Below are 57,671 nucleotides of genomic sequence, written 5' to 3'. Positions count from 1 at the left end.
TGAAGATGAGGTCGGCGCCGGCGTCGGCGTAGGCCTTGGCCCGGTCGATGGCGGCGTCGAGCCCTTCGATCGCGCGGGCATCGGTGCGCGCGCAGACGACGAAGTCGCTGTCGCGGCGGGCGGCGACCGCCGCGCCGAGTCGCTTGACCATGTCACCGACGGGTACGACGTCCTTGCCGTCGAGGTGGCCGCAGCGCTTGGGATTCACTTGATCTTCGAGGTGACACCCCGCGAGCCCGGCGTCTTCGAGTGTCGCGACGGTCCGGGCGGCGCTCATCGGTTCACCGAAACCGGTGTCGGCGTCGATGAGGGTGGGTATCTCGGTCGCGCGGGCGATGGATCCGCCCCGGGTGGCGACCTCGGTGAGTGTGGTGAGCCCGATGTCGGGCAGTCCCAGGTCGGCCGAGAGCACCGCACCGGACACGTAGACACCCTCGAAACCGACCTCTGCAATCAGTTTCGCCACGAGTGGTGAGAATGCTCCCGGCCAACGCTGGAGGGTCCCGGAACCGAGACCCGCCCGCAGGGCCTGCCGCTTCGCCGATGCGGAGGTGCTCGACGAGAACAGACCCGAGACCGAGGAGGTGGAGGCCGACGAGGTGGACGAGGTGGACGGTGAGGCGGTCGAGGTCATGAGAAGATGCCTTTCCCGGTCTGGGGGGCCTTGTCCAGGATGGCCGGCAGGACAGGCGTGTTCAGCACCGAGAGGCCACCGGCGGCGAGTGTCTCGAGCTTCTCGACGTCGCCTAGGAACCGGTCCTGTTCGGCGATGTCGATGACGCCCTCTGCCATCGAGCGGAACTTGGCAATGTACTGATCGCGACCGAACGGACGTGCGCCGAGCGGATGGGCATCGGCGACGGCGAGTTCGTCGGTGATGACCTCGCCGTTGCGCAGCGTGATGACCGCCTTGGCACCGAATGCCTTCTCGTTCGGGTCGGCCGAGTGGTACCGGCGGGTCCATTCGGAGTCCTCGACAGTGGAGATCTTCTTCCACAGCGCGATGGTGTCGGGCCGGTTGGCCCGCTCCGGTGCGTAGGACTTCTCGTGATCCCAGGTGCCGTCCTGCAGCGCGACCGCGAAGATGTACATCACCGAGTGGTCGAGGGTCTCGCGACTCGCGGTCGGGTCGAACTTCTGCGGGTCGCCGGACCCGGTCCCGATGACGACGTGGGTGTGATGGCTCGTGTGCAAAACGATCGACTCGATGTCGTCGAAGTCGGTGACCTTCTCGCGCATCCGACGGGCGAGGTCGATCGGCGCCTGGCTCTGGTACTCCGCGGAATGCTCCTTGGTGTAGGTGTCCAGGATCGCCCGCTTCGGCTCACCCGGCCCGGGCAGCGGGATCGTGTACTCGGCTTCGGGGCCGCTCAGCAGCCAGGCGATGACCCCGTCCTCGCCTTCCCAGATCGGGGCCGGGGCGCCCTCACCGCGCATCGCGCGGTCGACCGCCTCGACCGCGATCTTGCCGGCGTGCGCCGGCGCGTAGGCCTTCCAGCTGGAGATCAGACCCTTGCGCGACTGGCGGGTGGCCGTGGTCAGATGCAGCGCCTGCCCGATCGACTGGTAGATGGTCTCCGCGTCCAGGTTCAGCATCGTGCCCAAACCGGCGGCCACCGACGGCCCCAAGTGGGCAACGTGGTCGATCTTGTGCTCGTGCAGACACATTCCACGAACGAGGTCGACCTGGACCTCATAGGCGGTGGCGAGACCACGGATCAGGTCGTGACCGCCGGCCCCGACATGCTGACCGACCGCGACCAGCGCCGGGATGTTGTCGCCGGGATGGGAGTACTCCGCGGCGAGGAAGGTGTCGTGAAAGTCGAGCTCACGCACGGCGACTCCGTTGGCCCACGCGGCCCACTCCGGCGAGAAGCTGCCCTCGATTCCGAACACCGTCGCACCCGGCGCGCAGGGATGAGCCTGTGCCTGCCGACGGGCGGAGGTGACCGGACGACGGATGACCGAGGCGGCGCTCACGGCAGCGTTGTCGATGATGCGGTTGATGATCATCTCGCGGGTGTCAGCGGGCACCTCGACCGGATCGACCGCGATGTCGGCGATCTTTTGAGCAAGGTGCTCAGACTGCGGAAAATCCTCGGAGCTGCGGCGGGTGCGAACGTGGTGAGTGATCATGTTCGCACCGTACGCATTGCCGCGTATCCGTGAAAAGACCTGGCAGATGCGTATTCTTGCGGATGCGATCAGCCGGTCTTGCGAACGTTGTGGATGTCCTACGCGCTATGCTGACGTCGTGGTGAGAGCAACGGGCGGAACCTCCGGTCGACGAATGTTCGTGGGTGCGCGCCTCCGTCGGCTCCGCGACGAACGAGGGCTGTCGCAGGCTGCGCTGGCCCGGCGAATCGACCTGTCGACCAGCTACGTCAACCAACTCGAGAACGATCAGCGACCGCTCACGGTGCCTGTGCTACTGACGTTGTCGCGCGAATTCGACCTCGACGCCGACTATTTCGCCCCGGACGGGGACGCCCGGCTGGTTGCCGACCTCGCCGATGTCCTGGCCGCCCAGCCCGACGTCCCCGACATCAGCCGCGCGGAGATCGCCGAACTCGTCGCGCGCATGCCGGCGGTCGGCACGACGCTTGTGAACCTGCATCGCCGCCTGACCGCGGCCGCCGGCGAAGTGGAGAACTACCGGGCGCAGGTGTCCGGCGACGCGGCCCGTCCGGCGTCGACCCCGATGCCCTTCGAGGAGGTCCGCGATTTCTTTTACGACCGACGCAACCACATCGACGTTCTCGACCTGGCCGCCGAGCGGATCTTCACCGAAAACGGCCTCTCGATAGGCGGTCTCGATCTCCAGCTTGCCGAGGTCCTCGCCGACGACCACGGTATCCGCGTGGCCATCGCGCATGATCCCGATCCGACAGCGCGCGCCCATACGCCCAAGCGACGGTTCGATCCCGCCGACCGCACCGTGCACCTCGCCGGACGATTGACCGCGGGACAACGCGCGTTCCAGTTGGCGACCCAGTTGGCCATGGTCACCCAATCGGAGGTGATCGACGAGATCCTCGCCGACGCCGATGATCTCAGCGACGAAGCCGTCCCGGTTGCCCGTATCGGGCTGGCCAACTATTTCGCCGGAGCACTACTACTCCCCTACGAGGTCTTCCGGCGGGCCGCCGCCACCGCCCACTACGACATCGAAGTGCTCAGCCTCGGTTTCGAAGTCGGTTTCGAGACCATCTGCCATCGCCTGTCGACCCTGCAGCGCCCGGGCAGTCGCGGAATCCCGTTCATCTTCGTGCGCGTCGACCGAGCGGGGAACATCTCGAAACGTCAGTCCGCCACCGCGTTCCACTTCTCTCGGGTCGGCGGGAGCTGCCCGCTCTGGGTCGTACACGACGCGTTCGCCACACCGGGACGGGTCGTCACCCAGGTCTCGTCCATGCCCGATGGGCGCTCGTACTTCTGGCTCGCCCGCACCACCGTAGAACCCGGCGGATACCTCAGCCCCCACAAGAGCTTTTCGATCGGACTCGGTTGCGACGTCGCGCACGCCGAGCGCCTCGTCTACTCCACCGGAGTGGATCTCACCGATACCCGTACCGTCGTACCGATAGGCGCCGGGTGCAAGGTCTGTGACCGTCCGGCGTGTTCCCAGCGCGCATTCCCCCAACTCGGTCGGCCCATCCATGTCGATCCCGAGGTCAGCGACTCGGTCCCCTACCGTCCCCGCCCGACTCCGGACTAGCATTTCCACCACGCGAGTACGGAAATCAGGCTCGTGAGGTCACCCGATCGCGCGCAGCAGCGACGAATGCCCGGACGATCTCTCCGAGGACGGCTCCTAGCTGTGGCACCAACTGTTGGAACGAGGTCGAGCCGCGAGCAGTCCCTGACCCCGAGAGTGGGCCCGAACTGGCAGACTGTCGCCCATGCTTGCCTTCCTCGTCCGGACCGTGCTCACCGCGGTGGCGCTGTGGGTCGCGACGCTGATCGTTCCCGGCATCGACTTCGTGGGCGGTTCGACGACCGCCGAGAAGATCGGCATCGCGCTGGTCGTCGCCGTGATCTTCGGTGTCCTCAACGCGATCATCAAGCCCATCGTGCAGATCATCGCCATCCCCTTCTACATCCTCACGCTCGGGTTGATCCACATCGTCATCAACGCGGCGATGCTCGAACTCACCGCGTGGATCACGCGCAACACGACGCACTGGGGTCTGGAGGTCGATGACTTCTTCTGGTCGGCGATCTTCGGCGCGATCGTCGTGTCGGTCGTCGGCTGGCTGCTCGCCCTGCTGATGCGCGATCCGGCCGACCGATGAACAGCTCGTCTCGCGTCACGACGCGACGCCCCGCCTTCCGGGCGATCTCGGTACTCGCGGCGCTCGCAACCGTGCTCCTGGTGGTGTCGGGGTGCGGCAGCGACACCGGCGATCAGCCCAGGTCGGTGACCGTGGTCGGGACGGGACAAGTGACCGGTACCCCGGACACCCTGCGCGCCGACATCGGCGTGGAGGCCACCGCTCCCGACGTCACGACCGCGCTCGACGAGACGAGCGCCAAGGTCACCGCCGTCACCGACGCCGTCGTCGCCGCCGGGGTGGAACGCAAGGACGTCGCGACACAGCAGGTGTCGGTGAACCCGCAGTACACCAACCCCTCCCCCGGCACTACGAGCGAGGTCGGGGGCTACCTCGCGACCAACACGATCCGGGTCACCATCCGGGACATCGCGAAGGCCTCCGCGGTCCTGAGCGCGGCCGCCACCGCGGGCGGCGACAACACCCGCATCAGCAACGTCTCCTTCGCCATCGACGACGACTCGGACCTCCTCGACCAGGCCCGCGAGGCGGCGTTCACCGACGCCCGCGGCCGCGCCGAGCAATACGCGAACCTCGCCGGCGACTCCCTCGGCAAGGTCCTGACCATCACCGAGAGCACGAGTGGCCAGGAGAAGTCCGCGGCACCGGGCACCTTCGAACGCGACGTGGCCGCGGCGCCGGTCCCGGTCGAACCCGGGCAGCAGGAACTCACGTTCACCGTGAACGTCACCTTCGCCCTCGACTGAGAGCAGAGACCGACATGCGCGCCGTACTACAACGGGTCAGCAGAGCCAGTGTGAGCGTCGACGGCGAGGTCGTCGGCGCACTCGACATTGCGCCCGGCGCCGCGGGACTCGTCGCACTCGTCGGGGTCACGCACGACGACACCACCGACCACGCCACGAAGCTCGCCGACAAGATCTGGCGGCTGCGGATCTTCGACGTCGGCGACGGTCCCGAACGGGCCGCCGCCGACCTGGACGCCCCGATCCTCGTCATCAGCCAGTTCACGCTCTATGCCAACACGGCCAAGGGCCGGCGCCCGTCGTGGAATGCCGCCGCTCCCGGACCCGTCGCCGAACCGCTGGTCGAGGCGGTCGTCGACGCGCTACGGACTCTCGGTGCCACCGTGGCCACCGGCCGCTTCGGCGCCCACATGGAGGTCGGTCTCGTCAACGACGGACCCGTCACGCTGATCCTCGACGTCTGAGACGACCGGGTCGTGCGGTCTCACGACTATCGTCGGGGTCGTGGGACGAATAACCGCACGCCGCCGCGTCACCCGCATCCGACGGGATGCCGCCCCGACGCAGCGTGCCGACACCCTCGCAGTGGAGGAGCCGCTCGAGATCCGGGTCCGCGGGACGTCCATCTCGGTGACCATGCGTACGCCCGGCAACGACTTCGAACTCGTGGCCGGCTACCTCGTCTCCGAAGGTGTGATCACGACCGGAGCGGACTATTCGACGGCCCGCTACTGCACGGGCACCGACGCCGACGGGATCAACACCTACAACGTCGTCGACGTCTCACTCGCCGCGCACGTTCCCGCGACAGCGCCCGGACTCGCGCGTGCCATCACCACGACGAGCGCCTGTGGCATCTGCGGCAAGGACAGCATCGAGTCCGTGCACACCGCGTCGGTCCGCGACCCCGGCGCCGACCCGATGACGATCGCCGCGAACGCCGTGCTGGATCTGCCCGATCGGTTGCGCGCCGAACAGACCGTCTTCGACAAGACCGGCGGTCTGCACGCCGCAGCATTGTTCGCCGCGGACGGAACATTGCTGACGGTCCGTGAGGACGTCGGCAGGCACAACGCCGTCGACAAGGTCGTCGGGTGGGCTGTACTCGCCGACCGACTGCCGCTCACCGGCACCGTCCTGCAGGTCTCCGGCCGAGCGAGTTTCGAACTCGTCCAGAAGGCCGCGATGGCCGGCATCCCGATGCTCTGTGCGGTGTCGGCACCGTCCTCGCTGGCCGTCGACGCCGCCGACGACCTCGGCATCACGCTCGTCGGATTCTCACGTGGCGAGTCGATGGTGGTCTACACGCGACCCGACCGGATCACGGCCCCAGTCACCGAACACGCCGTCACCGAACACGCGGCGGTCGCCCCGAATTGAGGTCGTGGCGGCTCGGATCGTCGAGCGCGACCCCGCTGACGGGATCGAACCAATAGGTCTCGTCGACCACCGGCGTCAATCCGAGAACGTCGCCGGCCTCGATGGTCCGCCGATGGTCGACGCGTACGACGACCCGGCTGTTCCGCAGCGACAGGTCCGCGCTGCAGTACACGAACTGCTCGGCACCGAGTTCCTCGACGAGGTCCACCGTCGCGGACAGGGTGCCGGACTGGGGAACCGCGGACACCTGCCAGGACTCGGCGCGTAACCCCACGACCACGTCGCGCGAGGCCAGCGACGCCAGCACCGAGCCCGGGACCCGCACGGTCGCATCGCCGAGTCGGACTGGCAGGTCCCCGATAACCGGTCCAGTCGGTCCTAGAGCCAGTTCTTTCTTGCGGTCGGTCAGTCGATCTCGCAGCCCACGGGGTGGTGCTGGTGGGTGCATCGGGCAGCGTACTCGGCCGGGGTCTTGTAGCCCAGCGCTGAGTGGCGGTGTCGGTGGTTGTGGTCGTCTTTGAAGTCTTCGATGACCACGCGGGCCTCCAACAGGGTGGGCCAGCAGTTGCGGTTCAAACACTCGTCGCGCAACCGGTTGTTGAACGACTCGATGAACCCGTTGTTCCACGGCGTGCCAGGCGGAATGTAGGAGATCCCCACCGACCCTGCACAGAACGTCTGGAGGGCCTCAGAGATGAACTCAGGGCCGTTGTCCATGCGCAGCACCTTCGGTGGGCCACCCCAGATCGCGAAGGTCTTCTTCAACTCCTCGATCAACCGGTCGGCGGCGATCGAGCGATCCACAATGTTGAGCAGCGACATCCGGGTGTGTTCATCGACCATGGACGCGATCTTGATCTTGTGTCCGTCGACAGTGGAGTCGAACTGAAAGTCCAATGCCCACACCACTTTCGGTGCGTCCGCGGTGACAATCGGCACCGACGACTGGCCGGCCCGTTTACGCCGCGGCGCCCGGCGCACCTGCAATCCTTCTTCCTTCCACAGCCGGTGGACCTTCTTCTTGTTCACGGTGTCGCCTTCGTCGAAACGTAGCCAGGCCCACGCCCGACGGAACCCGTGGCGTGGGTTCTGACGGGCGTAGGTTCGTAGCTGCTGGCGCAGGCCAGCATCCGGGTCAGCCGGGGTGTGCGCTTGCGGCAGTTGACGATACGCTGAACGAGCAAGCCCAACAACCTTGCACGCCTTGCGTTCTGACATGTTCATCACGTCTTTGAGCATGTCGATGGCGGCGCGTTTGGCGGTTGGGCTCAGAATTTTCCCTTGGCGATCTCCCGTAGCGCGTCCTTCTCCAACTCGGCATCGGCGAGCAGCCGCTTGAGCCGGCCGTTCTGCTCACGCAGCTCCTTGAGCTCCTTGGCCGCGTCACCGTCCATGCCGCCGTACTGGCGGCGCCAGTTGTACAACGTCGCTGCCGACACCTCGAGGTCGGCGGCGATCTCCTCGCCGGTCTTGCCCTGCGCCGCCAACTCGTCAGCCCGGCGCAACTTGCGCACAATGTCCTCTGCCGAGTGGCGCTTGCGTCCTGCCATGATCCTCATCGTCCCTTCTCTGCCCTCAACAGGGCAATCAGGACTCTAAAACAGACCGGACCGGTTCACGGGGGACACGCCAGGACCAACTCGTTCTCGACCCGGGCGTCGATCAGGCACATCTGCGGCGAGCCCATGAAGGACGCCACGAACAGGTTGGCCGGACGGGAGTAGATCTCCCGCGGCGTCCCGACCTGTTGCAGCACACCGTGATCGAGGACCGCCACCCGGTGTCCCATCGTCATCGCCTCGACCTGGTCGTGCGTCACGTACAGGGTCGTGATGCCGAGTTCGCGCTGCATGGACGCGATCTGGGCGCGCGTACTGACCCGCAACTTCGCGTCGAGATTCGACAGCGGCTCGTCCATACAGAACACCTTGGGACGCCGGACGATCGCCCGTCCCATCGCCACCCGCTGCCGCTGCCCACCCGACAGTTTCGCCGGCTTGCGATCCAGGAGCGCCGTGAGCTCCAGCATCTCGGCCACCTCCGACACACGGCGCGCGGTGTCCTCCTTGCCCATCCCGGCATTACGCAGCGCAAACCCCATGTTCGCGGCCACCGTCATGTTCGGATAGAGCGCGTAGTTCTGGAAGACCATCGCCACGTCCCGAGCCTTCGGGGCCACGCCGACGACGTCGGCTCCATCGATGAGGATCGCTCCGGACTCGACCGGTTCCAGGCCCGCGACCATTCGCAGGCTGGTCGACTTACCGCACCCCGACGGGCCGACCAGCACCATGAACTCACCGTCGGCGACGGCCAGGTCCAGCGAGTCCACGGCCGGCTTCTGGCCGTCCGCGAAGCGTCTCGTCGCACCCTCGTAGGTCACCGACGCCACGCGTCATCCCTCCGCTCGTGTTGTGTGTCAATCGAGTCGACGCTGTGGATCATCACGGGAGTTTCGGCTTGATCTGGGTGTTGTAGATCTGGGCGATCTGCCGTTGCGTGTCGGCGAGGGTCGAGGCGACGTCGGCGTTCTGCAGACCGATCCGCTCGTACCCGGTACCGATGATCTTGTCGCCGCCGGGCACGAAGACGCGCGCGTAGTTCTGCGGCTGGGTTCGCGGCAACTGCTCGATGGCGGTCGCGAAGTTCGGGTTCTTCGCCAGGAACGCGACCATCGACGGGTCGTCCTGCGCCGCCTTGCGCACCGGCATGTAACCGACGTTCTGGGAGAAGTACGACGTGTTCTCGGTGTTGGTGATGAACTCGATGAACTTGAGGGCGTTGACCTTCCGGTCGTCGGACAACTTGGCCGGGATGGCCAGTCCGGCGCCGCCCGTCGGGCACCCCGAAACCCCCTGCGGCGCGGGCAGGAACGCCGTGCCGAACTCGAACGTGGCGTTCTCGGTGATCCCCGACAGGTCGCCGGTCGACGCGATCGTCGATGCGATGATGCCCGCACTGAAATCGCCGGCGATGTCGTTGGAGATCTTCGCGTAGCGCTTGGTGTTGATCGAATCGCTCAGGTACTGCGCGGCGGCGACCGTCTTGGGGTCGGTGAACTTCAGTTCCCAGTCGTTGGAGTAGGCACCGCCGAAGGTCCAGGTCGGGCCCTGGAAGGTCCAGCCGAGGTAGTCGACGGCGTTGCCCCACCCATGAGCGCGCTTGTCGCCACCGACCACGGTCTGGATCCGGGGGCCCCAGTCGTCGAACTCGTCCCAGGTCTGCGGTCCGCGGTCGGGCAGGCCGGCCCGTCGCCACACGTCCTTGTTGTAGTAGAAAAGCGGCGTCGACCGAGCGTACGGCAGCGCCCATGTCTGGTCGTTCCACTTGTAGTCGCCCACAAGCGAATCGACGTAACCGGCGGTGTCGACACCGGCGCGGCCGAAGAGGTCGTCGAGCGGGGCGATCGCACCGATGAGCGCGAAGTTGAACCACCACACGTCGGACAGGATCATGATGTCGGGGACCGCACCGCCCGAGAGGGCCGCGTTGAACTTCTGGGCTGCTTCTTCGTAGTTCTTGCCGGCGTCGACGAGCTGGACGGTGATGCCGGGGTTGGCCGCCTCGAACCGCGAGATCAGTTCGCGTTCCACCTCGACCGACTTGCCCGGGTGGTTCGACCAGAAGGTGAGCTTCGAGGCATCACCCGACGACGAGCCGCCGTCGCCCGAGCCGGCGCAGGCCGTGACCAGGGCTCCGGCCGCCGCGGTCGCCGATGCGGCCAGGAAGCCGCGGCGGGACATGTTGATCATTGTCGTCTCCTGTCAATCGTTCTCGTGCGAAGGCGTTCTCGTGCGAAGGCGTCTCGTGCGAAGGCATGGTGTGTGAGGCATCGGCGGGTGCGGGCAGTGCGCGGTCAACCCTTGACCGCCCCGGACGTCAGGCCCTTGATCATGTGTCGCTGCAACGCCAGGAAGATGGCGAGCATGGGCAGCATCGTGAGCACGGTGGCCGCCATGACCGGACCCCAGTTGGTCAGCCCGTCGCTGTTCTGCAGTTGGGTGAGTCCGACGGGCAGGGTGGCGACGGTGTAATCGTCGGCCATGAGGAACGGCCAGAGATACTCGTTCCACTCGTTGACCAGTGTGATCGTCGCGAACGCGACCATCGTCGGGATCGACGGCGGCAGGACGACGCGGGTGAGGAGTCGGAAGTGCCCGGCCCCATCCATCCGTGCGGCCTCGATGATCTCGGGTGGCAGCGAGAGAAAGTGGTTGCGCATCAAAAAGGTTCCGAAGGCGACGCCCGCGAGCGGGAGGATGATGCCGATGAAGGTGTTGCGGAAGCCGAGTTGGGCGACGAGTGCGTAGTTCGTGATGACCGTGATCTGGTTCGGGACCATCAGCGCCGCGATGATGACGACGAACACCACGTTCTTTCCCGGAAACCGCAGGAACACCAGGCCGTAGGCACTGAGCACGCCCAGCACGAACTTCGACGCGCCGAGGATTCCGGTCACGATGACCGAGTTGCGCAGAAAGGTCCAGAAGGGCACCGACGTCGTGGCCTCGGAGTGGTTCTCGGGACGCCACGTCGACGGCCACCAGACGGCCGGCTGCACGTAGATCTCGGAGCGATCTTTCAGCGAGGCCAACAGAATCCAGATCAGGGGCAGGGCGATGATCACCAACACCACCGCCATCGCGGCGTACCCGCACGCGTCGGCGAGCCGTCGACGGGTGGCCGGCGACATCCGCGGGACGTCGGGATGCACCGGCCTCGTGGCCGACGATGTCGGAGTCGATGGCTTCCCGGTGCGCTTCTGTGCGGCATCGGCTTTCACAACCGAACCGGCGGTGACAGGCCTCATCGGGCACCTCGATCCATCATGCGGACCTGGACGACGGTGATGACCAGGAGGACGACGAACATGACCGTTGCGACCGTGGCGCCGTAACCGGCCCGGAAGTTGACGAAGCTCTCCTCGTACACCTGGTAGACCATCGTCGTGGTGCCGTTGCCCAGCGGCCCGCCGCGGGTCATCACGTTGATGATGTCGAACACCTGTAACGAGTTGAGCAGCACGGTGATCGACAGGAAGAAGGTGGTCGGACGCAACTGCGGGAGCAACACCTTGCGGAAGTACGTCCACCATCCGGCACCGTCGATCGCCGCCGCCTCGTCGAGATCGGAACGCTTGCCCTGCAGGGCCGCCAGGTAGATCACGAACGTGTACCCGAGGTTCTTCCAGATGTAGGTCACCGTGATCATGAACAACGCCCAGTGCGGTTGCTGGTAGAAGTCCGGCGCGGTACCGAGTCCCAGACGCCCCATCACGTCGTTGATCAGACCGAAGCTGGGGTCGAAGACGAACTGGAAGGCGATCCCCACGGCCGCGCCGGACAGCACGAACGGCGCGAAGGCCGTCGACCGCACCAGGTTGCGGCCGCGCAACTTACGGTCGAGCAGCAGGGCCAGACCCAACCCCGCGATCATGCTGCCCGCGACGGCGGCCACGGTGAAGATGACCGTGTTCGACACGATCACCCGCGTATCGGCACGGGTGAATCACTCGATGTAGTTGTCCAGGCCGATGAACGTGGCCCCGGACTGGGCGATATTCCAGTCGTAGAACGACATCCGCACGTTCTCGACAAGCGGGCGATACGTGAAGACCGCGAGGAGGATCAGGTTGGGCGCAACGAGCAACAGGAACAACCCGTAGCTCCGCCAGGGGCGTCTGCCGGTGGCGGGCAGGACATGTTCGTCGACCGATGGCACTGGCGAAGTTTCGCCGCAGGAAACGACCGGATGGTGAACTCAGGCAGCGTCTCCGGTGAACGGTGCCTTCACAGCCGCGAACAGCATGTCGGACCGTTCAGCCTTCCCCTCGTGACGCCGCCAGCCGGACCAGCTGGCCCGTGGTGGCGTCGGGGAGGTATGCCCTCGACACGGCCACACCGATACGCGGAAGGTCGGATTCGTCCCGGAACGCGAGGTACACCGGCTCGTACCGGGGGTTGAACTTCTTCTTGAACGTGTGCAACGACCGGAATCCGTAATACGGCTCCAGGGCCGCCCCCAAGGTGTCGAGGAGTTTGTCCAGCGGTTCCGCGTCCGACTCATCCGTGCGTGCCAGCGGCGCTCCCGACAGTGAGATGAACTGCGCTCCCTCGTCTTTGAAAGCCACCGCCGACGATGCGATGAGATATTCGACGACCGGCCCGAACCCGTCGGTCCGTCGTCTCATGATGTCGAGCGTCCACCCCGCGACGTCGCCGCCAGGTGCGTACACGGGCAGCCATGACAACACCCCGTGCACATTGCCTGCGGGGTCGACCGCGAGCGCGACCCGCACGGCGGGGTCCATCGCCTCCTCGACACTGCCGAGGGTGAAGCCCATCTCGGGCAACCCCTTGTCCCCCACCCATTCCTCCGAGATCGCCCGCACCTGTGTCCGGACGGCGAACGACTCGTCGGCGAGGGTGACCATCCGCAACGAGATGTCCTGTTTCGCCGCCTTGTTCATCGCTGATCGCACGTGCTGCCACGGTTTGCCCTTGAATTCCAATCCAGGCAGGTCGACGATCGTGTCCTCGGCGATCTGCACACTGAGCCACCCGCGTTCGGTGACGATGTCAGAGGTGGCCGACCCGATCGAGAACCAACACGGCGTGCTACCCGAACTCTCGGCGAGGTCGACGAAGGCCCCGACCGCGTCTCGAAACCGCTCGGGCGCACAGACCGGATCCGCCAGCGCCAGCATCGTTCCGACGTGCTTGCGGTAGGTCACGACGGCCTGAGCGCCGAGGTCGCCCTCCGGACCCGTGAACTGATAGCTGTTGCCGGGCCACGTGGTCATCCACGACATCGTGCCGCCGCCGTGGGTGCGCAACAGTTCTCGGACCCGTTCCACCGGGTCGTCGTCGTCCCCGACAGTGCCCACCTGCCGCACCCGCCAGGGCACCGCGAATGCGAACCGCCCCGGGATGAGGATGGCCAGCACGAGCACCCAGATAAGCGTGGTACCCAGGGTGACGGCACCCTCGGTCGACACGTCGGTGAAGATGACGAGGAACACCGCGAGCACGGTCACGATGACGTTCAATGCGCCGATGACCACGGCGACCCACCATGCCCACCGTTTGCCACGGCGCAGCTGATCGGCGATCAGAACGTTGACGGCCAGGCCGATCAGCATCGTGAACACCGAGTCGTCGCCGGAGTCGGTCGGACCGAGCGGCCCGCTGCCCGGGAACAGGAAGACCAAGAGGTTCGCGCCGGCGATGATCAGGAGCGCGGCGCACCCCAACATCCTGACCTCGCGACGCGTGCGCGGAACCCAGCCGCGCTCGTTGGTGGCGAAGAACTTCTCGCCGACGATCAGCATGATGACCGCCGCGAGGACGTACTGGACCGAGGCCAGGGTTCCCTGGAACAGGAACGCGACCGAGACGATCGCCCCCAGCAGCACGCGGACGCGCAGCCGCCATGGCGAACGGACGGTCGCCGAGGCCACCGCCACCGCCGACACCACCAGCGCTCCGACGCCGGTGCCCCGCGAGTCCGCCAGTTGTTCGGCCCATCGCCACGACGTGACCTCCGACGACAGCAGCCACAGCAGCACGACGGTCAGCAGGCACGAGATCAGGTGACCGCCGACGCCTACCAGAACAGCTCTCACGGTACCCAATTGCCATTCGGCCCAGCCCATTCCGACGACAACGGCCACAAGTGCCAGCAGGTAGAGCCAGGGTCCGGGTTCGATGAACGCGGACGTCACCGGCGTCCACCACCGCCCCTCCCGAAGGGAGGGCAATCCGAACGCGACGTCGCGGTACCACGACTTGTCCGAGGCCCGGCCCCACAGCGATCCGGTCGTCGCACCGACGACCAGCAGAGCGACCGCGAGGGCGAGGGTGAACGGAAGCCGGCGCACGGCGCTGAGCCAGGACACGTCGAATCGCATGGTCAACCGTACGACGACGCAACCTGCGGAGTGCGGTATTCGTACCGGTTTCCGGCACAGATCCCGCCCTTTGTGAGCCGGGAGTGAGCTCAGGCGGGACGAGGGGTGAGGATACGCGGCCCGTCGGCGGTGACCGCCACAGTGTGTTCCCAATGGGCCGAACGTGATCCGTCGTCGGTGACAACGGTCCAATCGTCGTCGAGAACCGAGGTGTCCTCGGTACCGAGCGTCAGCATCGGCTCGATGGCCAGAGTAGAGCCGATCACGAGGGTTGGTCCCTTGCCGGGCTCACCCTCGTTCGCGAGGAACGGCTCCATGTGCATCTCGCGGCCGATCCCGTGGCCACCGTAGCCGTCGACGATGCCGAACGGCCGACCGAACGTCTTCTCCGCGGCGCGGGTGCCGAGCTCGATCGCGTGCGAGATGTCGGTGAGGCGCGCACCGTCGACCATGGCGGCGATCCCCGCCTCCATCGACAACCGCGTCGCCTCGGACAATTCCGCGTCGGCGGTCGACAACTCACCGACCCCGAAGGTCCAGGCCGAGTCGCCGTGCCAACCGTCGAGAATCGCGCCGCAGTCGATGGACACGAGATCGCCCTCGGCGAGCACGACATCGGCCGATGGGATTCCGTGGACCACCACCTCGTTCACCGAGCTGCAGATGGACCCGGGAAAACCGTGGTAGCCCTTGAACGACGGCACCGCCCCGGCGCCACGGATCACGGATTCGGCGACTTCATCGAGATCGAGGGTGCTGACGCCCGCTTTCGCTGCCTCTCGCACCGCCACCAGCGCGGACCCGACGATCGCGCCGGCGGCGGCCATGGCGTCGAGTTCGCCCGCGCTGCGGAACGGCACGACGCGCTTGCGCTTACGAAAACCCATGCGTTACAGCGTTTCCCCGGTTGTCAGGTTGCGCCGTGTCAGGAGACGCCGGCGCCGAGGGCGCTCAGGACGCGCTGATGAACGCCCTGGATGTCACCGACCGCATCGATGGTCTTGACCTGGTCGCCGTAGTAGGCGAGCAGCGGCGCGGTCTCCCTGGTGTAGACGTCCATCCGGTTGCGGATGACCTCTTCGGTGTCGTCGGCGCGGCCACGAGCCAGCATGCGCTCCACGACCACATCGGTGTCGACGACGAACGAGAGCACCGCATCGAGCGAGGCGTCGAGGTTCGCCAGGATGTCGTTGAGTGCGTCGGCCTGCTCGGTCGAACGCGGGAAGCCGTCGAGGATGAAACCCTTCGACGCGTCCGGCTCACCGACGCGGGCGCGGACCATGTCCACGGTGATCTCGGACGGGACGAGATTGCCGGCGTCGAGGTACTTCTTGGCCTCGACACCCACGGCGGTGCCCTGAGAGATGTTGGCGCGGAAGAGGTCGCCGGTCGAGATGTGGGGGATCCCGAGTGCTTCGCTCAAGAGTTCCGCCTGGGTGCCTTTGCCTGCTCCGGGCGGGCCGAGAATGACAAGTCTCACTTCAGGAATCCTTCGTACTTGCGTTGCATCAACTGACTGTTGATCTGCTTCATCGTGTCCAGACCCACGCCGACCATGATCAGCACGGCCGTACCACCGAACGGCAGGTTCTGGACGTTGCCGCTGTTGCCGATCTCGAGGAACAGATTCGGGAGTACCGCGATGATACCGAGATAGATCGAGCCGGGCAGAGTGATGCGACTGAGCACATACCCGAGGTACTCGGCGGTCGGCGCGCCCGGACGGATGCCCGGGATGAACCCACCGTACTTCTTCATCTCGTCGGCCCGTTCCTCCGGATTGAACGTCACCGCCACGTAGAAGTACGTGAAGAAGATGATCATCAGGAAGTACACGGCGATGTAGACGCCGTTGCTGGGATCGGTCAGATACCTGGTGACGTACTCCTGCCACGTCGATTGCGTCCCATCGGGATTGCGCGTGAGCTCGACGATCAGCTGCGGCAGGTACAACAGCGACGAGGCGAAGATCACCGGGATGACGCCGGCCTGGTTGACCTTCAACGGGAGATAGGTCGACGATCCGCCGTACATCTTCCGGCCGACCATGCGCTTGGCGTACTGGACCGGGATGCGTCGCTGGCCCTGCTCGATGAACACGACGCCGGCGACGATGATCAGTGCGGCGACACACACCAGGGCGAAGACGAGTCCACCGCGGCTGTTCAGGATGGTGCGACCCTCGGCCGGGATGCGGGCGGCGATACCGGCGAAGATGAGCAGCGACATGCCGTTGCCGATGCCGCGTTCGGTGATGAGCTCGCCGAACCACATGACGACACAGGCGCCGGCCGTCATGACGAGCACGATGATCGAGAGACCGAAGATGCTCGAATCGTTGAGGACCTCGCCGCTGGTCGCACAGGACTGCGGGAGGAGCTGGCCGCGATCGGCCAGGGCCACGATGCCGGTCGACTGCAACAGTGCCAGTGCGACAGCCAGATAGCGCGTGTACTGCGTCATCTTGGCCTGCCCGGCCTGACCCTCCTTGCGAAGCTGCTCGAACCGCGGGATGACCACGGTGAGCAGCTGCACGATGATGGCCGCGGTGATGTACGGCATGATGCCGATCGCGAACACCGACAGCTGGAGCAGCGCTCCACCGGAGAACAGGTTGATCAGGGAGTAGACCGAACTCGACTCACCCGACGAGACCTCGTCGAGACACGCCCGCACGGCCTGGTAGTCGACGCCCGGCGACGGGACCGTCGCGCCCAGCCGATACAGGATGATGATGCCGAGAACGAAGAGGATCTTCTTCCTCAGGTCCGGCGTCCGAATGGCCGCGAAGAGGGGGGAAAGCACTAACTCCTCCTAGGAACGACCACGCGAGGCGTACGTCCCGGGTCGAGGTGACCCGGTCCCCGTGTGCTCGGCAATCGACGATGATCTTTCGGGATGCGGCGATCTTGGTGTGTCCGGCAGGACAACGTCTGAGACTCTAACAGTCACACCGAAACGCCCCGGTCGGGCGGCAGCGATGCTGCCGCCCGACCGCGGTGTGTGTCCGTCAGAGTTCGGTGACGCTGCCGCCGGCAGCGGCGATCTTTTCCTTGGCGGAAGCTGTGAACTTGTCGGCGGTGATGTCGACCTTGACCGACAGGTCGCCGTCGCCGAGAACCTTCACCAGCTTGTTCTTGCGAACGGCACCGGCCGCGACGAGTTCGTCGACGCCGATGGTGCCACCCTGCGGGAACAGGCGGGCGATGTCGCCGACGTTGACGACCTGGTACTCGATCCGGTTGCGGTTGGTGAAGCCCTTGAGCTTCGGCAGCCGCATGTGGATCGGCATCTGGCCACCCTCGAAGCCGGCGGGCACGTTCTTGCGTGCCTTGGTGCCCTTGGTGCCGCGACCGGCGGTCTTACCCTTGGACCCCTCACCGCGACCCACGCGGGTCTTGTCGGTCTTCGACCCCGGTGCGGGGCGAAGGTGATGGAGTTTGATGGTCATTGCTCTTAAACCTCTTCGACTGTCACGAGGTGGCGAACCGCGTTGATGAGGCCGCGGTTGATCGGCGTGTCCTCGCGGGTGACGGTCTGGCGGATGCCCCGGAGTCCGAGGGTCCGCAGGCTGTCACGCTGGTTCTTCTTGGCACCGATGGTGCCCTTGACCTGAGTGATCTTCAGTTCGGCCATGATCAGACCCCCTGTCCTGCACGGGCGCGCAGCATACCGGCCGGAGCGACGTCCTCGATCGGCAGACCACGACGGGCCGCGACCTCTTCGGGGCGCTGCAGCATCTTCAGAGCTGCGACGGTGGCGTGCACCACGTTGATGGCGTTGTCCGAGCCGAGGCTCTTGGCGAGGACGTCGTGGACGCCCGCGCACTCGAGCACGGCACGCACCGCGCCACCGGCGATGACACCGGTACCGGGGCTGGCCGGGCGCAGCATGACGACACCGGCGGCGGCCTCACCCTGAACCGGGTGGGTCACGGTGCCACCGATCAGCGGCACGCGGAAGAAGTTCTTGCGAGCTTCCTCGACGCCCTTCTGGATCGCAGCCGGGACTTCCTTGGCCTTGCCGTAGCCGACGCCGACCATGCCCTGGCCGTCGCCGACGACCACGAGAGCGGTGAACGAGAAACGACGTCCACCCTTGACCACCTTCGAGACGCGGTTGATGGTCACCACGCGCTCGAGCTGGTTGCGGTCCTGGTCGCGGCCGCCACGGTCGCGACGGTCGCCGCGGCCACCGCCGCCGCGACGGTCGTTGCCGCCGCCCTGGTTGTTCTGGTTGTTGTCGTTACCGGCGGGTCCGTTTCCGCCGTCACGCTGACGTCCGGGCATCAGAGGTTCCCTCCGGTCATGTGGGTGTAGCTGGTGAAGATGGTCATCAGAAGCTCAGGCCTCCCTCGCGGGCGGCATCGGCGAGCGCTGCGATCCGGCCGTGGTAGTCCTTGCCACCACGGTCGAACACGACGGCGTCGACGCCGGCGGCCTTGGCGCGGGCGGCGATGAGCTCGCCGACCTTGCGGGCCTGCGCCGACTTGTCGCCGCCGGCCGCGCGCACGTCGGCCTCGATCGACGAGGCCGCGGCCAGCGTCTTGCCGGCCAGGTCGTCGATGAGCTGGACGTGGATGTGGCGCGAGCTGCGCTTGACCGCGAGACGCGGACGAGCCGGGGTTCCGCTGACCTTCTTGCGGAGGCGGAAGTGTCGATTGGTGGTCGCCTTGCGACGACGCGTCGACACGTCCTTGCCGACGGGCTTGCGAACTGTCTTGGTAGCTGTCTCACTCATGGCTTACTTACCCGTCTTTCCGACCTTGCGACGGATCTGCTCACCCTCGTAGCGAATGCCCTTGCCCTTGTAGGGGTCCGGACGACGCAGGCGGCGGATGACCGCCGAGATCTCGCCGACTTGCTGCTTGTCGATACCCGAGACCGAGAACTTCGTCGGGGACTCCACGGCGAACGTGATGCCCGCCGGGGCCTCGATCGGCACGGGATGGCTGTAACCGAGCGCGAACTCGAGGTCGCTGCCCTTGGCCTGCACGCGGTAACCGACACCGAAGATCTCCATCTTCTTGGTGTAGCCCTGCGTGACGCCGACGACGAGGTTGTTCACGAGCGAACGGCTCAGGCCGTGCAGCGCGCGGCTGCGACGCTCGTCGTTGGGGCGGGTCACGACGATGGAGTTGTCCTCCTTGGCGACCGCGATGGGCTCGGAGATGGTGAGCGAGAGCTCACCCTTGGGGCCCTTCACGGTGACGTTCTGGCCGTCGATGGTGACGTCCACGCCCGCGGGGATCTCGATGGGGTTCTTTCCGATACGCGACATTGTTGTTACCTCCCCTACCAGACGTAGGCGAGGACTTCGCCGCCCACGCCCTGGTTGGCTGCCTGGCGATCGGTGAGCAGGCCGGACGACGTGGAGATGATGGCCACGCCGAGGCCGCCCAGAACCTTGGGCAGGTTGGTGGACTTTGCATAAACCCGGAGGCCGGGCTTGGAGACACGGCGCAGTCCGGCGATGGAACGCTCACGACTCGGGCCGTACTTCAGGGAGACGACGAGGTTCTTTCCGACCTCCGCGTCTTCGGTGCGGTAGTCGGTGATGTAGCCCTCGCGCTTGAGGATCTCGGCGATGTTCACCTTGATCTTCGACGAGGGCAGTGTCACCTCGTCGTGGTACGCCGAGTTGGCGTTACGCAGACGCGTCAAGAAGTCTGCGATCGGGTCAGTCATGGTCATGGGTGACCGTCAACCTTTCTCGTAGCGGTTCCCATACAGCGCCGGGCGCGGAGAAATCCCCGTGACCTGCGGTGGGCCTTCCACGAAGTGGATAGTTGTTTCTGAAGGTTCTCGCCGCCGATGCCCTTGGCTTTTCGCCGGCACCGGAGACTATTCAGTTGTGTCCCGGACACCTGAGGTGCACAGGCAACCGGTCTAGTGTAGGGAATCCGCAGCGTAGACCCAAATCGGTGCCGGTCGGCGGTCTCGGACCTCGGGCACCATCGAGGGTATGGACCGCCGTCAGCTTCTCAGATCAGGGCTCCTCGCGACCGGACTCCTCGGGGTCGCGGGCACCACATCACTGGCCGGCTGTTCCGGCGCCGAGGATGCACCCGGCGGATCGGACACATCCGCCCCGACGGGCGCGTCGGCGGACGCCACGACCGTGGAGACCATCGCGTCGGGATTGAACGTGCCGTGGGCGCTGGCCTTCCTGACCGGCGGTGACGCCCTGGTCACCCAGCGCGACGATGCGACCGTCGTGCGGGTGTCCCCCGATGGCGCGGTGCGGACGGTCGGCGAGTTCGGTGACGCCGCCCCGCGCGGCGAGGGCGGGTTGCAGGGCATCGCGATGGCGCCGGGCGATGAGACCACGGTGTTCGTCTACTACACGACCGCGGTCGACAACCGGCTCGTGCGGCTGGACTTCGACGGCAACCGGCTCACCCGTCCGCGCCCGCTGATCACCGGACTCGATGCGGCGTACAACCACCACGGCGGCGCGCTGGCCTTCGGTCCGGACGGCAGTCTGTTCGTTGCGGTCGGCGATGCCGCCGTGCCCGAGGTGGCCCAGGACGTCGACGCGTTGAACGGCAAGATCCTGCGTGTCGATCGTGACGGCCGCCCGTGGCCGGGCAACCCGTTCGGCAACGAGGTCCATTCCTATGGTCACCGCAACGTGGAGGGGCTGGCGTTCGACGGCGCGGGACGGCTGTGGGCGAGCGAGTTCGGACAGAACAGTCGCGACGAACTGAACCTGATCCGCCGTGGCGGCAACCATGGGTGGCCCGAGGTCGAGGGCGAGTCCGACGATCAGCGGTTCGTCGCGCCTGCCGCCACCTGGAGCACGCAGGAGGCGTCCCCGGCCGGGCTCGCCATCGTCGGCAACCGCGCCTACATGGCGGCACTTCGCGGGCGACGGCTGTGGGAGATACCGCTGAGCGGAGCGCCGGAGGACGCCGAGGACTCGGTCGGCGAACCCGTGGATCGGTTCGTCGATGAACTCGGTCGTCTGCGACTGGTGGCCGCGGCGCCGGACGGCTCCCTGTGGTTCGGCACGAGCAACACCGATGGACGCGGCCGCGCGGGCGACGACGACGATCGCCTGTTCCGCATGCGAATCGGTTGACGCGGCACCGCGACTGTGTGAACAACGGCGAAACGCATTCGAGAGAACGTCTCATTTCGCATTGCGGTGAATTGCTCCGGTGGGAATGTCGGACCATTTCCGCAATGAATGTGTGCGCTATTTAGTATGTGGCGCCCGCCCGGGCGATCGGGCGTGGACAACGAACCGGGCTCGATCCTCCGGAACGCCGTGCCGACGCCACGCAGCGATGCCATGGTGTACACGTGGATTCGACTCATCTGCCCGAACTCGTCGACCAGCTCCTCACCTCAGCACGCGAGGCGTCGAGCCGCCGATCATCACATACGTTGCACGGCAACTCTTCTCGCCATCTCCGCCAGACCGTCATCGCGCTCGTCGCCGGCGCGGCGCTGTCCGATCACGAGAGTCCCACCGAGGCCACGCTGCAGGTCTTGCGCGGCAGAGTCGTCCTGACCTCGGCGGATGGCGACCCCGACATCCGCTGGGAGGGCGCCGAAGGCGATCTGGTGACGATACCGTCGACACGACATGGCCTGATGGCACAAGAGGACTCGGCAATCCTGCTGACCGTGGCGACCCGCTGATCCACGGCGACCGCAGTCGTGTTCTCCACATGATCGGTGAATGTATTCTGCGGAAACAATCCAGCCGCTTTTGACCGAATCCGCAATTCGCGCGGAAAGATCGACGGACCCTTTGTAGGGTGACGCACATGACCCGGTCAGAAGATGTACAGGGTTCTGCAGCCACCGCACTGTTGGACATCGGCAGATTCTTCACCCGATGGGACGAGACCGACGATCGTCGCGTCGTCTTCCGGGACGGCGGTCGGGCGGGTGACGTCTTCTACCGCGACCGGTGGAGCCACGACAAGATCGTGCGGTCCACGCACGGGGTCAACTGCACCGGTTCCTGCTCGTGGAAGGTCTACGTCAAGGACGGGATCATCACCTGGGAGACCCAGGAGACCGACTACCCGTCGGTCGGCCCGGATCGGCCCGAATACGAACCCCGCGGATGTCCCCGTGGCGCGGCCTTCTCCTGGTACACCTACTCCCCCACCCGGGTACGGCATCCCTATGCGCGCGGGGTGCTGGTCGAGATGTACCGCGAGGCGAAGAAGCGTCTGCACGATCCGGTCCTGGCCTGGGCCGACGTCGTCGGGGATCCAATGCGCCGACGCTCCTACCAGCGGGCCCGAGGCAAGGGTGGGCTCGTCCGCGTCTCCTGGGACGAAGCCATCGAGATGGCCGCGGCCGCGCACGTGCACACGATCAAGACCTACGGCCCCGATCGTTGTGCAGGCTTCTCGCCCATCCCGGCGATGTCGATGGTCAGCCACTGTGTCGGGACCCGGTTCATCCAGCTCATCGGCGGCGTGATGACGTCGTTCTACGACTGGTACGCCGATCTCCCGGTGGCCAGTCCACAGGTCTTCGGCGACCAGACCGACGTCCCCGAGTCCGGGGACTGGTGGGATGCGACCTACCTGATGATGTGGGGTTCCAACGTCCCGGTGACCCGGACCCCGGATGCGCACTGGATGGCCGAGGTGCGCTACCGCGGCACCAAGGTGGTCTCGGTCAGCCCGGACTACGCCGACAACACCAAGTTCGCCGACGAATGGCTACCCGCGCAGGCCGGCACCGACGGGGCTCTCGCGATGGCGATGGGCCACGTCATCCTCACCGAGTTCTTCGTCCAGCGCTCGACCGGGTTCTTCGACGACTACGTGCGCCGGTACACCGACCTCCCGTTCCTCATCCATCTGGAGGAGCAGGGTGACGATCGACCGGGGCAGTTCGTCGCAGGCAAGTTCGTCACCGCCGACGAGCTGACCGGCCCGGAACAGGCCGCGTCCGAAGACGTCTGGAAGACGGTGTTCTGGGATGAGGGACGCGACGAGCCGGTGGTGCCGAACGGTTCGATGGGGTTCCGGTATGCCGAGTCCGGCAGGGGTCGGTGGAATCTCGATCTCGACGGCGCGCACCCCGCGCTGACGCTGATGGGCGATGCGGCCGAGTCCGTCGAAGTCGCCTTCCCCGTCTTCGACGCCCCGGACGGCAGCGGTGCGGTGGTCCGGCGAGGTGTGCCCGCGCGGCGTATCGGCGGACGGCTCGTCACGACGGTATTCGACCTCATGCTCGCGCAGTACGGCGTCGCGCGGGACGGGCTCCCCGGCGAGTGGCCCACCGGCTACGACGACGTATCGGCGCCGTACACACCGGCCTGGCAGGCCGAGATCACCGGCGTCCCGGCGGCTGCGGCGATCCGGGTCGCGCGGGAGTTCGCCGCGAATGCCGAGGAGTCGCAAGGCCGCTCGATGATCATCATGGGCGCCGGGATCTGCCAGTGGTTCCACGGCGACGCGACCTACCGGGCGATCCTGTCCCTGCTGATCCTCACCGGCTGCATGGGTCGCAACGGTGGCGGCTGGGCGCACTACGTGGGGCAGGAGAAGTGCCGTCCGATCACCGGCTGGATCTCGCTGGCCAACGCCCTCGACTGGACGCGGCCGCCGCGGACCATGACGGGGACGTCGTACTGGTACATGCACACCGGGCAGTGGCGCAACGACGGCTACTCGACGTCGTCACTCGCCTCTCCGCTCTCGCGCGGCACGATGGACCACGAGCACACGGCCGACGCGATCGCCCAATCCGCGCGGCTCGGCTGGATGCCCTTCTATCCCCAGTTCTCGACCAACCCTCTCGATGTCGCCGACGAGGCAACCGCGGCCGTGGACCGCGGCGAGGCGACCGACGCGGCCGCCTACGTCGCCGAACGACTGCAGAACGGCGATCTGACACCCGCCATCACCGATGTCGATGCCCCGGAGAACTGGCCGCGCACCCTGGTGCTGTGGCGGTCGAATCTGCTCGGCTCGTCGGCGAAGGGCAACGAGTACTTCCTCCGCACTCTGCTCGGTACCCACCACAACGTGCTGGGCACCGAGAACCCCGACACCCCACGGCCGAACGAGATCCGTTGGCACGATGACATCCCCGAAGGCAAGCTCGACCTGCTGCTGTCCGCGGACTTCCGGATGACGTCGACCACGCTGCTGTCCGACATCGTGCTGCCCGCCGCGACCTGGTACGAGAAGCACGACCTGTCCTCGACGGACATGCATCCGTTCGTCCATGCGTTCACCCCGGCGATCGACCCGCCGTGGGAGGCCAAGTCCGACTTCGACCTGTTCCACCGTCTCGCACGCAAGCTGTCCGACCTGGCCCGGACACACCTGGGGACGCGTCATGACCTCGTGAGCGTGCCGCTGCTGCACGACACCCCCGGCGAGGTGGCGCAACCACACGGCCGGGTTCTGGACTGGCAACGGGACGGCGTTGCCGGGCAGCCAGGCCGGAACATGCCCAACTTCAGTGTCGTGGAACGGGATTACACCGCGATCGCGGACAAGCTGGCGTCCATCGGCCCGCTCGCGGACACCCTGGGCTTCACTGTGAAGAACGTGACCTACCCGCTCGAGGAGCAGACCCGCAAGCTCGCCGAATCCAACGGCGTGATGCTCGGCGGCGCCGGCGACGGACGACCGGCGATCGACACCGACGAGAAACTCGCCGAGGCGATCCTGACGTTGTCGGGGACCACGAACGGTGAACTCGCAGTGGCCGGCTTCGAACAGCTCCAGCAACGCGTCGGGTTCCGCCTCGACGATCTGGCCCGCGGGTCGGAGGAGAAGCGGATCCGCTTCGCCGACACCCAGAAGGCACCCGTGCCGGTCATCACGTCGCCGGAGTGGTCCGGATCGGAGACCGGGGGTCGCCGGTACGCGCCCTTCACCGTGAACATCGAGCGACTCAAGCCGTTTCACACCCTCACCGGGCGGATGCACTTCTACCTCGATCACGACTGGATGATCGACATGGGCGAGTCGTTCCCGATCTACCGTCCGCCACTGGACATGCACCGTCTGTTCGGCGAGCCGAAGCTCGGCGCCGACGGGTCGCGGGAGATCACGGTCCGATACCTGACCCCGCACTCGAAGTGGTCGATCCACTCCGAGTACCAGGACAACCTGTTCATGTTGTCGCTGTCGCGCGGCGGTCCGATCGCCTGGCTGAGCCCCCAGGACGCCGCCTCGATCGACGTCGCCGACAACGACTGGATCGAATGCGTGAACGCCAACGGCGTCTTCGTCTGTCGCGCGATCGTCAGTCACCGCATGCCGGCCGGGGTCTGCTACGTCCACCACGCCCAGGAACGCACGATCGACGTCCCGAAGTCGGAGGCGACGGGTCGCCGTGGCGGCATCCACAACTCGCCGACCCGGCTGCTGGTGAAGCCGACTCATCTGATCGGCGGATATGCCCAGTTGTCCTACGCCTTCAACTATCTCGGACCGACCGGCAACCAACGCGACATGGTGTCGACCATCCGCAAACGCAGCCAGGAGGTGACGTACTGATGCGGGTCATGGCCCAGGTCGGGATGGTGATGAATCTCGACAAGTGCATCGGGTGCCACACCTGCTCGGTGACCTGTAAGCAGGCCTGGACCAACCGGTCCGGCACCGAGTACGTGTGGTTCAACAATGTGGAAACCCGCCCCGGACAGGGATATCCGCGTCGTTACGACGACCAGGACACCTGGCAGGGCGGATGGGTCCTCAACCGCAACGGCAGGCTGCGGTTGCGTGCAGGCGGCCGGATCCGAAAGCTGTTGACCCTGTTCGCGAGTCCGGTCCAACCGACCATCGAGGACTACTACGAACCCTGGACCTACGACTACCAGACCCTGATCGACGCCCCGCTCGGCGACGACTTCCCCGTCGCCCGTCCGAAATCGCTGCTGACCGGCAAGGACACCAAGGTCACCTGGTCGGCGAACTGGGACGACAATCTCGGCGGCGCACCCGAACTCGCGAAGCGCGATCCCATCGTCGAGAAGCTGCGTCGTGAGTCCGAGGATGCGGTGAAGTTCGGGTTCGAGCAGACGTTCATGTTCTATCTGCCGCGCATCTGCGAACACTGCCTGAACCCGTCCTGCATGGCGTCCTGCCCCTCCGGCGCGATCTACAAGCGCAGCGAGGACGGCATTGTGCTCGTCGACCAGGATCGCTGTCGCGGCTGGCGGCAGTGCATCACGGGCTGTCCGTACAAGAAGATCTACTTCAACCACAAGTCCGGCAAGGCCGAGAAGTGCACGCTCTGCTACCCGCGCATCGAGGTCGGGCAACCCACCGTCTGTTCCGAGACGTGCGTCGGACGACTTCGCTACCTGGGCATCTTCCTCTACGACGCCGATGCCGTGACGGCGGCCGCGTCGACCCCGGACGAACGCGACCTCTACGAGGCCCAGCTCGACCTGATGCTCGACCCCGACGATCCCGACGTGATCGCCGCCGCCCGTAGGGACGGCATCCCGGACGACTGGCTCGAGGCCGCCCGCCGATCCCCGGTGTACGCGCTGGCCAAGAAGTACCGTGTCGCACTCCCCCTGCATCCGGAGTACCGCACCATGCCGATGGTCTGGTACGTCCCGCCGCTGTCGCCGATCGTCGACCTGCTCGCCGAGCAGGGTCACGACGCCGAGGGCGCGGGCACCCTCTTCGGCGCCATCGAGGCACTCCGCATCCCCGTGGAGTACCTGGCCGAATTGTTCACCGCCGGTGACACCGCCGTCGTCGACACGGTGCTGCGCCGCCTGGCCGCCATGCGCTCGTACATGCGCGATGTCACGTTGGGCCGCGAGCCCGACGCCGACATCCCGGCCGCGGTGGGGATGACGGAGGAAGAGATCTACGAGATGTACCGCCTCATGGCCATCGCGAAGTACGACGATCGCTACGTGATCCCGACGGCGCATCTCGAGCAGGCCGAGAAGCTCGACGAGATGGGCTGTTCGCTGGATTACGACGAGGGACCGGGCATGTTCGACTCCTCACCGTTCGGCGAGGCCAGCGGACGCCCGGCGCCGGTGTCGGTGGAGACCTTCCACGCGCTCAAACAGCGGCAGAACACCGACACCGCGGCCGGTGAGCACACGATGGCGGGTCGGACGAACCTGCTCAACTGGGACGGGAACGGAGCCCCGCCCGGCCTTTTCCCCGAACGCATCTCGAGCGCGTCGACCACGCCGGGCGAGGAAACGCGATGAGGGGCCTGCGGGTCTTCGACCGGCGACCGCGGACGAGTGCCGAGCCCAACGTGGTCCGGCTGATCGCGTCGTGGTGCCTCAGCTACCCCGACGACGAGGTGCTCGGCCGCGTCGAACTGATGCGGGCCGCCCTGGACGAGCAGGAGGATCCAGACACGGGAGACCTGCTGCGGCACACCATCGATCACCTCGCAGACGGCGATCCGACGACGTTGCGCCGCGACTACATCGAGATCTTCGATCTCTCCAAGCGGCACACGCTCTACCTGTCGTACTGGTCCGACGGCGACACCCGTCGGCGGGGCACCTCGCTGGGCGAGTTCAAGCAGGCCTACCGCGACAGCGGGTTCCTCGTCGACCTGCACGGCGAGCTGCCGGACCATCTGCCCATCGTGCTCGAGTTCAGCGCGCGCGCCGATCCGGTCCGCGGCGTCGAACTACTCGAGAAGCACCGGGCGGCACTGGAGTTGATCCGGTTCGCGCTCCTCGACGCGGAGTCGCCGTACGCCGGCGCGGTGCAGGCCGTCTGTGCGACCCTGCCCACCCCGTCCCCGCCCGACCGCGCCGCGGCGCTGGCCATGTGCGGCCCCGCGCAGACCGAGACAGTGGGCCTGGAACCCTTCGATCCCCGACTGCTGCCGATCAACCCGACCCGAGCGTGAGGTGACGCATGGACATCTTCCTGTGGGGCGTGGTGCCCTACGCGACGCTCGGACTGCTCATCGGTGGAACCATCTGGCGGTATCGCTACGACAAATTCGGGTGGACGACGCGGTCGTCGGAGCTCTACGAGTCGCGATTGCTGCGGATCGCCTCACCCCTGTTCCACTACGGCGTGCTCGTGGTGATCATCGGCCACGCGATCGGACTGTTGATCCCCGAGTCGTGGACCGAGGCCATCGGCGTCTCGGAGACCCTGTATCACTGGGGCGCGGGCGGTTTCGGACTGCTCGCCGCGGTCGCGACGCTCGTCGGGGTCGGCATGCTGGTGTACCGGCGACGCACGGTGGGGCCGGTGTTCATGGCGACCACGCGCAACGACAAGGCGATGTACCTCGTGCTGGTCACCGCGCTGCTGGTCGGCACCTACATCACCCTGATCGGGACCCTCGATCCCCATGCCGAGGGGGTCAACTACCGCGAGACGGTGTCGCCGTGGTTCCGGTCGCTGTTCGTCCTGCAGCCCGACGTCGCAGCGATGGCGGAGGCGCCCTTGCGTTTCCACGTGCACATACTGATCGGGATGCTGCTCTTCGCGATGGTGCCGTTCACCCGGTTGGTGCACATCTTCACCGCGCCCGTGCACTACCTGTTCCGCCCCTACATCGTGTACCGGAGTCGCGACCGTCGCGGCGCGCCCGGCAATCAGCCGTACCGCCCCGGATGGGCGCCCGTCGGAGTGAAGGATCGTGATCGATGACCACCGAGACCACCGCCACGCCGCCCTCCGTCGCCGCCGGGCAGACCAAGAACCTGGTCCTGGCGACCGTGGCCTTCGCGATCAGCTTCTGGGCCTGGAACCTCATCGGCCCGCTGGGGGTCGTCTACACCGACCAGCTCGACCTGAGCGCCACCCAGAAGTCGATCCTCGTCGCCATCCCGATCCTGGTGGGCTCGCTGGGCCGGATACTCACCGGCGCACTCACCGACCGGTTCGGCGGACGCCTGATGTTCACCGTGCTGCTCGTCGTCACGATCCCCTTCGTCCTGCTGGTCGCCGCCGCCGGACACTTCGCCAGTTATGCCCTGCTCCTCGTGGCGGGGTTCTTCCTCGGCATCGGCGGGACGACCTTCGCGGTCGGCATCCCGTTCGTGAACGCCTGGTACGACAAGTCACGGCGCGGGTTCGCGACCGGCGTCTTCGGTGCGGGCATGGGCGGAACGGCGTTGTCGGCCTTCTTCACTCCGCGTTTCGTGTCGTGGTTCGGGTACGTCGCGACGCACATCATCATCGCCGTCGCGCTCGCGGTGGTCGCCGTGATCTGCTGGTTGTTCATGCGTGACTCACCCAGGTGGGCCGCGTCCCACGACTCGGTGGTCCCCAAACTGATCGGTGCGGCCAAACTGCCGATCACCTGGCAGCTCGGATTCCTCTACGCCGCCGCATTCGGCGGCTTCGTCGCGTTCAGCACCTATCTGCCGACGTACCTGAAAGATGTGTACGACTTCGACCTGCAGGCAGCGGGTACTCGGACAGCCGGGTTCGCGATCGCCGCGGTCATCGCTCGCCCGGTCGGCGGCATCCTGTCCGACCGCTTCGGACCACGCATCATCACGGTGATCTCGTGCGGCGGCGCCGCGGTACTCGCCGTCTGGATGATCACCAAACCACCCGTCGAGATACCGGCGGGCATCGACTTCGTGCTCATGGCCGTCTGCATGGGGCTCGGTTCGGGCTCGGTCTTCAGCTGGGTCGCCCAGGCCGCTCCCGCCGAACGAGTCGGGTCGGTCACGGGAATCGTGGGCGCACTCGGTGGACTCGGCGGGTTCTTCCCCCCGATGCTCATGGGCGCGACGTACGACGCGGCCACTCACAGCTACACCATCGGACTCGCACTGCTGGTCGTCTTCGCCACGTGCGCCGCACTGTTCACCGTGTTCGGCATCCGGCAGCGCGCCGACACCTGACCGGAGTTCGTCGGAGATCATGGCGCTCGACCCGTAGAAGCCAATGCGTTGGAGGTCGGACGCCAGACCTCACGCGCGCTCGGCCTGCGCGCGCTGAGCCTGCGGGTCGATGGTCATCGGGGCGGGCAGCGTCTCGGTTCGGGTCGTTCGGCCGTGGAGCACAGTGGCGAACAGCAGGACTGCGAGGCCCAGGATGGTCACGCCCGCACCCGCCCAGATCGGTGATGTGTAGCCGAGACCGGCAGCGATGGTGATTCCGCCGATCCAGGCACCGAGGGCGTTGCCGATGTTGAACGCGGCGATGTTCGCACCTGATGCCAGAGTGGGCGCGGTGGCAGCGTGATTCATGATGCGGGTCTGCAGCGCCGGCACTGTCGCAAAGCCGAATGCGCCCATCAGCAGCAGCGACACGACGCTCATGATCTGGCTCGATGCGGTTGCCGCGAAGACGATGAGCACGACCGTCAGGATGGCCAATGTCGCTGTGAGCGAGGTCGTCAACGCCCGATCCGCAAGCTTGCCGCCGACATGGTTCCCGATGAACAGGCCCACCCCGAACATCACGAGAAGCCAAGGGACAGTGGATGACGCAAACCCGGATACGTCGGTGAGGGTGTAGGCGATGTAGGTGAATGCGCCGAACATCCCGCCGTAACCCAGGATCGTGATGGCGATGGAGAGCCATACCTGGGTGGATCGGAATGCGCCGAGTTCGGCGCGGAGGCTGGTCGGCGCCGCGTGGCCCTCGGTGGTGTCGGGCACCAGCGTGAGGATTCCCACCAGCGCGACGATGCCGATGGCGGTGATGGCCCAAAAGGTGGAACGCCATCCCAGTTGCTGTCCCAGGAATGTCCCGAAGGGCACACCGAGCACGTTGGCGACGGTCAGTCCGGCGAACATCATGGCGACGGCACCCGCGCGTTTGGCCGGGCCGACCATGCTCGATGCGACGACCGCACCGATTCCGAAGAACGCACCGTGGCACAGGGCCGCCAGGATTCTGCCGGCCAGCATCGCATCGTAGGTGGGCGCGACGGCGGAGAGAAGGTTGCCGCCGATGAACAAGATCATCAGCGCCATCAGCACTCGTTTCCGATCGAACCGTATGACGGCCGCGGTCAGCGCGACGCCGCCGACTGCCACGGCAAGGGCGTAGCCCGAGATGAGGTAGCCGGCAACCGCTTCCGTGACGCCGAACTCCGCGGCGACCTCCGGGAGAAGGCCCATGATCACGAACTCGGTGAGTCCGATCCCGAATCCACCGACCGCGAGCGCGAGAAGTCCGATGGGCATGCTCGCCCCTTCCAGTTTGTTGTGAACACCGATAGCAAGCGTGTGCACTAGTTGCATACGCGCCATAGATAGTTGCACGCGCCGTCTATCGGTGCAAGCTGCTAATCTGGACGAGCGCCCGACGACGGGTGCTGGCGACACAGAGGACACCATGGGGATTGCAGACGACGCAGTGGAGATCCGCTCGCAGGGCTGGCGGACCCTGGCCGCGCTCTACGGCACGTTGGACACCGAACTCGAGCGCGCGCTGCAGCGTGAACATGCGCTGTCGGTGGTGGAGTACACCGTCCTCGACGCCCTCAGTCGACAGGACGGGTGGCACATGCGGATGGCGCAGCTGGCTCGCGCCGCCGCCCTCAGCTCGAGTGCCACCACTCGGTTGGTCAACCGCCTCGAAGATCGAAACCTGTTGCGACGCATCATCTGCGCCGACGACCGGCGCGGAATCTACACCGAGTTGACAGACAGCGGACGCGAATTGTTGCGGGCCGCCCGGCCGGTGCACGACTCCACCCTGCGCACCGCACTGGACGACGCCCGCCGAATCCCGGAGCTGGCACCGTTGGTGGAGGCCCTGCATCGACTACCCGCAGCGCCGGCGCCCAGCAGAGCAGGCTGAGCCCTGGCGTCGGGGCCCGGGTCGGCGCCGCCCGGGAATTGTCGGGACCCCGTGGTGTCATGATCGCACCCGTCGAACAAAGGAGCGATCCATGTCAGACCACGCTGCCGCGATCCGAGGTCTGCCCAGGTGGCATCCCAACCCCGTCATCCGATCGACCATCGAGACCATTCGGCGCTGCGGTTGGCAGGTGACCTCGGTCGGCGAACCGGAGCCCGAGTTCGACGCACGCATTGCCCCGACCCTCTCCGACCGACTCCAGCCCGAGTGCGGTTACTCCTATACCGCCGGTCTGTCCCTGCATTCGATACCCGAGCTCTCGATCTACGGCGTCGATCCGCTCACCGCGACCCACGTCCTGAACGAACTCGGCAGCCTGCTCCACCGCGAGGACTGGCGCGATCTCGTCGCCGCGCAGACCGACATCCCCCTGCAGACGGTCGCCGTGACCGTACGCCTCATCGAACAACTCGACCACGACGAGCTGCTCCTGGCGAACCTGCTGTTCCCGGATCATCCGAAATTGCAGGTGATCTGGCCCGACGACCACGGTCACCTCCCCTGGGAAGACGGTTACACCCTGCTGCCCATGCATCAGCCGGTGAAGGGGATGCCGCAACTCCTCGATCCCCCGCTCGGGGAACCGCGCCTTCTCACAACCGAATACGGGCCCGAGCGGACCCGCCCGCGGAAAGGCCGGCGCATCTCGGGTCACTGACCTGCGGTGCAGAGCGGTCCGGCGTGGTCCGGGGCAAGGTGTGTCCGTGTTGCCCCGGACAAACGGACCGTCGAGGTGCCACCATGGGTACTCGGGGGCTGGAACGGACCACGGGGGCAGGTGGAAAGGCAGGTCGGCGTGGCGCACCTCCCCGTCGTGGTCGCTGTCCTCCTCGCCCTGGTTCTCGCGGCCGCCTTCGTCGCCGTCGTCTACCGGCGTCCGCAGCGCGGTCTGCTGATCCTGGCGGCCCTCACACCGCTCGACGGCCTTCTCGACATCGCTCCGGTGCCCGGCGTCGCCTCGGCGTGGAAAGAAGGCGTTCTCGCACTCACGCTGATCTGCGCGGCCAATCGTCGCCTCCGCCCCGTGGACCGCACGGGTCCGCCGCTGCACATGCCGTGGTGGCCGGCCGCGGCGGTGTTGGTCGCGTTCGGGGTGGTGTCGGCGCTCTACGTCTACGGCCCCATCGGGCTGTACGGCGTCAAGGTGACCTTCTTCTACCTGTTCGTCGTCCTCGCGCTCTGGCTGACACCGTTCGACGCACTCGACCGCGACCGCCTGGTCTCGATCATCATGGCGCTCGGTGTCCTCACCACCGTCGTGGGGATCGGGCAGCAGATCCTGGGCCCGGCCCGACTGGTCGAACTCGGTTACACCTTCGGCGAGCAGGTCCGGACGAGCGGTCCGCTGTTCCGCACATTCAGCACGTTCAACCAGCCCTTCGGGTTCGGGCTCTTCGTGATGCTCGCGCTGCTGGTCGGCGGGGCGGTCGCGCTGTCCGACACCGGACGCCGACGCAACCAGTTGTTCCTCGTCTGCTGGCCGGTCATGGCCGTCACCATGGCCACGTCGGTGGTGCGGGCGGCGATCCTCGGCCTCGCCGTCGGCGTGATCTGGCTTGCCGCTCTTCGCTTCCGTCGCCTCATCGCCCCACTCATCGCGCTCGGCGTCGTCGCCGTCGTCGCGTTGCCGTTTCTGCCCTCGAGCATCACCAAGGTGTTCTTCAACTCGAGCAGCCTGAGTCAGCGCGGCTCCGGGTGGGGTGAGATCTTCGCGAGCATCTGGGTGCACCCGCTGGGGACCGGACTCGCGTCGAGCGGATCGGCCGCCGACGCGCTGTCGGCAGCCCGGGGCGACACGACGACGACGATCACCGCGGGCGCGGGCGGTACCGTGCAGCAATTGTCCAAGAACTATCAGCCGGACAACTACTACGTGAAGCTGCTCCTCGAACTCGGACCGATCGGATTGTGGTTGTTCCTCGCGCTGATCGTGACCGCGGTGATCTGGTGCGTGCAGTACTCGCGCCGAATGCCCGACCCGGATGGAGCCTTCGTCCTGGGTGTGAGTGCATCGATGGTCGCGGCGATGGTGGCCTGCCTGGTGGCCACCTACTTCGAGATCTTCCCGCTCGACTTCTTCTTCTGGTTACTGTTGGGAGCTGCTGGATGCGCGACGGCACAACACGAATCACGTACGGTGCGCTTGCACTTCGTCCCGGAGGCAGCGGAGTCCAGACCTACATCCGCGAACTCCTGAGGGCGCTGCCGGCGCACCTGACCGGCACCCCGCTGTCGGCAGTGGTCCAGACCGACGCGGTCGACGAACTGCCGCCGACGATCAGCCCGGTCGGACGCCCGGTCGCCGACGGTGTCCGGCGCGCGGTGTTCGGCGTCCTGCCCATCCGTTCGGCGGATGTCTTCCACGGCCTCGACGTCGATCTCCCGATCGCCGGGCCGACCACGACGGTCGCGACGGTCCATGACCTGTCCGTGCTCGACATGCCGTCCGCATCGAGCAGGTTCCGCGCCGCAGGCGAATCCGTACTCGTCCGCACGTCGCTTCGACGCGCCGACGTGCTGATCGCCGTGTCCGAGTTCACCGCCGAACGGATCCGCGAGACGTGCGGCCGTGACGCATATGTCACCGAACTCGCGCCCGCGGAGTGGGCCCGTCCACCGTCGGACGCCGACATCGAGCGGGTCCGGGCGAAATACGATCTGCCCGAACGCTTCGTGATGCAGATCGGTACCGTCGAACCCCGCAAGAACGTGGAACTGGTGGCCGCGGTCGCGCGACGTCTCGACATCCCGTGTGTGCTCGGTGGCGCCGGCTCGACGGGACCCGATGCGCCGTCGTCGGCGGTGGGTCTCGGTTACGTCGACGTCGAGGACCTGCCGTCGCTCTACGCCGCAGCGACCGTGACCGCCTACGCCTCCTTCTACGAGGGTTACGGCCTGCCGCCCGTCGAGGCGATGGCCTGTGGGGGCGCCGTCGTCGCGAGCGCGGTGGGCGCGCTCCCCCAGGTGGTCGGGAACGGCGCCACCCTCGTCGGAGGCCATGACGAGGACGAATGGGTCCGCGCCCTCGAACCGCTCGTGCGCGACGATGCCGCACGAAGCGAGCTCGTCGCCGCCGGTACCGCCGTCGCGTCGGCGCTGAGCTGGGACACCACCGCCCGGCGCACGGTCGAGGCCTACCGCGCATCCGGAATCGACATACCCGCCCGGGAGCGCCGTGAGCTCTGACGTCACCGGCCCGCTGCCGTCCGACGTACTGGTCGAACAGCAGGCCGAAGCCGAGCTGGAGACCCGGGCCGGCGGGCCGAAAACGACCGACGAACCCGGCCCGCACCCCGCCTCGGACGCGCGGGCCGCCACGCGGGCGACGATCGCGATGCTGGTGAGTCGTCTGGTGATCGCGGCTCTGGGCTGGGCCGGAAGCGTTCTCATCGCGCGGACCCTGTCCCCGGAGGACTGGGGTACCTATTCGTTCGTGTTCGCCCTCCTCGGGCTGACCGCGATCTTCACCGACCTCGGAGTGGGCCGCGCCGTGATGGCCCGGCTCATCTCCGGCGATCCCGACGACGTGGCCAAGACGTCCTCGGCGTTCATCGCGCTGCGGCTGGTACTCGGCCTCCTCGGCTACCTGATCGCCGTCGTCTACGTGATCGTGCTGCAGTATCCCGGCGACGTCGTCCGCGCGACCGCCGTCGCGGGTCTCGTCGTCGTGTTCGCCACGCCCGCACAGGCTCTCACGGTCATCTTCCAGAGTCGGCACCGCCTGCTGCTCACCGCCATCGCCGAGAGCCTGGGACAGGTACTACAGCTGGCCCTGACGATCGCCGCCGTGCTGGTCGCGCCGGCGCTCCTGGTGTTCGTGCTCGCCCCGGTCGCGAACGAGATCTTGTCACTGGTCATCAAGGTCGTCGGGATCATGCGCAGGTCGTCGGGGCTGCGCCCGTCGCGGATCGTCGAGTGGTCGCGCTGGCGACCGATGCTCTCCGATGCCCTTCCGCTCGCACTCGGCCTGGCCCTGACCATCGCGCTGCAGAAGGTCGACGTCCTGCTGCTGAGCCTGCTCGACTCACTCGACGCGGTCGGCATCTACAGCATCGGCTACAAGTTCTCCGACATCATGGACACCCTGATCCTCGCCGCGATCGGCCCCATCAGCACCCTGCTGGTCGCCGCCTGGCCGAGCCAGGCGGCGGTCCTGCGTCAGCGGTGCCGGAGCGCGGCCGCCGTCTTCGCCGCGAGTGGCGCCGTGGCCGTGGCCGCCTTCTGGCCGAGCGCCGGACCCATCATCGGACTTCTGTACGGGGATCGATTCGTCGTCGGCGCCGACGCCGCCCGACTGCTCGTCCTGGGCGCCGCGATCACCGCCTTCATCGTGCTCGGCATCTTCCTGCTCGCATCGACCGGTCACGCGAAGCGGTACCCGTGGATCGCGATCGGCGGTCTGGCGCTCAACGTCGGACTCAACGTGATCCTCATCCCGCGGTACTCCTATGACGGGGCCGCGATCTCCACCGTCGTCGCGTTCGCCGTCGCGGCGGTGGCGCTGTGGGTGGTGATCGGCCGGACCCTGCCGATCACCGGACTCCTCCCACTCGGCACGCTCATCACACTGGTCTCGTTGACCGCCGGCGCGTGCGCGCTCGGGGTCTGGGTCGCGCATTCCGTGCCCTGGCCGATCGTCTCGGCCGGGGCGGCGCTGATCGTCGCCGCTCCCGCTGTTCTGCTGATCCGGGCGGTGACCGCGCCTCCCGGCCGACACACGAAGGTGGCCCGATGAGCCGTCCCGCGTCCGAGCACACGATCGTCTTCGTCGCCCACACCGGTCAGGTCTCCGGCGCCGAGAAGGTGATGCTCGATCTCATCGACGTCGCGGTCGGCCGAGGCCACCGGGTACGAGTCGTCAGTCCCGACGGCCCGCTTCCCGGGCGACTCCCGGCCGGGGTGGATCACGTGGCCATCCCCCCACTCGGCCTCAGCGGCGAGCGCGGCGTGGCGCGTCTGGCGGGTGCAGGCCGACTGGTCGTCGACTGGGTCCGGGCCGGACGCATCCTGCGCCGGGTGTCGCGGACGACCGGCGCCTCGACGATCGTCAACTCGTTGTTCGCGCTCCCCGCGGCACGCATCGCCCGTCCCACGGGCCGCGTCTCGTGGCTCGTCCACGACACCCTGTCGTCGGGCCGGCAGCGCGCGGTCCTGCGTGTCAGCGCACCCGTGATCCGGCGCGCGGTGTCGGTGTCGGAGGCGACAGCGGTCCCCCTCGCCGAACTCGGTCTGCCGGTCGTGGTCGCCCACAACGGGGTGACCTGGCCGGTCGACGCCCTGCCGGCCGATCTGCACGACCCGCCGGTGGTCGGGATGCTGGCCCTGCTGACCCCGTGGAAGGGACATGCCGTGGCGCTCGACGCTGTCGCCGCACTGCCGGACGTCGACCTCGAGTTCGCCGGCGGATCGTTTCCCGGGGACGCCGATCATGTTGCCGCGCTACGGGATCGGGCCGGGGAACCCGACCTCGCCGGACGCGTCCGGTTCCTCGGTCACACCGACCTACGGGCCGCGCTCCAACGGTGGGATGTCGTGCTCTCGGCGAGCGTGACACCGGAGGCCGGGCCGCTGTCGGTCCTGGAGGCGATGGCCTACGGAAAACCCGTCATCGGCACCGATCACGGCGGCACCACCGAGTTCCTGCGTGACGGTGCCGGGGTCCTCGTCCCACCGTCGGATCCCGCCGCGCTGGCCGCCGCGATCAACCGCGTCCTCGGGGACGCCGACCTGCGCCGTTCGCTGACCGCGGAGGCTCGTCGTCGAATCGCCGACGGTCACGACAAGTCGGCGACCTTACCGCGTATGCTCGACGAGTTGTTGTCCGGCCGAGGAGAAGTCCGCGGCCGGGCCCTGTGACGCCCGAGGCGCGTCTCGTCAGATAGGCACCATCCATGACACCGTCCCTGCACGGTCGGGCCACCCGGTCGGCACTCGCGTACGTGTGCATCCTCATCGCAACCCTCGCCGCCATCGTGTGGGTGCGCAGCGATGCCCATTCGGCACCGGCCGCGTGTTCACTCGCAGGAGGGGATCGCCAGGTCGCCGCCTCCCCGGGCGCCTCCTTGCTCGGCGCGTCGGATGCGGACCTCAATCGAGAGCTGTCGGTCGCCGAGGATCTCGGCATGTGGGCGGTGCGCCTCGACGTGGACTGGTCGGTCGTCGAACCGCGGCGCGGACAACGCAACTGGGCCCCGATCGACCGGGTCGTCAACGCCGTCGTCGCGCACGGCATGTGCCCGCTGGGCCTGGTGACCTACACCCCGTTGTGGGCGGCGCGCGCGTCCGACTTCCCCCGCAACAGCCACTACCGTCCCGCCGACCCCGCCGTCTTCGCCTCCTTCGCCGCGGCCGCGGCGCAGCGGTACGCCGACTCGATAGCCGTCTGGGAGATCTGGAACGAGCCGAACCTGGCGAGCTACTGGCTCCCGCGCGCGAACGCCGGGGAGTACGGCCGTCTGCTCACCGCGTCGTACGCCGCCATCAAGAGCGCGGTCCCGGGCGCCGCGGTGATTTCCGGCGGCCTCGCGCCCGGCACCGACAACGGCCGCGACATCGCGCCGCTGACGTTCGTGCGCTCGCTGTATCAGGGCGGGTACAACCGGTCCCTGGACGCGCTGAGCGTGCATCCGTACACGTACCCGGCGCTGCCCAACGACCCGGCTGCCGCGTCGTGGAGCACCGCGGCGCGGATGTGGGACATGCGCGACGTGATGGTCGCGGCGGGTGACGGCGGCAAGAAGATCTGGATGACCGAGTTCGGCGCGCCGACCGGTACCGGCACCAACGCCGTCACCGAAGAGGTTCAGGCGCAGAGCATTGCGATCGCCATCGGCGCCCAGACCGACGCGCCCTGGCTCGGTCCGCTGTTCGTGTATTCGCTTCGGGACGCCGGCACCGATCCGAACAACCTCGAACACAACTTCGGCGTGGTCCGTCGCGACTGGTCCCCGAAGCAGGCGTACACGATGCTCGCGGGCCGGTGACGCGCGAGATCGTCTCTCGCACACGCGCCACGCCCGCCCGCGTCGACCACCGTCGCCGACATCGTTGGTTATGGTGAACTGACAGCTGATCGAGCACTGCATTGTCCGGGGATGGTCGGGGGGCATCCGACACCACAGGAGATACGCGCGTGACCTCCAGCTTCGATGCCGCCGGGCGACGCGATGCGCCGCCCTCGGTAGACCTGTTCGGACACTTCCGTGATCTCGCCCGTGTCGCCCTCCCGGCGATCCTGATCGGCATCATCGTCGGTGCGTCGGTGTTCGCGCTGCGGACCGCGCTGGTCCCGAAGGAGTATTCGGCCACGGTCGTCGCCGAGATCACGCCGGCCGGCACGATCATCCCCGGCGACGCCTTCGTCGAACAGCTACGCGCGCCGTTCGTGGCGCTGTCCACCGACGAGAACGTCCTTCAGCAGGTGCTGACGCAGGTGGACACGGGCTGGACCGCAGGCGAGTTGAGTTCGCACGTCGCCACGACACCTGGAACCGCACCCACGCTGATGGATGTCACCGCCACGGCGCCGACGAGCCGGCAGGCCGAGGACGTGGCCCGTGCAATGGTCACCGCCATCTCCGCGGCGTCCCTGTCCACCCACGCACGCGACATCACCCGGCAGATCGACCAGTTGCGCGCGCAGGTGACCGCCGAGCGGGTCCGCAACCGGGCGCTGCCCGACCGCAGTGACGCCAAGGTCGAATCCGATGCCACGCTCGCCGATCTCGACTCGCAGCTCACCCGCCTGCAGAACTCGTCGTCGGACACGCTCACGATCCTCGCGGCGCCATCGGTGAGCGAGGTCCCCGTCAGCCCCAAGCCCGCTCAGGAGGCTGCGGTCGCCGGGATCGCCGCGACGATCGTCGCGGCCGAACTGCTCGTACTGTTCCGCGGGCGGGTCGGTCGCAGGCCGAATCCGATCTGGGCCCGCCGCGCCGCCCATCGGTACGGCGCGCACCTCACCTACGGACGGCGCGGTGAACCGGCGTTGCCGTCGACTCTGCTGCCCGCGTTCGCGCAACGCCATCGCCGTGCACAGACCGCGGTGATCCTCACGGGTGAGCATGTCGACGCCGATCGCCTGATCACCGATCTCGTCCCACCCACGGACGACACGGCGACCGGACATCGTCTGCGCGTCGACCGGCACCCCCTCACCGGGGCCTGGTGGCAGCACGTCGACCCGGGCGATCTCGCGCTCGCGGTCGTCGTCGTGTCGACGTCGGGGCGCGATCGCAAGGCCGCCGAACAGGCCCTGTCGCAGCTCGCGACCATCGGGTCGACCCGGCATCTGATCGTGCAGCGCACGGGAAAGCAGCCTCCCGCGCCTGCCCTGTCCACCTCCGCAGACGTGATCCCCGTCGAGAGTGCCGGGGACACGACCGCCACCAGAACCGAGGCCGCCGAACCCATGACACCTGCTGTACCGCACGATGATCGCGACATCAGCCCGCCCGATCCGGACCGGTTCCGGGCCGCGCCGGGAGACGTGGGCAGCAATGCCCGCTGACCGCATCGCCGTCGTTCACGAACGACTCACGGAGATAGCCGGATCCGAGCACGTCGTCGAACAACTGGCCGCCACGTGGCCGCGCGTCGAGGTGCATGCGCCGATCGCCCGGACCTCCGGAATCCCGGCCGGGCTGACCGACCCGCCGATCACCTCGTCGCTGAATCGTGCGTATCGCCTGCTCGGTGAGCGCAGCTACGCGCCGCTGCTCCCGTTGATGCCGTTGGCATTCCGGCGGATGCCGCTGCGGGATGCCGACGCGGTCGTCACCAGTCATCATGCCTTCGCCACCCAGGCCGTACACGCGACGAAGGCCCCCGTCATCGCCTACGTGCACAGCCCGGCCCGCTGGGCGTGGGACCCGACGCTGCGCGCCGGAGAAGGAGGTGGCGCCGCCGGAGCCGCGATCCTGTCGGCTCTGTCGGTGGTCGCCCGGCGCTGCGAGGTCGGCGCCGCTCCCCGCCTCCACACGGTCGTCGCGAACTCCTCGGCGGTCGCCGAACGCATCCGCGAGCAGTGGGGCCGCGACTCGGTCGTCGTGCACCCGCCGGTCGACCTCGACGGCTTCACCCCCGATCCGGCGGTGCCGCGCGAGGACTTCTATCTCCTGGCCGGCCGGCTGGTCCCGTACAAGCGGCCCGACCTCGCCATCGCGGCCGCCGCCCGCGCCGACGTCCGGCTCGTCGTCGCCGGGGACGGCCGGGCCATGGACCAGTGCCGTGGACTCGCCGGGCCGAAGACGACGTTCCTCGGCCGGGTCCCGCACGACACCCTGCTGAACCTGCATCGCAGCGCGCGGGCCGTCCTGATGCCGGGTATCGAGGACTTCGGCATCGTGCCCGTCGAGGCGATGGCCACCGGTACCCCCGTCATCGCACTCGGGGAGGGCGGCGCGCTCGACACCGTCGTACCCGGATCGACCGGCGTGCTCATCGAGCCGGGTACCGACGACGAGATCGTCGAACGACTGGCGGCCTCGTTACGCGACTTCGCCGTCGACGACTTCGACCGCTCCGAGATCCGGTCCTGGGCCGAACGATTCCGGCGCGAACGGTTCCGCGACGAAATGCGTGAGGTCGTCGATGCTGCGCTCTAGGGAATCCCGGGCAGCCGGAGTCCAGCGCGCATCCGTCCTGGACCGTGCGCTGGCCACCTCCCGCACGATCTCGGTGACCGGTCCGATGACACCGCTGGACCTCGAGGTCGTCCGTACGCGACTGACCCGGGCGTGGACGCCTGCGTCGCGACTCACCCTCGTCCCCGACCCGGCGTCGGCGAGCTGGAGGCACGACGTCGAGACCCGTCCCGAGGTCGTCGAGCGTCCCGACCTCGCCGATCTGCCGGTCGGCGACCTCATGACACGCCTGCGCAACCGCCCCGAACCGCTTCCCCGGCTCGAGGTGCTGGTGTGCGGACAGTGGCTCGTCATCGACCACACCCACGGGATGGGTGACGGCCGACTCGGCGTCGAGCAGATCGCCGGCGTCGCCAGCCGTCACGACTTCCCGATGACCGAACGATTCGAACGGTCGTTGCCGTCCGACGCGGCGTGGCGGGCCCTGCGTCGGCATGTGCTGCGGCATCCGCGCCGTCTCCGCGAGATCGCGCGTCTGCGCGCCGACAACTCGGCATCGACCACCGAGGCGCCGAGGCGCACGATCGACGACTGGCACTCCACCCGCTGCGCCGTCACGGCCGCGATGCGTCCGGGTCAGACGGCCGAACTCAAGCGCGCGATCGCCGACACGGGCGTCCGGATGTCGTCGGCGGCCGTGACCGTCGCACTGTGGCGCGCCGCGCTGTCCGCCCAGGGGGTCTCGCTCGACGACCGCACCCAGATCCTGTTCGACTGCCGTCGTTATCTCGACGCCGAGCATGCCGAGGACCACGGGAACTTCGCAGTGGGCATCCCGCTGCGTTTCCCGCCCGACGCGACGCCGACCGAGGTCGGGGATCGGATTCGCGCGGTCGCCGAGTCGGGTTGGCCCGCAGCGATCTTGGCCGCCGGTGAATTGCGGGCGCGGTTACGCCCGTCGACGTCGGGCGCGGAGTCGGCGCCGCCATCCCGCACCGATGTGCCCGACCGGTTACGACTGTCGGTCAGCGATCTGGGTCGGATCGGGATCTTCGGCGACCTGCCGTGGGAACCCGCGTCGGCGTCGCACCACCTCTTCGCCTACGTCGAACCCGACGGTCCTGATGCGGCGAGCATGCTCGTCAGCGAGATCGACGGATCCCGCAGCTTCACCACGACGTTCTGCAGCGACTTCGTCGGGCGTCCGGTGATCGAGGCGGCCCTCGACCATCTCTGTGAGGATCCGGTGTCCCTGCTGGATCAGCTGCTCACGCGGTCATGAGGGTGACGTCGCGGCGCGCCGGGCGCTTGTCCACTCCCGCGCTCGTGGCCCTCCTCCTCGTCACCGTCCTGCTCGCCGCCGCCTGCTCATCGCCCTCCGGGCCCGGGTCCTCCGACGGCACGTCGTCGGACTTCGCGGCACGCCCCGGGGCGTCGGCGGGCGACCTCGTCGGCGACCCCATGCCGACCGACGCCTACATCGCGCTGCGGCGCATCGTCGACCGCACCGTGCGGTTCCGCTATCTGTCCACCGATCCGGCCGGCGGCGAGCTGGTTCCGGTCTCGGCGGCCGTGTTCGTGCCGCGTGGACGGGCACCGGCGGGTGGGTGGGAGATCCTCGCGGTCGGTCACCCGACGACGGGCACCGCGGGCAACTGCGCACCGTCGCTCTACGGCAACCTTTTGGGCACCGTCGAGCTCATCGCGTCGTTGCTCGAGCAGGGGTTCGTCGTCGTGCAGACCGATTACCAAGGACTGGGCACGCCGGGACCCCACCGTTACCTCGACCCGGCGCCGGCGGCGAACAACATCATCGATTCGGTCCGGGCGACCCGGGCGGTCGTCGACGGCACCAGCGACCGATGGTGGGGCTTCGGGGTCTCGCAGGGCGGGCACGCGATCTTCCACGCCAACGAGATCGCCGACACCTACGGACGTGGCCTGCGCCTGCAGGGGACGGTGACCATGAGTCCCGCGCTCGACGTCGCGCCCCTGGCCGACGCGATGGCCGCCGGGACCCTCACGCCCGAACAGATCGCCTTCCTGCCGCTGGTGCTGACCGGATTGAAGGCGAAGCATCCCGAACTCGTCATCGACGACTATGTGCACGGGCCCCTGCGCGAGGCCTTCGAGGTCTTCCTCGAGTGCAACGACGCCGCGATCGTGCAGAAGCAGGCCGTGGTCGAGGAGACCCGACCCGAGGACTACCGGCCCGTCGACGACGCGGCCACCGACCGGTTGCGAGGCTGGCTACGGGACGTGAGTCTCCCTACCGGCCGGGCCTCGGCTCCGATGCTGGTGGCCTACAGTGATTCGGACGACGTCATCCCCGCCCCGTGGACAGCGGCGGCAATCGACCGAGGGTGCCGCCTGGGTGATGTGATCACTGCGATCAGGGTCCGCAATCAGCCGCACGGCATACTCGACATCGGCTCGGCGGCGACCGACTGGGTCAAGGCCGTGCGATCAGGACGACGACCGCCGAACACCTGCGCGTGAGTCGTGAGCGTGTGCCCGGCCGGCCCAGGCAGCGAGAGGAGCGAGGATGAGTGTGAGCCCCGAAGACGGTGAGAACACGGTGAGCCCCGTCGACGCCCCCGCTCCCGACTCCGCGACGGCCCCGGATGCCGAACAACTGGCCGCACTCTTCGACACCTCACCCGAGGCCGGACTGCTCGCCGTACTCGAGGCGGTCCGCGGACGCAATCCCGAGATGGCGAGATCTCTGCGCGCCATCCTGGCCGATCCCGAGCGCATGCGCGCCCTCAAGGACAGCGGGCTCCTCGACGACCCACCCACCCACGATCTCGACGAGACGATCAGGCTCACGATCGACGCCGTGGGGGTTCCGCACGTCGCGGTCAATCTCATCACCCCGGAGGAGCAGGCGACCGCAGCCATCGCATTCCGCTCGGGAGACCCTGATGGGCCCAGCACCCGAACGCTGGTCAACTCCCTGTGTGTCCTGCCGGTCGTGAGCGGTTCACCGCTGATCATCGACGACATCGCCGACCATGCGCTGCTCGCCGATCATCCGACCGCCGTCAGCGGTGAGGTCACCTCCTACCTGGGCATCCCGCTCGCCGACGAGGACGGACATGTTATCGGCACGTTCTGCGCCTGGGATTCCGAACCGCACCACTGGTCCTCGTCCGAGGTCCAGCTCATGTCCGATCTATCGATCCTGGTCCAGGAACTCATCTTCGGACGCTGACCCCGGCTGGGCAGCCCCGTGACCTGGTAGTGAGCATTCGGTGCTCGACACGTGCCCGGTAGGCCCACACGAGCCCCTCGGGTGCACCTACAATCTTCGGGAGCGGGGGGCTGTTCTTCGGATGGAGTGGACTTGTCGACCCGTGTATCGCAGGCCGAGATCCCGCAGACGACGACGCGTGCCCCGGTGTCCGCGCCGCCCAGCGGCCGGCGCACCTTCCACGAGCTGATCCGCGACGATCCCCTGAGCACGATGGTGACCGTGTCGATCGACGTGGTCTCCGCGGCGATCGCAGTGGCGATGGGGATCTGGTGGGTGAACAGCGGCACCGGCGCGAACCCCCCGCTGTGGACGCTGGTCCTGTTCGTCCCGATCGTCGTCATCATCTTCTCGGTGCGCGGCGTGTACCGCCGAGGGTTGAACCGCCGCTTCCTCGACGAGGTCGGCCGGGTCATGACCGGATGCACGATCGCCGCGATGATCCTGCTGTGCTCGCTGCTCCTGTCCTACTCCGACGACAGACCCGGCGCCGCGGTCACCAAAGTGTGGGTGTCGGCGCTGTTCTGGGTTCCGTTCGGTCGTCTGATCCGCGACCTCATCCAGCGGAACCTGCGCAAGAACGGTCATCTGCTGTCCCCCACGCTGATCATCGGCGACGGGCCGATCACCGCACAGGTCGTGGGCCGCATGGTCTCCGCCCCGGAGCACGGCCTCCGGCCGGTGGGCATCCTGGCGGCCGGCGCACCGCCCCGCGCCGATCGGGACGAGGGCCCCACCAACGAGATCGCACAGCTGGGCGGGGTGGATGAGCTCGACGACGCGATCAGGGCCACGAAAGCCGAGGTCCTGGTGGTGGCGTTCGCGGTCACCAATGTGGAGAGGCTCACGGCTGCGGTCCGGATCGCCCATCGGCACGGCGTCAGGGTGTGGATCGTGCCGCGGATGTTCGACGTCGTCGGCCGCCGCAGCCGGGTCGACCACATCGGCGGGCTTCCCCTGATGTCGGTTCCGCACACCAACCCGCGCGGGTGGCAGTTCCGCACCAAACACATCGGGGACCGCGTGGTCGGAGCCCTGATCCTGGCGGCGATCTCGCCGCTGTTCCTCACACTCATGCTGTTGGTCCGGTTGAGCTCCCCCGGGCCGATCTTCTTCGCGCAACCGCGGGTGGGGCGCAACGCGCGGGTGTTCGACTGCCTGAAGTTCAGGTCGATGCGACCCGAGGATCCCGACGCGGAGAAGTTCCGGCCCACCGAGGGCAGTGCACCCGGCGGCGTCGAAGGCGTCGACCGCCGCACCAAGATCGGCAAGATCATGCGGTCGACGTCGATGGACGAATTGCCCCAGTTGCTCAACGTGATCCGCGGGGACATGAGCCTCGTCGGTCCACGACCCGAGCGTCCGGAGTACGTCTCGCTGTTCGACGTGCAGATCCGACGGTACGGCGAACGTCACCGCGTGAAAGCCGGTGTCACCGGGTGGGCGCAGGTGCACGGTCTCCGCGGTCAGACCTCCATCGCCGACCGCGCCGAGTGGGACAACTACTACATCGAGAACTGGTCGCTGTGGCTCGACGTCAAGATCCTCCTCCTGACCGTGCTCGCGGTGCTCAAGAAGGCGGAGTGAGTCGAGTCCGCACCCTCAGGGTGTCGGGCGCCGCGTGTCATAAGCTGCGCGATACGGGACGCGACCCCGGTCGTCCCGGACGGTGACGATGAGTGTGCGGACGACGACGGCGAGCAGGATGATGCCGCTGACGATCGCGAGTAGTAGTGCGGTCATGTCGACCTCCTGACGCTGGAATGTGCTGTGTGGGCTGACCTTTCGTCGATCACGTGCGGTGGATGCCGGCTGGGCATCGGTGGACGCGATGGCCCGCTCATGGTGGCGTGAGGGCGCCTCTCGGCGCCACTGATTTTCCGGCAACGCGGCTCGCCCATCCCCGGATCGAGCGACAACCGCATGTCCGACCCCGCGGGCCGCGAGCCGGTACGGGCACCGATTCGGTAGGCCCGCATGGACATCCATCGCGCCTGAAACTACTCTTGTTAGGTCCGTTCAGGCAGCGTGGAGAGGTGGGACATGGCACGGCCGTCCAAGCCGTTGATCAGCCGCAAGGCGGCCGTGATGGCGTCCATCGAGATCATCGACTCCGAGGGACTCGAGGCGTTCAGCCTGCCGCGGCTCGCGAAACACCTCGGGGTCCGCGCGCCGTCGCTCTATCACCATTTCGACGACAAGAACGAGATCCTCACCGAGGTCGCCCGCTACATCGCGGGCACCGCCGTCCGGCGACCGCGGATGAACCCCGGACCCGACTGGCCCGAGTTCTTCGTGGCGCTGGCGCTGAATTTCCGGCAGTCGATCCTGCGCCATCGCAACGCCGCCCCGGTCCTGCTGCAGCATCTCCCGCGTGATCTCTTCACGTCGACCTACGAGGACACCGCGCAGTTCCTGCTGGATTCCGGCGTTCCGGTGGATCTGCACGTCCGCATCCTCGACGGGATGGAGACCCTGTCGATCGGCGCGGTCCTGATGGAAGCCATGCGCCCGCCGCGCCCCAAGTCGGCGATCTTCCCGAATGTCTCCGCGGAGTCGCAGCCTCTTCTCGCTCAGGCACTCTCGAGCAACGATCTCACCCAGCGCCAGCTCTTCGAGGGGATCGTGCGCAGCTTTCTGCACGGGATCATCCGTGATCACGATCTGCCTGCACCGGATGCGGAGCCCGCCGCCGCGGGATGACCGGAGTCGAGGGGCGCCGTGACACCCGCCCCTCGCCCAACACCGCTCGACGATCACAGATCGAGTACGAGCCTCGGTGTGCAGCTCCGGGACACGCACACCATCATGCAGTCGTTCGCAGCCTGCTCGTCCTCGGACAGCACCGAGTCGCGATGGTCCGGCACGCCGTCGAGCACAACCTGTTCACAGGTGCCGCAGGTGCCTTCCCGGCAGGAGAAGTCGACATCGATACCGTCGTCGAGCAGCGCGTCGAGCACCGACCTGTCGGCCGGCACCGTGACGCTCCGCCCGCTCTGCTCGAGTACCACCTCGAACGCCTCGGCGGTTGATTCACCATCCTGCGCAACTACTTTGGGGGCGAATCGCTCGACGTGGAGTTCGATGTCCGACCGGCCGCGGCAGACCTCCTCGATTGCGACGAGGAGCGGTTCCGGTCCGCAGCAGTAGACGGCAGTCCCGGCCGGGACCTCGGCGACGGCCCGAGCGAGATCCAGGAGTCCGTATTCGTCCTGGGGTCGTAGCGCGACATGCTCGGGATGTTGTTGCGCCAGCGCCTCGCCGAAAGCCATCCCGGCCGCGGTACGGCCGCCGTAGAGCAACGTCCAGTCCGCACCCCGCGCGTGCACCTCGTCGATCATCGGCTTCAGTGGGGTGATCCCGATCCCACCCGCGACGAAGAGATAGGCCGGCGCATCCACGAGCGGAAAGTTGTTGCGCGGCCCCTTGACCGCGATCAGCTCTCCCACGGTGAGTTCGTCGTGGACCCGCGACGATCCACCGCGGCCGGCAGGCTCACGCAGCACCGCGACGCGCAGCCGGTCCCGATCGGTCACCTCGCCGCACAACGAATACTGACGGATCAGATCGGGTCCCAGGATGAGATCCAGGTGCGCGCCGGGTTCCCATGCGGGAAGCGGATTCCCGTCCGGGTCGACGAGAGTGAGCGACACGACCCCATCGGCCTCCACCTGTTTGTCGGCGATCTGCAACGTGGCATCGTCGACGAACTCGGTGACGGTCACAGGCTCACTCATTCGGATTTCCCATTCTCACAACGGTTGTCACCAGGCGCGGCCGCGTTCATCGGAACGCCGGCGGCGGGCTCGTACTTGTTCCGACCTGGTAGCAGGAGTGCACGTCTTCCTGCTCGAAGGCGAGCAGGCGGCACATGCGCACCGCACCTGCATCGTCCGGATCGATCCGCAACTGGGAGACCTGGATCCCGGCATCGCGTTGCCGCGCCAGCGCCGCCGTCAGCAGCGTCGCCCCGAGTCCGAGACCGCGTGCCTTCTCGGACAGCACAAGCGCATGGACGAGTGCGGTCCGCAGCTCGAGGTGCATCCGGTGTTCGGTGGTGTACCAGACGAATCCGAGGACGTCGCCGTTCTCGTCGCGCGCGTCGATGACGGTCCCGCCACCACGGCGGAGGTCCGCGGTCACCCGGTCGTGATGTCGTTCAGGGAGGTCCGCGGCCGCCACAACCTGTGCGATGGCGGGGTCGTCGGCGACGTGGTCGCGCGGGTCACCGAGGGTGACCCCGTCCGCGACCTCGGTCTCGTCGAGAGGCAGTGCGAACGGACCGGCCAGGTGCCGGGCCAGGGTCCACTGCCTGCTCACCGCGGGGATGCCGAATCGTCGGGTCAGTCTGCCCGACGCCGGATGGGTGGCGTACGCCCAGCAGCGAAGTGCGTTGGCTCCGGTGCGTTCCCAGCCGCCCTCACCGACCACGTCGAGGCCGACCTCTTCCACCAGCAGGGTCGTGATCCCGCGCGAACGGTAGTCGGGATGGACGACGTACGACACCGTGCCCACCCCATCGGCGGCGACCGACAGATGAAGGTAGGCCACGATCACCAACGGGACGTCGTCGAGCGGGCTGAGATCGCGCCGGGCCTTGATCGGCAGATGCGCAACGGTCCCGGTGGCGCCACCGACCTCTCGGACGGTGTCGGCGTCGATGGACGAGAATCCGGCCTCTTCGTCGTATTCCGCTGCGTCCTGGACGAGTTGGAGGACTTCGTCGATTTCGGCACCGGTCAGCTCCGGGCGCCATTCGTAGGTGATCACTGTGCACTCCTGTCAAGCGGGCTGGAGGACCCCGTCGTCGACGAGTCGGCTGTACTCGTCATCGGTGAGTCCCAGGACCCCGACCGCGATCTCGTGGGTGTCGGCACCGGGCAGCGGGGCCGGACGCAACGGCGCGTCGGGTATCGATCCGAAACGGGCGACCCGGACCGCGGTCGGCAGCGATGCCGGCAACATCGGGTGCTCCAACTGGGTGTACGCATCGCGATCGAGAAGGTGTGGGTCGGTGAGCAGTTCGGGGAGGCGGAGCATCGCGCCGGCGGGTACGCCCGCTTCCTGGAGGAGTGTCATCGCCTCGGTCGGCGTACGTTCGGCGAGCCATGCGGCGAGCACCTTGTCCGCCTCGGCGCGGTTCTCGATGCGGTCGGCGCGCCGCCCGAATCGGGGATCGTCGGCGAGGTCGTCGCGTCCGATGACGGCGGCCAGGCCTCGCCACTCGTGGTCGTCGCGGACCGACACCGCCACCCACTCGTCATCGCCCGCACAGGGGTACACGCCCGACGGCGCCGCGAAGGAATCGGTGTTGCCCTCGGCCCGTACGGATCCGGGCGACAGCGATTCGCGTGCCAGCTGACCACCGAGGGCGACCAGCGCGGCATCGGCCTGGGCGATTTCGATGTCGGTGCCGCGCCCGTGCGATCCCCGGGCGATCAGCGCCGCGAGAACGGTCACAGCGCTGACCTGCGCGCCGATGTGGTCGGGATAGACGGTGGACCCGTCACACAGACCGGGATCGTCGTCGGAGTAACGCCAGAGCGACGACACCCCGCACGCCGCGCGGACCAGCGGGCCATACCCGAGCCTGGTGTTCCATGGACCGACGCTGCCGAAAGCGCTTCCCTCGGCGACGATGATCCGCGGATTCACCTCGCGGAGTTCGTCATACCCGATGCCCATCGCACTGAGGGTGCCGGGCTTGAAATTGGCGAGGACCACGTCGGCCTCTGACGCGAGCCGGAGGAAGAGGTCCTTGCCCCCATCGGTCCGCAGGTTCAGTCCCAGCGATCGGCGGTTCCGGTGGCCCCAGGCGACCGACGGCGACAGGGTGTTCGGGCGCTTCGACTGTCGCAGACCGTCGGGGAATTCGCGATTCTCGACCTTGATGACGTCCGCGCCGTGGTCGGCGAACTGCCTGCCGAGCTCGGCCCCGAAGACGACGACGCCGAGATCGAGAACGCGGAGGCCGGCGAACGGGTGGCCACCGGGCGGCTCGCAATCCGTCGACGTCTGCCGAGGCTCCGTACGCGGTGACCAGGCAGGCACCTGCGTGGCGTCGACGCCGGGAACACGATGACGGAATCCGGCTCGCTGCCCGCCGATCCGCGCGTATCCGGAGGGAATCCGCGCACGGACACCCGGGCCGATCTCGGCGTCGACGAGGGTCCCCGCCGCGTCGAAATGGTCGTTGTCGAGGACCTCACCGATGCGAAGGACGCCGCCGATCGGGATGCCCCGGGCCGCCCCTTCGGCGACCAGTTCGTCGCGGGTCCGATCGGCGAACAGCTGCTCGATCAACGGATGCAGCCGGTCTGCCGCGGCGAACCGGGCCGGGATGGTGTCGAAGGCCGGATCGGCGAACTCGTCGGGTTCGCCGAGCCACGCGAACATCGCACGCCACTGACGCTTGGCCAGCAGGCAGATCCGCACCTGCCCGTCCGCGCATCGAAGGACGGGGTAGAAGTTCGCGGCATCGGGGCGCCCACGCGGGAAGTCGTCGCGCCGACCCGCCGCCGCGGACCCCTGGACGCCGAAGCCGGGGTCGAAGCCGTGGACCACCGACTCGAACGCCGAGATCTCGACCAGTTGCCCGGCTCCGGTGCGGATCCGGTCGAAGTAGGCGAGGAGCGCCGACCACGCGGCATGCACCCCGACCGACTGTTCGACGAGTCCGGGCGGCGGGAGCAGCGGCTCGCGGCCGGGCTCGCCGGAGCGCGACAGCACACCACTCATCGCATAGATCACCGACTCGGTGGCAGTCCAGTTCCGGTAGGGGCCGGTTCGACCGAATCCGCTCACGGTGAGGACGACGAGTGCCGGGTGCGCGGCGGCGAGATCGGCCGGGTCGAGACCCGCGCTGCCGGTGGACGACTCGACGACGATGTCGGCCCCGGCGACCAGCTCACCGAATCGGTGCCGTCCGGAGTCGGTGTCGAGGTCGAGGACGACGACCTTCTTGTTCGCGTTGTTGAGGGCGAACGGAATGCTCAGGCCGGCCTCGATCGGCTCGGAGCGTCGCGACCGCGATCCGCCCGGACGCTCGACGCGCACCACCTCGGCACCCAGGTCCGCGAGGAACCGGCCGCACGACTCGCCGAGTCCGTCGGTTGCGTCGACGACACGGACGCCGGACAGTGGCAGATCGCTCATGTCACTCCTGTCGGGATTCTCTGCTGGTGATCATCTGTGGTCGCATCGGAGACGACGGTCACCGAGTGGCGAAATAGACCGACTTGGCGGAGACGTAGGGCGCCATGCCCTCGGGGCCGAGTTCTCGTCCGAGACCCGACGCCTTGACCCCTCCGAACGGTGCTGCGAGATCGAGCGCGTAGTGGTTGACACCCACTGTGCCGGTATGGATTCGGTCGGCGATGGCGAGGCCCCGGGCCTCGTCGGTCGTCCACACCGTGCCGCCGAGCCCGTACTCGGAGTCGTTGGCGATGCGGATCGCGTCGTCCTCATCGAGGTACTCGGTGATGGTGAGGACGGGGCCGAAGATCTCCTCCTGGGCGATCGACGCCGAGTTCTCGACGCCGGCGAACACGGTCGGTTCGACGAACCAACCCTGCGCCTGATCGGCCGGGACGCCGCCGCCGGTCGTGATCCGATGTCCCGCGGCCCGGCCGGCTTCGACATACCCGAGCACCCGGTCGCGTTGCGCGGCGCTGACGAGCGGCCCGATCGCGGTCGCCTTGTCCAGCGGATCGCCGACCCGTAGTGCCCGGACGGTCTCGGTGACCGCTTCCACGACGTCGTCGAATCGAGCTCGCGGGGCGAGGATTCGGGTGCTGGCGTGGCAGGTCTGACCGTTGTTCACCAGCGAGACGTCGAGCAGGTGCCGCGCGAACTCGTCCAGATCGGCGTCATGCGCCACGATCGCCGCGGATTTGCCGCCGAGTTCGAGGGTCACCGGCCGGAGGAGAGCACCGCAGACCTCACCGATGGCTCGGCCCGCGGCGGTCGATCCCGTGAATGCGACCTTGTCGACCCCGGGGTGCCGGACCAGGTAGGCGCCTGCCTCACGTTCGGCAGGAACGATGTTCAGGACGCCCTCGGGAAGTCCGGCCTCCTGCGCGGCGTCGGCGAACACGAACGCATCCAGCGCCGTCTCCGGTGCGGGCTTGAGCACGATCGTGCATCCCGCGGCGAGCGCCGGCGCGATCTTCATCGCGGCCAGCGGCTGAGGGTAGTTCCACGGCGTGATCGCCGCGACGACACCGACCGGCTCACGACGGACGACGGTGCGTCCACCGAACGCGCTCGGACGCACGTCCTCGGTGTCGGAGGCGCGGATCAGGTTCGCGTAGTACGACAGCATCGCCGCCGGGCCGTATCCGTTGACCGACTTCGACAATGCGATCGGCATACCGTTCTCGCGACTGACCAGCTGGGCGGTGTCACGGGCACGTGCGGTCAGTGCGGCGGCCAACCGGTCGAGGACATCGGCCCGCTCGCGCGGCCCCATCGACCGCCATGGTCCCGCCAGCGCCGACCGCGCTGCGGCGACCGCACGATCGATGTCGGCCGGGCCGCCCAGTGCGCTTCTGCCCAGCGGCTTCTCGGTGGCCGCCTCGATGACGTCGTACCCGGTGCCCGACTCCGCCGGTGTCCACTGTCCACCGATGAACAGATCGTTTCGCTCGAACATGTCTTCTCCCTGCCCTTGTGGTGTCGGGGTCCTGGTGGTCGTGGCTAGACGGTCTCGGCGTGGCCGAACAGCACCGAACTGACGAGCGGCGCCATCGGGCCGCCGATGAACAGCGACGTCCGCACGTCGGCAACCTGATTGGTCGACGTGCCGCGAACCTGACGGACCGCTTCCACGGCCAGATTCAGTCCGTTGATGAACGAATCCGCCAGATTGCCGCCGCTGGTGTTCACCGGCAGCTTCCCGTGGGGTGCGGTCAGATTGTCGACGGTCATCACGGTGCCCGCCGCCTCGCCGGGCGGGCACAACCGGTGATCGATCAGCGCGGCAACCGCCGGACCGCTGAAGTTCTCGTATACCTGGACCACATCGACGTCGTCCGGTCCCAAGCCGGCCGACGCCCAGAGACGCTCGGCTACACCGGGTTTTCCGTTGTTAGCCGGACCGAACCCGGCCGTCGAATACTGTGCGTCGTTGTCGACCCGCTCGCAGAACCCACCCGGCGCTCCCTGTGCGCCGGCGAGCACGAACGCCGGGTCCCGACGGAGATCGCGCGCGCGGTCGGAACCGACGAGCACCAGCGCGACCGCGCCGTCGCTCTCCCGTGAGCAGTCGTAGAGATGGAAGGGCTCGGCGATCATCCGCGAGGACTCGTAGGTCTCCTCGTCCAGCGGCTTGCCGTGGCCCTGCGCCGTCGGATTCTGCTGCGCGTGCTGATAAGCCGCCAGCACCAGTGAACGCATCGCCGAGCGGGGCACGCCGTCGTGTTCGAGCATGCGCTGAGTTCGCATGGCACAGATCTGGGCGGGCGAACCCACGCCATGCGCGAGGAAGTGAGATCCGTAGTGGTACTTGGCATACCCCAGGCGACCGGTGTCGGCCTGGGACATCGCGCGGTACACGACGACGCACTGCGCCTGACCCGACGTGATGGCGACGGCCGCATTGGTGATCGCGGCCGCCACGCTCCCGCCACCGCCGCCCCACATCATGTTCGACCAGCGCAGTTCGTCGATCATCAGTGCGGCCCCGAGGATCGGCCCGTCGTTGGAACCGCCTGCGTAGGAGACGAATCCGTCGACCTCACGTGGCGACACCCCGGCGTCGGAGCACGCGTCGAGGATTGCCCGGATCGTCATCTGCTGCTCGGTGAGCGGTGACTGCCCGCGCTTGTAATGCATCTCGGAGACGCCGACCACGGCAGCGCCACCACGAATCCCGTTGCTCATCTGCGTTCTCCGTCGTTCGTTTCGGCCCGCTGCCAACGGAGAAGCGGCCACGGTTCACCGTCGCGCTCCTCGAAGACGCCGACGACGCGATCGCCGATCTTCGGGGTGCTTTCGGGATCGTCGGTCAGGATGCCCAGCACCCGCCGGCCACCTGCATTCTCCAGTTCCACGAGCACGCTGACATACGGGAGCCGGTCGGCCAGTTCTTCGATGTACGGATACCAGCTGCGGCTCCAGCTGTAGATCGTGCCGACGGGTTCGACTGTCTCCCAGCCGAGATCGAGCGAGTGGCAGTTTCCGCACACCGACTGGGGGCTCCAGATCCAGGTCGAGCAACTGCGGCAGCGCTGGAGGCGCAGCTCCCTCTCGGCCAGCCCATCCCAGTACGGCTGGTCCAGCCCGTCGGCCGCGGGCCCCCAGGGGATGTCGGCAGTCGTCATCGCACCGACTCGGGCGCGAAGTTCTCCAGGGCCCCGGCGAGCCACTCGCCGTCCCGGCGCTCCCAGATGGAACGTAGCCCGATCTCGCGACCCTCGGTCGTGTAGACGGTCTCTCCGACCATGCGATCGCCGTCGGCCCGGACGCCGACGATCCGGTGCCCGTCCACCGCACCCCGCGGGACGTCGACGCCGTCGAAGACGGCCGGGATGTTCTCCTGGATCATCTCGGCCATCGCGGCCTTCATGTCTCCCGCGACCACGTGCCCGACATGATGCTCGTAGCGCACCCGGAAGTCATCCAGTTCGCTCATCGTTGCTCCTCCTCACCACCGGGCCGTGCCCGACGTCGTTGCGCAAACCTTACGGCTTTAGTTATAAGGCGTCAATCGAGATGTGCGGAGCCGTCGGTAGCCACACGCACCCGTCGTCCCTGAGCCTCGGCGGTCGCGAGTTCGTCCAGGTCGCCGCTGTCGGTGATCACCGCCAGGGTGCGGCCGCCGCCGTGAACGCGACCGGCGACGAATGCCCGCTCAGGGACTCCCGTGCGGTCGTAGGCCACCGTCCAGGTCTCGAGTTCGGCGACACCCTCGTGGGATTCGACCACCTCGACCGTCGGCTCGGCACCCGTCCATGCCCGGTGCACCGTTTCGGTGACATCTTCCCGGCGAAAGCCCGCCGCGGGCGGCTCGGTCGAGTACACGCCGAAGGCGTGCTTCGTCAGGTACCCACTGTTCGCGGTCACCAGGCCGAAGGTGCCGGGCGACCCGCGCAACCGGGTGGCCACCGTGGCGATCGCATGCGTGCTGTAGTTGTTCCACGGGCCGCCCGCGAAGGTGAGCCCTCCGGTGCAGGTCAGCGGACGTTCCGGATCGTCTGCGGGAACGCCGATCTCGCGCGCCGCCACCTGCACGGCCGAGGGGAAGCAGGAGTAGATGTCGAGGTGAGCGACGTCGTCGATCGCGATCCCCGCGAGTTCGAGCGCACGGGCGGCGCCGATCCGGATCGGTGCCGAACCGTTCAGGGCGGGACGCGCCGCGACGGCGTCGGTGTCCTTGGATTCGGTTCCGCTGTGTGGGAACACCCACGACGAGGTGGGGATTCCCAGGCGTCGTGCGGTCTCGACCGAGCACATCACCAGTGCCGCACCCTGGTCGACCATGTTGTTCGAGTTCAGCAGCTTCGGGTAAGGAGACGAGATGAGGCGATTGCCATCGGTCGGAGTCGTGATCTCTCCCGGGGCATACGTACGCCTGGTCCAAGCGTAGGGATTATCCGCGGCAACCTCGCTGAACGACGACCACAGTTCCCCGAGCAACTTCTCGTGGTCGGCAATACTCCGACCCGCTCCGACGCGGAGAGCCTGCTCGAACAACGGGTAGACGAAGGACGGTCTGTCGAGTCCGATCCGCCGCTCGCTCTCCGCCTCCATCGGAACGTCCGGGACGATGATCGGCGCGGACGGCACAGTTTCGTCCTGTCGGGTCCAGTCGGGCCGTTCCCCCTGTGCGCGGAGTTTCATCCGCGTGCGCCAGGCTTCTGCACCCCCGATGAGAACGACGTCGGCGCGGCCCGTGGCAATGTCTTCGGCGGCACCGTTGACCAGCACCTGCGGCGTGCTGCCGCCGTTCCCGGTGTAGCCGGTGTGTCGCGGATCTGCCCCGATCCGTTCGGCCACCAACGCACCGGGGTCGCGGTAGCGCCATGACAACAGGCCGACCACGCGGATGGAGTCGATCAGTTCGAGGAGGCGCGACGTCCCGGCTTCGGCAGCCGCCTCGTGTGCCGCGCGCGCGATGAGATCGACCGGCTCGACGCCACCGTCGTGAGCGGTGATCTGTCCGCCGCCGACGAGGACGGGCGTGCGGGGATCGATGGTCATGGTGGCCTGCCTTCAGTTCGACGAGACGGCGGTGACCGTCCCCTCAAATCTAAACTCGATAGGTAATAGGCCGCAATCCGCCCCTCGTGGATTGCGGCCTGGCCCCGCGTCAGACGCGCGGGAGTACCTCCGTGGGAGCGTCCTGCCAGATCCGGTCGTCGCGTCGGCGATCCGCGATGTCGGCGGCATGCGCGCGGTTCTCGCCGCGGATCTGGTCTTCCTGTTCCTGGCTGCGGCGGATCGCCTCCTGGGCGTTCTGCGGCAGGTCGGGAAGCATCTGATGGACGCGCTCGCGGTGACGGGCGATCGCCTTGCGCTCGGGCATACCGGGATTGGGCTGCACCTGCGGGATGATCTCGGTGAAGTCCTCCTTGGTACCACCACCGGAGATACCCGCAGCCGCCATCGCCGCCTCCTGGGCGACGAGGGCCTCGTCCTTCTCCTCCGACATGCCGATCGGACCGAACCGGTCACCGGAGAGGAACTGCTTGACCACCGGCTGCTCCGAGGTCAGCAAC

The 57,671-nt window shown here is 67.6% G+C and carries 53 protein-coding genes and 2 pseudogenes (2 of these 55 cut by a window edge); 26 read left to right on the top strand and 29 right to left on the bottom strand.

Annotated features, from left to right (window positions below):
• Positions 1-634 carry the 5' portion of a methylisocitrate lyase gene (prpB, locus tag AB4Z55_RS09345; protein WP_369519605.1) on the bottom strand. 341 nt of this gene lie to the left of the window's left edge, so 634 of the gene's 975 nt are visible here — the first part of the coding sequence; the start codon lies at positions 632-634; its stop codon lies beyond the left edge, outside the window.
• A complete protein-coding gene (gene prpD / locus AB4Z55_RS09340; protein ID WP_354562973.1) occupies positions 631-2,136 on the bottom strand; it encodes a 2-methylcitrate dehydratase PrpD in 1,506 nt (501 codons plus the stop codon). The genes prpB and prpD overlap by 4 nt, the downstream gene beginning before the upstream one ends.
• 154 nt (positions 2,137-2,290) lie before the next feature.
• Here prpD and AB4Z55_RS09335 point away from each other — a divergent pair, with 154 nt between their 5' ends.
• The 5 genes from AB4Z55_RS09335 to fdhD all read left to right on the top strand — a co-directional run bounded on the left by AB4Z55_RS09335 (position 2,291) and on the right by fdhD (position 6,421).
• Positions 2,291-3,718 carry a short-chain fatty acyl-CoA regulator family protein gene (locus AB4Z55_RS09335; RefSeq protein ID WP_004023547.1) on the top strand — a complete coding sequence of 476 codons (1,428 nt, stop codon included), beginning with the start codon at positions 2,291-2,293 and terminating at the stop codon, positions 3,716-3,718.
• A 184-nt stretch (positions 3,719-3,902) separates the two neighbouring features.
• The gene (locus tag AB4Z55_RS09330) at positions 3,903-4,295 is read left to right on the top strand and encodes a phage holin family protein (protein ID WP_004023548.1); all 393 of its coding nucleotides are present in this window, start codon (positions 3,903-3,905) and stop codon (positions 4,293-4,295) included.
• Positions 4,292-5,041, top strand: a complete 750-nt coding sequence (locus AB4Z55_RS09325) for an SIMPL domain-containing protein (RefSeq protein WP_239399398.1) — start codon at positions 4,292-4,294, stop codon at positions 5,039-5,041. Before AB4Z55_RS09330 ends, AB4Z55_RS09325 begins: the two co-directional genes overlap by 4 nt.
• A 14-nt stretch (positions 5,042-5,055) precedes the next feature.
• A complete protein-coding gene (gene dtd, locus AB4Z55_RS09320; RefSeq protein WP_239399399.1) occupies positions 5,056-5,505 on the top strand; it encodes a D-aminoacyl-tRNA deacylase in 450 nt (149 codons plus the stop codon).
• A gap of 40 nt (positions 5,506-5,545) precedes the next feature.
• Complete coding sequence (fdhD, locus tag AB4Z55_RS09315) at positions 5,546-6,421, top strand: formate dehydrogenase accessory sulfurtransferase FdhD (RefSeq protein WP_239399400.1); 876 nt, start codon at positions 5,546-5,548, stop codon at positions 6,419-6,421.
• Here fdhD and AB4Z55_RS09310 read toward each other — a convergent pair.
• The 16 genes and pseudogenes from AB4Z55_RS09310 to rpsH form a co-directional block, all read right to left on the bottom strand.
• Positions 6,390-6,746 (bottom strand): TOBE domain-containing protein, encoded by a 357-nt coding sequence (locus AB4Z55_RS09310; protein WP_369519604.1) that lies wholly within the window; start codon positions 6,744-6,746, stop codon positions 6,390-6,392. The two genes, fdhD and AB4Z55_RS09310, sit on opposite strands and share 32 nt — an antisense overlap.
• An 80-nt stretch (positions 6,747-6,826) precedes the next feature.
• Positions 6,827-7,971 (bottom strand): IS3 family transposase gene (locus tag AB4Z55_RS09305; RefSeq protein WP_099047927.1). Its coding sequence is split into 2 segments (ribosomal slippage): positions 6,827-7,704 and positions 7,704-7,971, totalling 1,146 coding nucleotides; the frame shifts between segments, so codons are not numbered across the junction.
• Between the two features lie 77 nt (positions 7,972-8,048).
• Positions 8,049-8,813: pseudogene (locus AB4Z55_RS09300) on the bottom strand (ABC transporter ATP-binding protein); the annotation flags it as partial.
• Between the two features lie 52 nt (positions 8,814-8,865).
• Positions 8,866-10,173, bottom strand: a complete 1,308-nt coding sequence (locus AB4Z55_RS09295; RefSeq protein ID WP_369519603.1) for an ABC transporter substrate-binding protein — start codon at positions 10,171-10,173, stop codon at positions 8,866-8,868.
• Between the two features lie 104 nt (positions 10,174-10,277).
• Positions 10,278-11,114: a carbohydrate ABC transporter permease gene (locus AB4Z55_RS09290; protein ID WP_369520993.1), complete on the bottom strand. Its 837-nt coding sequence runs from the start codon at positions 11,112-11,114 to the stop codon at positions 10,278-10,280.
• Between the two features lie 113 nt (positions 11,115-11,227).
• A pseudogene (locus AB4Z55_RS09285) lies at positions 11,228-12,142 on the bottom strand (carbohydrate ABC transporter permease).
• A 97-nt stretch (positions 12,143-12,239) separates the two neighbouring features.
• A complete protein-coding gene (locus tag AB4Z55_RS09280; RefSeq protein ID WP_369519602.1) occupies positions 12,240-14,330 on the bottom strand; it encodes a bifunctional lysylphosphatidylglycerol flippase/synthetase MprF in 2,091 nt (696 codons plus the stop codon).
• 89 nt (positions 14,331-14,419) lie between these two features.
• Complete coding sequence (gene map / locus AB4Z55_RS09275) at positions 14,420-15,217, bottom strand: type I methionyl aminopeptidase (RefSeq protein ID WP_369519601.1); 798 nt, start codon at positions 15,215-15,217, stop codon at positions 14,420-14,422.
• 38 nt (positions 15,218-15,255) lie between these two features.
• A complete protein-coding gene (locus tag AB4Z55_RS09270; protein WP_004023564.1) occupies positions 15,256-15,810 on the bottom strand; it encodes an adenylate kinase in 555 nt (184 codons plus the stop codon).
• Positions 15,807-17,135: a preprotein translocase subunit SecY gene (gene secY / locus AB4Z55_RS09265; protein ID WP_004023565.1), complete on the bottom strand. Its 1,329-nt coding sequence runs from the start codon at positions 17,133-17,135 to the stop codon at positions 15,807-15,809. The genes AB4Z55_RS09270 and secY overlap by 4 nt, the downstream gene beginning before the upstream one ends.
• A 205-nt stretch (positions 17,136-17,340) precedes the next feature.
• The gene (rplO, locus tag AB4Z55_RS09260) at positions 17,341-17,781 is read right to left on the bottom strand and encodes a 50S ribosomal protein L15 (protein ID WP_004023566.1); all 441 of its coding nucleotides are present in this window, start codon (positions 17,779-17,781) and stop codon (positions 17,341-17,343) included.
• Positions 17,782-17,786: 5 nt separating this feature from the next.
• Entirely contained in the window at positions 17,787-17,966 is a 180-nt protein-coding gene (rpmD, locus tag AB4Z55_RS09255) for a 50S ribosomal protein L30 (protein ID WP_369519600.1), read from the bottom strand.
• A gap of 2 nt (positions 17,967-17,968) precedes the next feature.
• On the bottom strand, positions 17,969-18,619 hold the full coding sequence (rpsE, locus tag AB4Z55_RS09250) for a 30S ribosomal protein S5 (protein ID WP_004023568.1): 651 nt from the start codon (positions 18,617-18,619) through the stop codon (positions 17,969-17,971).
• Positions 18,620-18,665: 46 nt separating this feature from the next.
• On the bottom strand, positions 18,666-19,070 hold the full coding sequence (gene rplR / locus AB4Z55_RS09245; protein ID WP_004023569.1) for a 50S ribosomal protein L18: 405 nt from the start codon (positions 19,068-19,070) through the stop codon (positions 18,666-18,668).
• 3 nt (positions 19,071-19,073) lie between these two features.
• Positions 19,074-19,610, bottom strand: coding sequence for a 50S ribosomal protein L6 (rplF, locus tag AB4Z55_RS09240; protein ID WP_004023570.1), 537 nt, complete (start codon positions 19,608-19,610; stop codon positions 19,074-19,076).
• A gap of 14 nt (positions 19,611-19,624) precedes the next feature.
• On the bottom strand, positions 19,625-20,023 hold the full coding sequence (gene rpsH / locus AB4Z55_RS09235; protein WP_004023571.1) for a 30S ribosomal protein S8: 399 nt from the start codon (positions 20,021-20,023) through the stop codon (positions 19,625-19,627).
• A gap of 271 nt (positions 20,024-20,294) precedes the next feature.
• Here rpsH and AB4Z55_RS09230 point away from each other — a divergent pair, with 271 nt between their 5' ends.
• From AB4Z55_RS09230 to AB4Z55_RS09200, 7 genes are all read left to right on the top strand, one after another.
• Positions 20,295-21,413 (top strand): sorbosone dehydrogenase family protein, encoded by a 1,119-nt coding sequence (locus tag AB4Z55_RS09230; RefSeq protein ID WP_369519599.1) that lies wholly within the window; start codon positions 20,295-20,297, stop codon positions 21,411-21,413.
• Between the two features lie 224 nt (positions 21,414-21,637).
• Positions 21,638-21,979 (top strand): hypothetical protein, encoded by a 342-nt coding sequence (locus tag AB4Z55_RS09225; protein WP_004023573.1) that lies wholly within the window; start codon positions 21,638-21,640, stop codon positions 21,977-21,979.
• Between the two features lie 128 nt (positions 21,980-22,107).
• Positions 22,108-25,824 (top strand): nitrate reductase subunit alpha, encoded by a 3,717-nt coding sequence (locus tag AB4Z55_RS09220; protein WP_369519598.1) that lies wholly within the window; start codon positions 22,108-22,110, stop codon positions 25,822-25,824.
• Positions 25,824-27,515 (top strand): nitrate reductase subunit beta, encoded by a 1,692-nt coding sequence (gene narH, locus AB4Z55_RS09215; protein ID WP_064570043.1) that lies wholly within the window; start codon positions 25,824-25,826, stop codon positions 27,513-27,515. The genes AB4Z55_RS09220 and narH overlap by 1 nt, the downstream gene beginning before the upstream one ends.
• Positions 27,512-28,177 carry a nitrate reductase molybdenum cofactor assembly chaperone gene (gene narJ / locus AB4Z55_RS09210; RefSeq protein ID WP_004023576.1) on the top strand — a complete coding sequence of 222 codons (666 nt, stop codon included), beginning with the start codon at positions 27,512-27,514 and terminating at the stop codon, positions 28,175-28,177. The genes narH and narJ overlap by 4 nt, the downstream gene beginning before the upstream one ends.
• 8 nt (positions 28,178-28,185) lie before the next feature.
• Entirely contained in the window at positions 28,186-28,935 is a 750-nt protein-coding gene (gene narI, locus AB4Z55_RS09205) for a respiratory nitrate reductase subunit gamma (RefSeq protein ID WP_248643277.1), read from the top strand.
• Complete coding sequence (locus AB4Z55_RS09200) at positions 28,932-30,143, top strand: NarK/NasA family nitrate transporter (RefSeq protein ID WP_101822610.1); 1,212 nt, start codon at positions 28,932-28,934, stop codon at positions 30,141-30,143. The genes narI and AB4Z55_RS09200 overlap by 4 nt, the downstream gene beginning before the upstream one ends.
• 69 nt (positions 30,144-30,212) lie before the next feature.
• Here the strand turns inward: AB4Z55_RS09200 and AB4Z55_RS09195 are convergent, their stop codons facing one another.
• Positions 30,213-31,436 carry an MFS transporter gene (locus AB4Z55_RS09195; RefSeq protein WP_004023579.1) on the bottom strand — a complete coding sequence of 408 codons (1,224 nt, stop codon included), beginning with the start codon at positions 31,434-31,436 and terminating at the stop codon, positions 30,213-30,215.
• Between the two features lie 151 nt (positions 31,437-31,587).
• Here AB4Z55_RS09195 and AB4Z55_RS09190 point away from each other — a divergent pair, with 151 nt between their 5' ends.
• The 13 genes from AB4Z55_RS09190 (at position 31,588) to AB4Z55_RS09130 (ending at position 46,539) form a co-directional block, all read left to right on the top strand.
• Positions 31,588-32,055: a MarR family winged helix-turn-helix transcriptional regulator gene (locus AB4Z55_RS09190; protein WP_004023580.1), complete on the top strand. Its 468-nt coding sequence runs from the start codon at positions 31,588-31,590 to the stop codon at positions 32,053-32,055.
• Between the two features lie 91 nt (positions 32,056-32,146).
• Positions 32,147-32,773 (top strand): DUF4262 domain-containing protein, encoded by a 627-nt coding sequence (locus AB4Z55_RS09185; protein ID WP_101822612.1) that lies wholly within the window; start codon positions 32,147-32,149, stop codon positions 32,771-32,773.
• Between the two features lie 138 nt (positions 32,774-32,911).
• Positions 32,912-34,312: an O-antigen ligase gene (locus AB4Z55_RS09180; protein ID WP_248643280.1), complete on the top strand. Its 1,401-nt coding sequence runs from the start codon at positions 32,912-32,914 to the stop codon at positions 34,310-34,312.
• Between the two features lie 32 nt (positions 34,313-34,344).
• On the top strand, positions 34,345-35,301 hold the full coding sequence (locus tag AB4Z55_RS09175) for a glycosyltransferase family 4 protein (RefSeq protein ID WP_369520992.1): 957 nt from the start codon (positions 34,345-34,347) through the stop codon (positions 35,299-35,301).
• Entirely contained in the window at positions 35,291-36,850 is a 1,560-nt protein-coding gene (locus AB4Z55_RS09170) for an oligosaccharide flippase family protein (protein ID WP_369519597.1), read from the top strand. Before AB4Z55_RS09175 ends, AB4Z55_RS09170 begins: the two co-directional genes overlap by 11 nt.
• Complete coding sequence (locus AB4Z55_RS09165; RefSeq protein ID WP_369519596.1) at positions 36,847-37,971, top strand: glycosyltransferase family 4 protein; 1,125 nt, start codon at positions 36,847-36,849, stop codon at positions 37,969-37,971. The genes AB4Z55_RS09170 and AB4Z55_RS09165 overlap by 4 nt, the downstream gene beginning before the upstream one ends.
• Positions 37,972-38,006: 35 nt before the next feature.
• Positions 38,007-39,098 (top strand): cellulase family glycosylhydrolase, encoded by a 1,092-nt coding sequence (locus AB4Z55_RS09160; protein WP_369519595.1) that lies wholly within the window; start codon positions 38,007-38,009, stop codon positions 39,096-39,098.
• Positions 39,099-39,247: 149 nt separating this feature from the next.
• On the top strand, positions 39,248-40,624 hold the full coding sequence (locus AB4Z55_RS09155) for a hypothetical protein (protein ID WP_369519594.1): 1,377 nt from the start codon (positions 39,248-39,250) through the stop codon (positions 40,622-40,624).
• Positions 40,614-41,720: a glycosyltransferase gene (locus tag AB4Z55_RS09150; protein ID WP_354562707.1), complete on the top strand. Its 1,107-nt coding sequence runs from the start codon at positions 40,614-40,616 to the stop codon at positions 41,718-41,720. The genes AB4Z55_RS09155 and AB4Z55_RS09150 overlap by 11 nt, the downstream gene beginning before the upstream one ends.
• The gene (locus tag AB4Z55_RS09145) at positions 41,707-42,981 is read left to right on the top strand and encodes a hypothetical protein (RefSeq protein ID WP_369519593.1); all 1,275 of its coding nucleotides are present in this window, start codon (positions 41,707-41,709) and stop codon (positions 42,979-42,981) included. The genes AB4Z55_RS09150 and AB4Z55_RS09145 overlap by 14 nt, the downstream gene beginning before the upstream one ends.
• The gene (locus tag AB4Z55_RS09140; RefSeq protein ID WP_369519592.1) at positions 42,978-44,198 is read left to right on the top strand and encodes a lipase family protein; all 1,221 of its coding nucleotides are present in this window, start codon (positions 42,978-42,980) and stop codon (positions 44,196-44,198) included. The genes AB4Z55_RS09145 and AB4Z55_RS09140 overlap by 4 nt, the downstream gene beginning before the upstream one ends.
• 46 nt (positions 44,199-44,244) lie before the next feature.
• Positions 44,245-44,913, top strand: coding sequence for a GAF domain-containing protein (locus tag AB4Z55_RS09135; RefSeq protein ID WP_004023591.1), 669 nt, complete (start codon positions 44,245-44,247; stop codon positions 44,911-44,913).
• A gap of 132 nt (positions 44,914-45,045) precedes the next feature.
• Positions 45,046-46,539, top strand: a complete 1,494-nt coding sequence (locus AB4Z55_RS09130) for a sugar transferase (RefSeq protein WP_369519591.1) — start codon at positions 45,046-45,048, stop codon at positions 46,537-46,539.
• Between the two features lie 15 nt (positions 46,540-46,554).
• Here the strand turns inward: AB4Z55_RS09130 and AB4Z55_RS09125 are convergent, their stop codons facing one another.
• A complete protein-coding gene (locus tag AB4Z55_RS09125) occupies positions 46,555-46,695 on the bottom strand; it encodes a hypothetical protein (RefSeq protein WP_248643289.1) in 141 nt (46 codons plus the stop codon).
• A gap of 300 nt (positions 46,696-46,995) precedes the next feature.
• Between AB4Z55_RS09125 and AB4Z55_RS09120 the strand changes: the two genes are divergently transcribed.
• The gene (locus AB4Z55_RS09120) at positions 46,996-47,655 is read left to right on the top strand and encodes a TetR family transcriptional regulator (protein WP_004023593.1); all 660 of its coding nucleotides are present in this window, start codon (positions 46,996-46,998) and stop codon (positions 47,653-47,655) included.
• Between the two features lie 53 nt (positions 47,656-47,708).
• Here AB4Z55_RS09120 and AB4Z55_RS09115 read toward each other — a convergent pair whose 3' ends face one another.
• The 9 genes from AB4Z55_RS09115 to AB4Z55_RS09075 all read right to left on the bottom strand — a co-directional run.
• The gene (locus tag AB4Z55_RS09115) at positions 47,709-48,689 is read right to left on the bottom strand and encodes a PDR/VanB family oxidoreductase (protein ID WP_064570032.1); all 981 of its coding nucleotides are present in this window, start codon (positions 48,687-48,689) and stop codon (positions 47,709-47,711) included.
• 46 nt (positions 48,690-48,735) lie between these two features.
• Positions 48,736-49,722 (bottom strand): GNAT family N-acetyltransferase, encoded by a 987-nt coding sequence (locus AB4Z55_RS09110; protein ID WP_064570031.1) that lies wholly within the window; start codon positions 49,720-49,722, stop codon positions 48,736-48,738.
• Between the two features lie 12 nt (positions 49,723-49,734).
• Positions 49,735-52,107 carry a CaiB/BaiF CoA-transferase family protein gene (locus AB4Z55_RS09105; RefSeq protein ID WP_248643291.1) on the bottom strand — a complete coding sequence of 791 codons (2,373 nt, stop codon included), beginning with the start codon at positions 52,105-52,107 and terminating at the stop codon, positions 49,735-49,737.
• A 58-nt stretch (positions 52,108-52,165) separates the two neighbouring features.
• Complete coding sequence (locus AB4Z55_RS09100; protein ID WP_369519590.1) at positions 52,166-53,605, bottom strand: aldehyde dehydrogenase; 1,440 nt, start codon at positions 53,603-53,605, stop codon at positions 52,166-52,168.
• 44 nt (positions 53,606-53,649) lie between these two features.
• Entirely contained in the window at positions 53,650-54,834 is a 1,185-nt protein-coding gene (locus tag AB4Z55_RS09095) for a hypothetical protein (protein WP_064570028.1), read from the bottom strand.
• Positions 54,831-55,274, bottom strand: coding sequence for a Zn-ribbon domain-containing OB-fold protein (locus AB4Z55_RS09090; protein WP_004023600.1), 444 nt, complete (start codon positions 55,272-55,274; stop codon positions 54,831-54,833). Before AB4Z55_RS09090 ends, AB4Z55_RS09095 begins: the two co-directional genes overlap by 4 nt.
• Positions 55,271-55,585: a hypothetical protein gene (locus tag AB4Z55_RS09085; RefSeq protein WP_369519589.1), complete on the bottom strand. Its 315-nt coding sequence runs from the start codon at positions 55,583-55,585 to the stop codon at positions 55,271-55,273. Before AB4Z55_RS09085 ends, AB4Z55_RS09090 begins: the two co-directional genes overlap by 4 nt.
• Positions 55,586-55,656: 71 nt before the next feature.
• Positions 55,657-57,153, bottom strand: a complete 1,497-nt coding sequence (locus tag AB4Z55_RS09080) for an acetyl-CoA acetyltransferase (RefSeq protein ID WP_369519588.1) — start codon at positions 57,151-57,153, stop codon at positions 55,657-55,659.
• A gap of 109 nt (positions 57,154-57,262) precedes the next feature.
• Positions 57,263-57,671, bottom strand: the 3' end of a protein-coding gene (locus tag AB4Z55_RS09075) for an ABC transporter ATP-binding protein (protein ID WP_068884409.1). Its footprint extends 680 nt past the window's final position; the window shows 409 of its 1,089 coding nt (coding positions 681-1,089); its start codon lies beyond the right edge, outside the window; the stop codon is at positions 57,263-57,265.

The sequence above is a fragment of the Gordonia sp. ABKF26 genome, from assembly GCF_041103195.1.
GTDB lineage: Bacteria > Actinomycetota > Actinomycetes > Mycobacteriales > Mycobacteriaceae > Gordonia > Gordonia terrae.
The sequence above is the reverse complement of the archived record's forward strand: the minus strand, read 5'-3'. Positions and strand labels throughout refer to the sequence as shown.

Bases quoted from the DNA above. Each gene is read 5' to 3' on its own strand.
- prpD (WP_354562973.1), bottom strand. From the start codon at position 2,136: ATGATCACTCACCACGTTCGCACCCGCCGCAGCTCCGAGGATTTTCCG.
- AB4Z55_RS09335 (WP_004023547.1), top strand. From the start codon at position 2,291: ATGTTCGTGGGTGCGCGCCTCCGTCGGCTCCGCGACGAACGAGGGCTG.
- AB4Z55_RS09330 (WP_004023548.1), top strand. From the start codon at position 3,903: ATGCTTGCCTTCCTCGTCCGGACCGTGCTCACCGCGGTGGCGCTGTGG.
- AB4Z55_RS09325 (WP_239399398.1), top strand. From the start codon at position 4,292: ATGAACAGCTCGTCTCGCGTCACGACGCGACGCCCCGCCTTCCGGGCG.
- dtd (WP_239399399.1), top strand. From the start codon at position 5,056: ATGCGCGCCGTACTACAACGGGTCAGCAGAGCCAGTGTGAGCGTCGAC.
- AB4Z55_RS09295 (WP_369519603.1), bottom strand. From the start codon at position 10,173: ATGATCAACATGTCCCGCCGCGGCTTCCTGGCCGCATCGGCGACCGCG.
- AB4Z55_RS09290 (WP_369520993.1), bottom strand. From the start codon at position 11,114: ATGTCGCCGGCCACCCGTCGACGGCTCGCCGACGCGTGCGGGTACGCC.
- AB4Z55_RS09280 (WP_369519602.1), bottom strand. From the start codon at position 14,330: ATGCGATTCGACGTGTCCTGGCTCAGCGCCGTGCGCCGGCTTCCGTTC.
- map (WP_369519601.1), bottom strand. From the start codon at position 15,217: ATGGGTTTTCGTAAGCGCAAGCGCGTCGTGCCGTTCCGCAGCGCGGGC.
- rplO (WP_004023566.1), bottom strand. From the start codon at position 17,781: ATGACCATCAAACTCCATCACCTTCGCCCCGCACCGGGGTCGAAGACC.
- rpmD (WP_369519600.1), bottom strand. From the start codon at position 17,966: ATGGCCGAACTGAAGATCACTCAGGTCAAGGGCACCATCGGTGCCAAG.
- rpsE (WP_004023568.1), bottom strand. From the start codon at position 18,619: ATGCCCGGACGTCAGCGTGACGGCGGAAACGGACCCGCCGGTAACGAC.
- rplR (WP_004023569.1), bottom strand. From the start codon at position 19,070: ATGAGTGAGACAGCTACCAAGACAGTTCGCAAGCCCGTCGGCAAGGAC.
- rplF (WP_004023570.1), bottom strand. From the start codon at position 19,610: ATGTCGCGTATCGGAAAGAACCCCATCGAGATCCCCGCGGGCGTGGAC.
- rpsH (WP_004023571.1), bottom strand. From the start codon at position 20,023: ATGACCATGACTGACCCGATCGCAGACTTCTTGACGCGTCTGCGTAAC.
- AB4Z55_RS09230 (WP_369519599.1), top strand. From the start codon at position 20,295: ATGGACCGCCGTCAGCTTCTCAGATCAGGGCTCCTCGCGACCGGACTC.
- AB4Z55_RS09220 (WP_369519598.1), top strand. From the start codon at position 22,108: ATGACCCGGTCAGAAGATGTACAGGGTTCTGCAGCCACCGCACTGTTG.
- narH (WP_064570043.1), top strand. From the start codon at position 25,824: ATGCGGGTCATGGCCCAGGTCGGGATGGTGATGAATCTCGACAAGTGC.
- narJ (WP_004023576.1), top strand. From the start codon at position 27,512: ATGAGGGGCCTGCGGGTCTTCGACCGGCGACCGCGGACGAGTGCCGAG.
- narI (WP_248643277.1), top strand. From the start codon at position 28,186: ATGGACATCTTCCTGTGGGGCGTGGTGCCCTACGCGACGCTCGGACTG.
- AB4Z55_RS09200 (WP_101822610.1), top strand. From the start codon at position 28,932: ATGACCACCGAGACCACCGCCACGCCGCCCTCCGTCGCCGCCGGGCAG.
- AB4Z55_RS09195 (WP_004023579.1), bottom strand. From the start codon at position 31,436: ATGCCCATCGGACTTCTCGCGCTCGCGGTCGGTGGATTCGGGATCGGA.
- AB4Z55_RS09190 (WP_004023580.1), top strand. From the start codon at position 31,588: ATGGGGATTGCAGACGACGCAGTGGAGATCCGCTCGCAGGGCTGGCGG.
- AB4Z55_RS09185 (WP_101822612.1), top strand. From the start codon at position 32,147: ATGTCAGACCACGCTGCCGCGATCCGAGGTCTGCCCAGGTGGCATCCC.
- AB4Z55_RS09165 (WP_369519596.1), top strand. From the start codon at position 36,847: ATGAGCCGTCCCGCGTCCGAGCACACGATCGTCTTCGTCGCCCACACC.
- AB4Z55_RS09160 (WP_369519595.1), top strand. From the start codon at position 38,007: ATGACACCGTCCCTGCACGGTCGGGCCACCCGGTCGGCACTCGCGTAC.
- AB4Z55_RS09150 (WP_354562707.1), top strand. From the start codon at position 40,614: ATGCCCGCTGACCGCATCGCCGTCGTTCACGAACGACTCACGGAGATA.
- AB4Z55_RS09145 (WP_369519593.1), top strand. From the start codon at position 41,707: ATGCTGCGCTCTAGGGAATCCCGGGCAGCCGGAGTCCAGCGCGCATCC.
- AB4Z55_RS09140 (WP_369519592.1), top strand. From the start codon at position 42,978: ATGAGGGTGACGTCGCGGCGCGCCGGGCGCTTGTCCACTCCCGCGCTC.
- AB4Z55_RS09135 (WP_004023591.1), top strand. From the start codon at position 44,245: ATGAGTGTGAGCCCCGAAGACGGTGAGAACACGGTGAGCCCCGTCGAC.
- AB4Z55_RS09125 (WP_248643289.1), bottom strand. From the start codon at position 46,695: ATGACCGCACTACTACTCGCGATCGTCAGCGGCATCATCCTGCTCGCC.
- AB4Z55_RS09120 (WP_004023593.1), top strand. From the start codon at position 46,996: ATGGCACGGCCGTCCAAGCCGTTGATCAGCCGCAAGGCGGCCGTGATG.
- AB4Z55_RS09115 (WP_064570032.1), bottom strand. From the start codon at position 48,689: ATGAGTGAGCCTGTGACCGTCACCGAGTTCGTCGACGATGCCACGTTG.
- AB4Z55_RS09105 (WP_248643291.1), bottom strand. From the start codon at position 52,107: ATGAGCGATCTGCCACTGTCCGGCGTCCGTGTCGTCGACGCAACCGAC.
- AB4Z55_RS09100 (WP_369519590.1), bottom strand. From the start codon at position 53,605: ATGTTCGAGCGAAACGATCTGTTCATCGGTGGACAGTGGACACCGGCG.
- AB4Z55_RS09095 (WP_064570028.1), bottom strand. From the start codon at position 54,834: ATGAGCAACGGGATTCGTGGTGGCGCTGCCGTGGTCGGCGTCTCCGAG.
- AB4Z55_RS09090 (WP_004023600.1), bottom strand. From the start codon at position 55,274: ATGACGACTGCCGACATCCCCTGGGGGCCCGCGGCCGACGGGCTGGAC.
- AB4Z55_RS09085 (WP_369519589.1), bottom strand. From the start codon at position 55,585: ATGAGCGAACTGGATGACTTCCGGGTGCGCTACGAGCATCATGTCGGG.
- AB4Z55_RS09080 (WP_369519588.1), bottom strand. From the start codon at position 57,153: ATGACCATCGATCCCCGCACGCCCGTCCTCGTCGGCGGCGGACAGATC.